This is a genomic window from Embleya sp. NPDC055664 (assembly GCF_053618075.1).
In genome coordinates this window covers 1-57671 of sequence record NZ_JBSHGZ010000017.1, presented here as the reverse complement: position 1 = coordinate 57671, position 57671 = coordinate 1, and the positions used below count along the sequence as shown (strand labels likewise).

45 protein-coding genes (1 of these 45 running past the window's edge) are annotated in these 57671 nt (G+C 72.9%); 22 read left to right on the top strand and 23 right to left on the bottom strand.

Annotation, left to right across the window (positions count from 1 at the left end):
* Both ACWGR4_RS25775 and ACWGR4_RS25770 read left to right on the top strand, forming a co-directional pair.
* Nucleotides 1-837: the 3' portion of a sensor histidine kinase gene (locus ACWGR4_RS25775; RefSeq protein WP_452132177.1), read on the top strand. 795 nt of this gene lie to the left of the window's left edge; 837 of the gene's 1632 nt are visible here — the last part of the coding sequence; its start codon lies off the left edge, out of view; its stop codon occupies nucleotides 835-837.
* Entirely contained in the window at nucleotides 834-1532 is a 699-nt protein-coding gene (locus tag ACWGR4_RS25770; RefSeq protein ID WP_380003760.1) for a response regulator, read from the top strand. The genes ACWGR4_RS25775 and ACWGR4_RS25770 overlap by 4 nt, the downstream gene beginning before the upstream one ends.
* 154 nt (nucleotides 1533-1686) lie before the next feature.
* On the opposite strand, the gene ACWGR4_RS25765 is transcribed toward ACWGR4_RS25770, so the two are convergent.
* The gene (locus ACWGR4_RS25765; RefSeq protein WP_452134244.1) at nucleotides 1687-2574 is read right to left on the bottom strand and encodes a polysaccharide deacetylase family protein; all 888 of its coding nucleotides are present in this window, start codon (nucleotides 2572-2574) and stop codon (nucleotides 1687-1689) included.
* Nucleotides 2575-3102: 528 nt separating this feature from the next.
* Here ACWGR4_RS25765 and ACWGR4_RS25760 point away from each other — a divergent pair.
* The 3 genes from ACWGR4_RS25760 to ACWGR4_RS25750 all read left to right on the top strand — a co-directional run bounded on the left by ACWGR4_RS25760 (nucleotide 3103) and on the right by ACWGR4_RS25750 (nucleotide 7102).
* A complete protein-coding gene (locus ACWGR4_RS25760; RefSeq protein WP_380003758.1) occupies nucleotides 3103-3567 on the top strand; it encodes a VOC family protein in 465 nt (154 codons plus the stop codon).
* Nucleotides 3568-3653: 86 nt separating this feature from the next.
* Nucleotides 3654-4259, top strand: a complete 606-nt coding sequence (locus ACWGR4_RS25755) for an acyl-CoA-like ligand-binding transcription factor (RefSeq protein ID WP_380003757.1) — start codon at nucleotides 3654-3656, stop codon at nucleotides 4257-4259.
* Nucleotides 4260-4432: 173 nt separating this feature from the next.
* A complete protein-coding gene (locus ACWGR4_RS25750; RefSeq protein ID WP_452130370.1) occupies nucleotides 4433-7102 on the top strand; it encodes an AAA family ATPase in 2670 nt (889 codons plus the stop codon).
* 31 nt (nucleotides 7103-7133) lie between these two features.
* Here ACWGR4_RS25750 and ACWGR4_RS25745 read toward each other — a convergent pair whose 3' ends face one another.
* The 5 genes from ACWGR4_RS25745 to ACWGR4_RS25725 all read right to left on the bottom strand — a co-directional run bounded on the left by ACWGR4_RS25745 (nucleotide 7134) and on the right by ACWGR4_RS25725 (nucleotide 15136).
* Nucleotides 7134-10133: an acyl-CoA dehydrogenase family protein gene (locus ACWGR4_RS25745; RefSeq protein WP_452130369.1), complete on the bottom strand. Its 3000-nt coding sequence runs from the start codon at nucleotides 10131-10133 to the stop codon at nucleotides 7134-7136.
* A gap of 308 nt (nucleotides 10134-10441) precedes the next feature.
* Nucleotides 10442-12094: an MFS transporter gene (locus ACWGR4_RS25740; RefSeq protein ID WP_452130368.1), complete on the bottom strand. Its 1653-nt coding sequence runs from the start codon at nucleotides 12092-12094 to the stop codon at nucleotides 10442-10444.
* 173 nt (nucleotides 12095-12267) lie between these two features.
* Nucleotides 12268-12915 (bottom strand): GerMN domain-containing protein, encoded by a 648-nt coding sequence (locus ACWGR4_RS25735; protein ID WP_452130367.1) that lies wholly within the window; start codon nucleotides 12913-12915, stop codon nucleotides 12268-12270.
* A gap of 23 nt (nucleotides 12916-12938) precedes the next feature.
* Entirely contained in the window at nucleotides 12939-14459 is a 1521-nt protein-coding gene (locus ACWGR4_RS25730) for an ATP-binding protein (protein ID WP_452130366.1), read from the bottom strand.
* The gene (locus ACWGR4_RS25725) at nucleotides 14456-15136 is read right to left on the bottom strand and encodes a response regulator (protein WP_452130365.1); all 681 of its coding nucleotides are present in this window, start codon (nucleotides 15134-15136) and stop codon (nucleotides 14456-14458) included. Before ACWGR4_RS25725 ends, ACWGR4_RS25730 begins: the two co-directional genes overlap by 4 nt.
* A gap of 122 nt (nucleotides 15137-15258) precedes the next feature.
* On the opposite strand from ACWGR4_RS25725, the gene ACWGR4_RS25720 reads away from it, so the two are divergent.
* The 4 genes from ACWGR4_RS25720 (at nucleotide 15259) to ACWGR4_RS25705 (ending at nucleotide 22812) form a co-directional block, all read left to right on the top strand.
* Complete coding sequence (locus ACWGR4_RS25720) at nucleotides 15259-16500, top strand: D-alanyl-D-alanine carboxypeptidase family protein (protein ID WP_452130364.1); 1242 nt, start codon at nucleotides 15259-15261, stop codon at nucleotides 16498-16500.
* A gap of 177 nt (nucleotides 16501-16677) precedes the next feature.
* Nucleotides 16678-18420 carry an RNA ligase family protein gene (locus tag ACWGR4_RS25715; protein ID WP_452130363.1) on the top strand — a complete coding sequence of 581 codons (1743 nt, stop codon included), beginning with the start codon at nucleotides 16678-16680 and terminating at the stop codon, nucleotides 18418-18420.
* Nucleotides 18420-21323 (top strand): poly(A) polymerase, encoded by a 2904-nt coding sequence (locus tag ACWGR4_RS25710; RefSeq protein ID WP_452130362.1) that lies wholly within the window; start codon nucleotides 18420-18422, stop codon nucleotides 21321-21323. The genes ACWGR4_RS25715 and ACWGR4_RS25710 overlap by 1 nt, the downstream gene beginning before the upstream one ends.
* Before the next feature lie 217 nt (nucleotides 21324-21540).
* Nucleotides 21541-22812 (top strand): cytochrome P450 family protein, encoded by a 1272-nt coding sequence (locus tag ACWGR4_RS25705; RefSeq protein ID WP_380003748.1) that lies wholly within the window; start codon nucleotides 21541-21543, stop codon nucleotides 22810-22812.
* Here ACWGR4_RS25705 and ACWGR4_RS25700 read toward each other — a convergent pair.
* The 4 genes from ACWGR4_RS25700 to ACWGR4_RS25685 form a co-directional block, all read right to left on the bottom strand.
* Nucleotides 22792-23607 (bottom strand): ABC transporter ATP-binding protein, encoded by an 816-nt coding sequence (locus tag ACWGR4_RS25700; RefSeq protein ID WP_380003894.1) that lies wholly within the window; start codon nucleotides 23605-23607, stop codon nucleotides 22792-22794. The two genes, ACWGR4_RS25705 and ACWGR4_RS25700, sit on opposite strands and share 21 nt — an antisense overlap.
* Before the next feature lie 32 nt (nucleotides 23608-23639).
* Complete coding sequence (locus ACWGR4_RS25695) at nucleotides 23640-24632, bottom strand: FecCD family ABC transporter permease (protein ID WP_452130373.1); 993 nt, start codon at nucleotides 24630-24632, stop codon at nucleotides 23640-23642.
* Between the two features lie 150 nt (nucleotides 24633-24782).
* Nucleotides 24783-25943: an ABC transporter substrate-binding protein gene (locus ACWGR4_RS25690; RefSeq protein ID WP_452130372.1), complete on the bottom strand. Its 1161-nt coding sequence runs from the start codon at nucleotides 25941-25943 to the stop codon at nucleotides 24783-24785.
* A 172-nt stretch (nucleotides 25944-26115) separates the two neighbouring features.
* On the bottom strand, nucleotides 26116-27165 hold the full coding sequence (locus tag ACWGR4_RS25685) for an aldo/keto reductase (protein ID WP_380003747.1): 1050 nt from the start codon (nucleotides 27163-27165) through the stop codon (nucleotides 26116-26118).
* Between the two features lie 178 nt (nucleotides 27166-27343).
* Here ACWGR4_RS25685 and ACWGR4_RS25680 point away from each other — a divergent pair, with 178 nt between their 5' ends.
* The 4 genes from ACWGR4_RS25680 (at nucleotide 27344) to ACWGR4_RS25665 (ending at nucleotide 29637) form a co-directional block, all read left to right on the top strand.
* The gene (locus ACWGR4_RS25680; RefSeq protein WP_452130361.1) at nucleotides 27344-27859 is read left to right on the top strand and encodes a MerR family transcriptional regulator; all 516 of its coding nucleotides are present in this window, start codon (nucleotides 27344-27346) and stop codon (nucleotides 27857-27859) included.
* A 33-nt stretch (nucleotides 27860-27892) separates the two neighbouring features.
* Nucleotides 27893-28522, top strand: coding sequence for a TetR/AcrR family transcriptional regulator (locus ACWGR4_RS25675; protein ID WP_380003745.1), 630 nt, complete (start codon nucleotides 27893-27895; stop codon nucleotides 28520-28522).
* Between the two features lie 4 nt (nucleotides 28523-28526).
* Entirely contained in the window at nucleotides 28527-29252 is a 726-nt protein-coding gene (locus ACWGR4_RS25670; RefSeq protein WP_380003744.1) for a YqeB family protein, read from the top strand.
* Between the two features lie 94 nt (nucleotides 29253-29346).
* Nucleotides 29347-29637 (top strand): type II toxin-antitoxin system RelE family toxin, encoded by a 291-nt coding sequence (locus ACWGR4_RS25665; RefSeq protein WP_380003743.1) that lies wholly within the window; start codon nucleotides 29347-29349, stop codon nucleotides 29635-29637.
* A gap of 67 nt (nucleotides 29638-29704) precedes the next feature.
* Here ACWGR4_RS25665 and ACWGR4_RS25660 read toward each other — a convergent pair whose 3' ends face one another.
* The 4 genes from ACWGR4_RS25660 to ACWGR4_RS25645 all read right to left on the bottom strand — a co-directional run bounded on the left by ACWGR4_RS25660 (nucleotide 29705) and on the right by ACWGR4_RS25645 (nucleotide 33000).
* The gene (locus tag ACWGR4_RS25660; RefSeq protein ID WP_452130360.1) at nucleotides 29705-30493 is read right to left on the bottom strand and encodes a class I SAM-dependent methyltransferase; all 789 of its coding nucleotides are present in this window, start codon (nucleotides 30491-30493) and stop codon (nucleotides 29705-29707) included.
* Between the two features lie 118 nt (nucleotides 30494-30611).
* The gene (locus ACWGR4_RS25655; protein ID WP_452130359.1) at nucleotides 30612-31904 is read right to left on the bottom strand and encodes an RNA polymerase sigma factor; all 1293 of its coding nucleotides are present in this window, start codon (nucleotides 31902-31904) and stop codon (nucleotides 30612-30614) included.
* Between the two features lie 5 nt (nucleotides 31905-31909).
* Nucleotides 31910-32260, bottom strand: a complete 351-nt coding sequence (locus tag ACWGR4_RS25650; protein WP_395799394.1) for a YciI family protein — start codon at nucleotides 32258-32260, stop codon at nucleotides 31910-31912.
* A 134-nt stretch (nucleotides 32261-32394) separates the two neighbouring features.
* Entirely contained in the window at nucleotides 32395-33000 is a 606-nt protein-coding gene (locus tag ACWGR4_RS25645; RefSeq protein ID WP_380003739.1) for a TetR/AcrR family transcriptional regulator, read from the bottom strand.
* Nucleotides 33001-33166: 166 nt separating this feature from the next.
* Here ACWGR4_RS25645 and ACWGR4_RS25640 point away from each other — a divergent pair, with 166 nt between their 5' ends.
* On the top strand, nucleotides 33167-33835 hold the full coding sequence (locus ACWGR4_RS25640; protein ID WP_452130358.1) for an NUDIX domain-containing protein: 669 nt from the start codon (nucleotides 33167-33169) through the stop codon (nucleotides 33833-33835).
* Here ACWGR4_RS25640 and ACWGR4_RS25635 read toward each other — a convergent pair.
* The 3 genes from ACWGR4_RS25635 to ACWGR4_RS25625 form a co-directional block, all read right to left on the bottom strand.
* Nucleotides 33832-34749, bottom strand: coding sequence for an aminoglycoside phosphotransferase family protein (locus ACWGR4_RS25635; protein ID WP_452130357.1), 918 nt, complete (start codon nucleotides 34747-34749; stop codon nucleotides 33832-33834). The two genes, ACWGR4_RS25640 and ACWGR4_RS25635, sit on opposite strands and share 4 nt — an antisense overlap.
* A gap of 147 nt (nucleotides 34750-34896) precedes the next feature.
* Nucleotides 34897-35361, bottom strand: coding sequence for a hypothetical protein (locus ACWGR4_RS25630; protein ID WP_452130356.1), 465 nt, complete (start codon nucleotides 35359-35361; stop codon nucleotides 34897-34899).
* A 73-nt stretch (nucleotides 35362-35434) separates the two neighbouring features.
* Nucleotides 35435-36079, bottom strand: a complete 645-nt coding sequence (locus ACWGR4_RS25625) for a TetR/AcrR family transcriptional regulator (protein WP_452130355.1) — start codon at nucleotides 36077-36079, stop codon at nucleotides 35435-35437.
* A gap of 104 nt (nucleotides 36080-36183) precedes the next feature.
* Between ACWGR4_RS25625 and ACWGR4_RS25620 the strand changes: the two genes are divergently transcribed.
* Nucleotides 36184-37131 carry an NAD-dependent epimerase/dehydratase family protein gene (locus ACWGR4_RS25620; protein ID WP_452130354.1) on the top strand — a complete coding sequence of 316 codons (948 nt, stop codon included), beginning with the start codon at nucleotides 36184-36186 and terminating at the stop codon, nucleotides 37129-37131.
* Between the two features lie 94 nt (nucleotides 37132-37225).
* On the opposite strand, the gene ACWGR4_RS25615 is transcribed toward ACWGR4_RS25620, so the two are convergent.
* Both ACWGR4_RS25615 and ACWGR4_RS25610 read right to left on the bottom strand, forming a co-directional pair.
* Entirely contained in the window at nucleotides 37226-37903 is a 678-nt protein-coding gene (locus ACWGR4_RS25615) for a class F sortase (protein WP_452134243.1), read from the bottom strand.
* Nucleotides 37890-38516, bottom strand: coding sequence for a hypothetical protein (locus ACWGR4_RS25610; RefSeq protein ID WP_452130371.1), 627 nt, complete (start codon nucleotides 38514-38516; stop codon nucleotides 37890-37892). The genes ACWGR4_RS25615 and ACWGR4_RS25610 overlap by 14 nt, the downstream gene beginning before the upstream one ends.
* Nucleotides 38517-39204: 688 nt before the next feature.
* Here ACWGR4_RS25610 and ACWGR4_RS25605 point away from each other — a divergent pair.
* From ACWGR4_RS25605 to ACWGR4_RS25595, 3 genes are all read left to right on the top strand, one after another.
* A complete protein-coding gene (locus ACWGR4_RS25605; protein WP_452130352.1) occupies nucleotides 39205-41970 on the top strand; it encodes a SpoIIE family protein phosphatase in 2766 nt (921 codons plus the stop codon).
* A gap of 44 nt (nucleotides 41971-42014) precedes the next feature.
* Nucleotides 42015-44171, top strand: coding sequence for a SpoIIE family protein phosphatase (locus tag ACWGR4_RS25600; protein WP_452130351.1), 2157 nt, complete (start codon nucleotides 42015-42017; stop codon nucleotides 44169-44171).
* A gap of 134 nt (nucleotides 44172-44305) precedes the next feature.
* Nucleotides 44306-45109, top strand: a complete 804-nt coding sequence (locus ACWGR4_RS25595; RefSeq protein ID WP_380003730.1) for an IclR family transcriptional regulator — start codon at nucleotides 44306-44308, stop codon at nucleotides 45107-45109.
* Nucleotides 45110-45144: 35 nt separating this feature from the next.
* Here the strand turns inward: ACWGR4_RS25595 and ACWGR4_RS25590 are convergent, their stop codons facing one another.
* Both ACWGR4_RS25590 and ACWGR4_RS25585 read right to left on the bottom strand, forming a co-directional pair.
* Nucleotides 45145-46710, bottom strand: a complete 1566-nt coding sequence (locus ACWGR4_RS25590) for an alpha/beta hydrolase (protein ID WP_452130350.1) — start codon at nucleotides 46708-46710, stop codon at nucleotides 45145-45147.
* Nucleotides 46711-46844: 134 nt separating this feature from the next.
* The gene (locus ACWGR4_RS25585; RefSeq protein WP_452130349.1) at nucleotides 46845-47768 is read right to left on the bottom strand and encodes a winged helix-turn-helix transcriptional regulator; all 924 of its coding nucleotides are present in this window, start codon (nucleotides 47766-47768) and stop codon (nucleotides 46845-46847) included.
* Between the two features lie 87 nt (nucleotides 47769-47855).
* Between ACWGR4_RS25585 and ACWGR4_RS25580 the strand changes: the two genes are divergently transcribed.
* Together ACWGR4_RS25580 and fusA are read left to right on the top strand one after the other, a co-directional pair.
* Nucleotides 47856-49310: an MFS transporter gene (locus ACWGR4_RS25580; RefSeq protein ID WP_452130348.1), complete on the top strand. Its 1455-nt coding sequence runs from the start codon at nucleotides 47856-47858 to the stop codon at nucleotides 49308-49310.
* Nucleotides 49311-50119: 809 nt separating this feature from the next.
* A complete protein-coding gene (gene fusA, locus ACWGR4_RS25575) occupies nucleotides 50120-52246 on the top strand; it encodes an elongation factor G (RefSeq protein ID WP_452130347.1) in 2127 nt (708 codons plus the stop codon).
* A 966-nt stretch (nucleotides 52247-53212) separates the two neighbouring features.
* On the opposite strand, the gene ACWGR4_RS25570 is transcribed toward fusA, so the two are convergent.
* Both ACWGR4_RS25570 and ACWGR4_RS25565 read right to left on the bottom strand, forming a co-directional pair.
* Nucleotides 53213-53875, bottom strand: a complete 663-nt coding sequence (locus tag ACWGR4_RS25570; protein WP_452130346.1) for a response regulator — start codon at nucleotides 53873-53875, stop codon at nucleotides 53213-53215.
* Nucleotides 53872-54918, bottom strand: coding sequence for a sensor histidine kinase (locus ACWGR4_RS25565; protein WP_452130345.1), 1047 nt, complete (start codon nucleotides 54916-54918; stop codon nucleotides 53872-53874). Before ACWGR4_RS25565 ends, ACWGR4_RS25570 begins: the two co-directional genes overlap by 4 nt.
* A gap of 132 nt (nucleotides 54919-55050) precedes the next feature.
* Between ACWGR4_RS25565 and ACWGR4_RS25560 the strand changes: the two genes are divergently transcribed.
* Both ACWGR4_RS25560 and ACWGR4_RS25555 read left to right on the top strand, forming a co-directional pair.
* Nucleotides 55051-55758 (top strand): DUF2306 domain-containing protein, encoded by a 708-nt coding sequence (locus ACWGR4_RS25560; RefSeq protein WP_452130344.1) that lies wholly within the window; start codon nucleotides 55051-55053, stop codon nucleotides 55756-55758.
* A gap of 86 nt (nucleotides 55759-55844) precedes the next feature.
* Nucleotides 55845-57629, top strand: a complete 1785-nt coding sequence (locus ACWGR4_RS25555) for a histidinol-phosphatase (RefSeq protein ID WP_452130343.1) — start codon at nucleotides 55845-55847, stop codon at nucleotides 57627-57629.
* Nucleotides 57630-57671: the final 42 nt, after the last annotated feature.

Genomic DNA, 57671 nt, shown 5'->3' with positions numbered 1-57671 from the left:
ACCCTCGCCGCGGGCCGCACCGTGGCGGACCAGATCCACCTGTGCGGCACCCGCGCGCTCGCGGTCAACGTCAGTCCGACCGGGCGCGACGGGCGGATGGTGGCCACCTTCCGGGACCACACCGAACTGCGGGCGCTGGTGGGTGAGTTGGATCAGGTGCGCGGCTTCGCCGACGCTCTGCGCGCGTCCGCCCACGAGGCGGGCAACCGGCTGCACACGGTCGTCGCGCTGGTCGAACTGGGGCGCGGCGAGGAGGCGATCCGCTTCGCCACCGGCGAATTGGCCGCCGCCCAGGACCTGGCCGACGAACTCACCAACGCGGTGTCCGAACCGGCCCTGGCCGCACTGCTGTTCGGGAAGCACGCGCAGGCCGCCGAGCGCGGCGTGCAGTTGACCGTGACGGGTGGGCCGGCCGCCGACACGGACGCCGACCCGTTGGACGCGCTGGCCGCCCGCTTCGATCCGCGCGATCTGGTCACGGTGCTGGGGAATCTGGTCGACAACGCGATCGACGCCGCGGTGTCCGCGCCGCCGCCGCGCACGGTGCAGGTGACGGTGGGCGCCGATCCGGACGCCGACGGCGCGTTGCTGCTGCGGGTGGCGGACAGCGGGCCCGGGATCGACGAACCGCTCACCACCCGGGTGTTCGAGCGCGGCTGGAGCACCAAGGAGGCGTACGGATCGCAGGGACGCGGGCTCGGCCTGGCCCTGGTCCGTGCCACGGTGGCCCGGCACGCGGGCAGCGTGGAGGTGGCGCGCGGCCCCGACGGCGGCGCGGTGTTCACCGTCCGGCTGCCCGCCGCCGTACCGCGACCGCGATCGGAGGAGGACGCGTGATCCGCACCCTGGTGGTCGAGGACGACCCCGTACTCGCCGACGCGCACGCGGTGTTCACCGGCCGCGTCCCCGGCTTCGAGATCGCCGGCGTCACCGGCAGCGGCACCGAGGCGCTGCGGCTGTTGTCCACGCGCCGGGTCGACCTGGTCCTGCTCGACCTGTACCTCCCGGACCTGCACGGCCTCGACCTGTGCCGGAGCATGCGCGCGCAGGGCCACGAGGCCGACGTGGTCGCGGTCACCTCGGCGCGTGATCTGCGCCTGGTCCGCTCGGCGGTGTCCCTGGGCGTGGTGCAGTATTTGCTCAAACCGTTCTCGTTCGCCGCGTTCCGCGAACGCCTGGACGGCTACGCGGAATACCGCCGCCGCATCGCCGAGGTCGACACCCCGGCGGCGGCGGGCGGCCAACACGCGGTCGACGGCGCCTTCGCCGCCCTACGCGGCACCTCCGATTCACCCCCGCTCCCCAAGGGCCTGGCCGCAGCCACCTTCGAAGCCATCGTGGCCCAACTCGGCACCGGCACAGCCACCTCGGCCGCCGACGTGGCCACCGCACTGGGCATCTCCCGCCCCACGGCCCGGCGCTACCTGGACCACCTGTCCGCCCGCCGCCTGGTAACCCGCGAACCCCGCTACGGCGGCGCCGGCCGCCCGGAGTACATCTACCGCTGGCACCGACCCGGCACAAACGGCTAGCCGGCCGGAGCGACGCCCACATCCCCCTACCCCCGGGCCCACACGAACCCCGCGCCGCTCGACGCCGGCCACCCGAAATCCGTTCGGGCCCGGACCGCCGGTCGGCCACGGCTCCTGGCATCGCCCGGTGGCGGCTCGCGGGGGACGTCCCGGCTCAGGGCTGTGGGGCGTCCGACAGACGGACGAACTTGTATCCCTGCTGGAGGAGTTCGGGCACGGCCAGGCGGATCCCGGCCGCCGTGCCGCCGCGTGGGTGATTGAAGTGGCCGATCACGACCGAACCCGGGCGTACGTCGCGCATGGCCTTGCGGACCTGTTCGGGGGTGAAGGTGGCCCCGCCGTCGGCGTTCACGTGGAAGCTCGCGAACCGCTCGCCGAGGTCGGTGACGATCCTCGCCGCCACGTCGTCGCAATACGCGGTCCCGGAGCGGAAGAACTTCGGCGGGTGGCCGAGCAGTTCGGTGAGCCTGGCCCGGTTTCCGGAGACCTCGTCGTAGACCTCGCCCGCGTCCTTGGTCCCGGGGATCCCGTACGCCGAGCGCCCGGACACGGACAGCGGCAGGTGCCGGGTGCCGTGATTGGCGATCTCGAACAGCGGATCGGCGGCCAGTTGCCGCAGTACGGCCGGATTCTCGTCGATCCACCGGGAGTTGACGAACAGCGTCGCAGGCACGGAGCGTTCGTGCAGGAAGTCGATCAGGGCCCGGTCGTATTCGCTGCCGCCCTTGCCACCACAGGCGTCGAAAGTCAGCGCGGCCACCTTGGCGTTGCCCGGCAGCCGGGACAACGACCCGGGCACCTCGAGGCCCCAGCCGGTGGGCGTCTGCTTCCCGTACCGGGCGACGATCTCCGCGCGGGTCGGACCGACGGCCGTCGGCACGGTCGCGGTAGGCCGGGGCGCATCGCCGCCGGGCGGCGCGGGCCGCCCGGCGGCGGGCGGGGGCGGAGCCGTCGTGGGCGCGGCGGTCTTCCCCGACTCCGAACACCCCGCCAGCAGCCCACCAAGCGCAGCCGCCAACACCACCCGCCGGCCCACATCCATCGCGCCGCTCCTCCACCCGACCCACCCGCGCGACGCCACCCGCCACACAGCGCTCACCCTAGAAGACCACGCCACCCAAAACGCCCCCGAACCAACCCACCCGCCCAAGCCCCAACACCCCCAAGCAGCCCAACCACCAACCCAGACCAAGCACCCCCCACGCAACCCGCCCGATCCCACAAGCACACCCACCACGAGAACCACCGCAAACACCCAGCACCCAGCACCCAGCACCCAGCACCCAGCACCCCAACCGGCGCACAGACGCATCCGATGCGCGCGCCCCACCGCGGCAGCCAACCGCACCGCCAAGCAGCCCGTCGGCCGGCGCAGCCTCCGGCCACACGAACGCCCCTCGTACCCGATCGGCCACTCACCTGGCCGGGCGAGCGACACCGGGCCGACCCGCACGGCGCAGGCCGCCGCGTATGTGGCTTGCGCTTGGTCGGGGCGGCCGATGGGCGTTGTTGCCCGAGCGGGTGATCGTGGCGGGCGTTGGTTGTCGGAGGCGCCGGGTAGCGTGCGCGCATGGCTCCCCGTATCGACTTCACGCTCGATTGTGCCGATGCCCTGCTCCTGGCCGACTTCTGGAAGACCGCGCTCGGCTACATCGACGAGCCGCCGCCCGCCCCGTTCAAGACCCGCCTGGAGTGGATGGCCCACGTCGCGCCCGACGAGGAGATCGTCGGCGGCGTGATCACGGACGCGGCCTGGTTGTGCGACCCCGACGGGGTCGGGCCCCGGCTGGGCATCCTGACCGTTCCCGAGCCGAAGACCGTGAAGAACCGACTGCACCTGGACATCCGGGTCCCGTGGCACGCCGACGCGGCGGAGCGGTGGGCGCGCGTCCAGGCCGAGTCCGCGCGGTTGGTCGAGGCGGGCGGCCGGGTGCTGGTCGAAGACACCGGTCATCACGTGGTGATGGCCGACCCCGAGGGCAACGAGTTCTGCGTCGCGGTGGGCCCGGCCCCGGCCGCCCCCGCCCGCGACTGACCGGACACGCCGCCCGGCCCCGACGCCCGGCCCAGGCCCGGACAGTACGCTGGTCGGACGCCGAGTATCCGAGCATGAGGTGTCCGATGACGTCGTCCTCCCCCGCAGCGCCGACGGTCGGGATCCGGGAGCGCAAGAAGGCTCGGACACGCGCGGCCATCCAGGGCGCGGCGTTGCGGCTGTTCGACGAGCGGGGCTACGACGCGACCACGGTCGAGCAGATCGCCGAGGCGGCCGAGGTGGCGCCGAGTACGGTCTTCCGCTACTTCGCCACCAAGGAGGACCTGGTCCTCTCCGACGCCTACGACCCGGTGTTCCTGGAGTCGTTGCGCAGCCGGCCGGCGGAACTGCCGCCGATCCCGACACTGCGGGCGGCGCTGCGCGAGACGTTGGCCACGCTGACCCCCGACGAACTGGCCGAGGCACGGCGGCGAACCGTACTGATGTTGTCGGTGCCGACGCTGCGCGGACTGAGCTTCGCCAACTTCGTCGAGGTCATGCGCACGGTCACCGCGCTGCTCGCGGAGCGAACCGGGTACGGCGCCGACGATCCGGCGATCCGAGCGCTGACGGGCGCCGCGTTCGGCATCATGCTGGACACGATGGTGCGTTGGGCGGACGAGCCGGACCTGGATCTGATCACCACCCTCGACGACGCCCTCGCCCGCCTGGAGGCGGGCCTTCCGCTCTAGCGTGTGACTTCAAACCCCCGCCCGCCGCAACTCGGCGGGCCATCGCGGGCATTCCGGGCCCGGACCTTCCCGCCACGGATGATCTCCCCTACAGTCACTACGGGTCAATGGCCGGTTACCGATGGTTGACTTGTTCCATGTGACCGGGGTTTCATGCACCGGTGGGAGAACGTGTGCAGGCCGACATTTGGGGGCGCGCGGAGGCCATGGAGTTCATCGAACGAGGTCCGGAATTCGGCAGGTTACGCACCGCGCTCAAGGAGTGCGCCGAGGCGCAGGGCGGCATCGTCCTGATCGAGGCGGGGGTCGGCTGCGGTAAGACCGAGACGTTGTCCTGGGTCGGCGAACGGGCCGGCGACATCGGCGCACTGCTGCTGACCGCGACCGGATCGCGCACCACGAGCGGGCAACCACTGGGCATGCTCCGCCAGTTCCTGGACGGCCCGGCCCTACCCGCCGAACTCGCCGCGCCGCCGGCCGAGATGCTCGACGACGGCGACGCGCCGCGCGCGGCCCGCCGGCTCACCACCGCGCTGCACGACGTCGCGCGTCGGCACCCGGTGGTGGTGTGCGTGGACGACCTCCAGCACGCCGACGCCGCGTCCGTCCAGTGCCTGCTGCACCTGGGCCGCCACTCCACCCGGGCCCGGGTCCTGGTGCTGTTCGCCCGTTCCCCCGGCCCGACGCTGCAGGACCCGCAGTTGGACACGGAGTTCCTGCGCCAACCGGGACTGCGCCGGATCCGGCTCGCCCCGCTGAGCCCGGCCGGCGTGGCCGAGCTGTCGGCCGTGGGGTTCGACCCGCCGGGGCGGGAGCATGCCCGCGAGTTCCACGAAATCACCGGCGGCAACCCGCTGTTGCTCCGCGCGCTGGTCGAGGAGTTGCGATCGGCGACCGAACGTCCCGCCACGACCCCGCTGCGGCCCGCGCCCGGCGGCCCGTACAGCCAGGCGGTACGCGCCTGCCTGCGACGCGGCGGCGGCGGCATGTGGCGGGTGGCCAAGGCGCTGGCGATCCTGGGCGCACCCGCGTCCGCCGAGGTATCGGGCGCGCTCGCCGGCACCACTCCGGTGGCCACCGCACAGGGCCTGGGCGCCCTGGCCGCCGCCGGCCTGATCGCGGAGGACCGCCTGCGCCGGGCGGCCCGAACCGCGCTGCTGGACAGCCTGGATCCGGCCGAGCAGGGCGCGCTGCACCGCCGGGCGGCCACGATCCTGCGACATGAGGGCGCCCCGGCGGCGCGGACGGTCCGGCACCTGCTCGCCGCGCACGATGTCCCGGACCCGTGGGCGGTGGGCGTGTTGCGCGAGGCCGCCGAGGAGGCGTTGTCCCGGGACCGGGCCCGACGTGCCATCGACTACCTGGAGTTGGCCGCCGAACAGTGCCGCGACCCCTCGATCCGGGCCGAGATCCATGTGCGACTGGCCGAGATCTCCTGGCGGCTCAACCCGAGCGCCGCCGAACAGCGTTGCCTGGGCGAGCCGTTGACCGCGCTCGCGGTCGGCGACCTGCCCGAGTCGAGCATGGCCTCGGTGGCCCGACAACTGCGCGCCCACGGCCGGCTCGACGCGGCGCGCGAGGTGTTCGACCGGCTCCGCAAGCGCACCGACCCCCGAGCCGAGTGGGTCGAATACGTCGAGTCGGACGTGCCGTTCCCGTGGTCGGACGATCCCGGCCCGAGCGCGTCGGCGACCGATCCGGCCGAGCGGCTGGAGGCCGCCGAACAGCTCCTGCGCGTGTCGGGGCTGACGGACGTGACGCTGTTCCCGATCGTCACCGCCGCGCGGTTGCTGATCGCCCGCGACCGGGCGGGCGCCGCGGAGGCGCACTGCCGGGACTTCCTTGCCGAATCGATCCGGCGCGAAGCCCCCGGCTGGGTGGCGGTGTTCGCCTCCGCGTGTGCCGAAGCGGCGCTGCATCAGGGGCGGCTGCCGGACGCGGAAGGCTACGCACGTCAGGCGATGGCGGCGATGCCCGAGCACACCGGCAGCCTGTACCTCGGCGGCCCGCTGGCCGGGCTGATCTCGGTGTACACCGCGATGGGCGACTACGAGGCCGCGGCCCGTCAGGTGAACCGGCCGGTCACCAAGGCGCTGTACTCCAGCCTGCACGGCCTCACCTACCTCCGCGCCCGGGGCCGCTTCCACCTGGCCACCGACCGGGCCCGCGCGGCGCTCGCCGACTTCCTGCACGTGGCCTGGCTGGTCCACACCTGGCGGGTGGACCAGCCGTTCCTGATCCCGTGGCGAACCGACGTCGCGGAGGCGCTGCTGCGCCTGGACGAGACCGAGCGGGCCCGGCGTTTGGTGGTCGAGCAGTTGCGGCTGTGCGGTCCCGGGGGCGGCCGGGTCCGCGGCACGGCGTTGCGCCTGCGGGCGATGACGGTGGACGTCGCCGAGCGCCCGGAACTGCTCACCCAGGCGGTCGAGGCACTGCGCCGCTCCGAGGACCCCCTGGAACTGGCCCACACCCTCGAAGCCCTGGCCGAGTCGTACCGCGCCCGGGCCGAACCGGCCCGCGCCGCAACGCTCCAAAGCCGCGTCTGGCACCTCACCCGCGACTGCGGCGCCCGCCCGCGCTACCGCGCCGTCGCGCACGCGTACGCCGACCTGCTCACCGCCTCCACCGGCACCCCCACCACCGGCGACACCAACCTCAGCGAATCGGAGAAGCGTGTGGCGGCGCTCGCCGCCTGCGGGTACAGCAACCGAGGCATCTCGGAGGAACTGTTCATCACGGTCAGCACCGTCGAGCAACACCTCACCAGGGTCTACCGAAAGCTGGACATCAAGAACCGCCGAGAACTCCCGTCCCACCTGCGCACGGGCCTCCACAAAGTCTGATCGTTCGGAGTCGTCGAGGTCGCCGAACGTGTCACACACGGGCAGGTAGGCCGAGGGAGTGGGCCAGTAGGTCGTGGTGCAGGTCGTCGGTGTCGCCGGCCGGGGTGTAGGGCGGGGCGGGCCACAGTTCCGGCTCGAAGCCTCCGGCTCCCGGTGCGCCCGGGGCGCCGGCGCCCAGGACCGCTGCGGGGCCGAGGAGTTCGAGGCCGATCGGGCCGAAGTCGGCGGCCAGTTCGGCACCGAGTACCCGAGCCGCCGAGGCGTGCAGACGCGGATGCTCCGCCCGGCCGCCCGGCGCGGGTACCGCCGCCGCGGCGGCCAGGAGCCGCACGGCCTGGGTCCGCACGGCCAGTTCGGCCACCGCGGCTCGGGCCGCGGACCCACGAGCACCCGCCACGGGCCGTGTCCCGGCGCCCGCACGCAGCAGTCCGATCAGGTCCGTCAGGCGACGATGCAACGTGGCCGCGACGTCGCCGAGCAGGATCGGCTCGGCGGCGAACGTCTCGGCGACCGGCGCCCAACCACCGCCCACGGCACCGATCCTGGCCGAGTCGGATACCCGGACCTCGTCGAGCAACACGATGCACCCCCTCTCGCCTGCCGGCGACCGATGCGGTCGCAGCAGTACGCCCGGCGCGTCGGTGGGCACCAGAAAGACGGTGAGCCCGGCACGCGGCGACTCGACGTCGGCGTCGGTACGGGCCACCAGCCACATCCGGTCGGCGCGATGTGCGTCGGCCGTCCATATCCGCGCGCCGGTGAGGATCCAGTCGTCCCGCTCGCCGGCACCGGTACGGACCGCACTCGCCCGCACCGCGGCCGGATCGAAGTCGGCCTCGGACCACCGGTATCCCAACGCGATCCGAATCGTGCCCTCCCGCAACGCCGGCAACAGCCGCGCCCGCTGCTCCGCCGAGCCGTACCGGGCGATCGCCGGGCCGAACACGGTCGCGGTGGTCAGCGCGTCCAGGATCGGCAGCCGAAGCCGGCAGACCTCCTGCCGAAGCGCGAACCGCTCGGCGGGAGTTCCCCCGCCCCCACCGTGCGCCCCCGACCACCCGAGCGCAAACCACCCATGCCCGGCAGCCTCTGCCACGACCGCGGGATCATCAACGCCGTCACCATCCGGCGAGGCAACGAAACAGGCCCCGCCAACCCGCCCGAAATCGGACCGCACGACAGCCCCCCGCCCGGAAACAGCCGCAGCCGAGTCGGACGTGGGCGCAGCGGAAACGGCAACCGAGACGGGCCCAGCGCACGCAGGCATGGTGGGCGCGGGCGCGGGCGCGGCCAAGGTAGGCGAGGCGGACATCGGCGCAGCGAAGGCGGGCGTGGCCGAGCCGGGCCCGGCAGACGCAGACGCGGCGGACGTGGACACGGCGGGCGTGGACGCGCCGGACACGCCCGAGGCAGACGCGGGCACGGCCGAGACGGGGGCACCCGGGGCGGCCGTTGGCGCGGCCAAGGTGGGCGAGACGGACATGGGCGCGGTGGTCACGGGCGCAGCGGAGGCACGCGTGGCCGAGCCGGGCCCGGCAACCTCAGACGCGGTGGACGTGAGCGCGGCCCGTCCGTCCGAGGCGGGCGCGGGGGCGGGCTCCTCCGAGACGGGCGCGGAGGCGGGCAACGGCGGCGGTGCTGCCGAACCCGACGAGTACGCCGCCGCGTTCGCGGCCTCCGGCCTCTGCTGCGACCCCGGCCCCGTCTCCCGTCGCGAAGTCGATTGCGGTTCCGATTCCGATTGCGATTCCAATTCCGCCTCCGCTCCCGGTTCCCGCTCCGATTCCGCCCCCCGCTCCGATCCCGAACCCGTGTCCGGCACCCCCTCCGATCCCGGCCCCGCCGCCGACGCCGTCGGCCCCCACCGCCCCGATGCCACCTTGCGGCACGCCTCCCGCACGGCCTCGCCGTCCGGACCCAGCCACGGGTCCGGCAGGGCGGACGTACGAACACCTGTCCCGTGCACGGCGGCGCCCGCCGCGGTGTCGCCACCCGGGGTCTCCTCCAGCAGCCGATCCGCCGCGTCCCCGCCGGGCGCCGCGAACGCGCGCAGGCAGGCCAGGTCGGCCCGTACCCGATGGAACAACCACGGCGTCTCGTGTTCGTCGGAGCAGCCGGCCACGGCCGGCTCATGGTGTGCGCCGAACCGTACACGCGGCGCGACCCGCCGGATCTGCGCGACGGCCAACTCGGCGGCGATCGCCCAATCACCCGCGCCCTCCGCATAGCGCCGCACCGCGTCGGCGATCAACAGATCGCCCGCGCCCAGTTCCATACGATCGGCCCGCTGCCGCACCGCGGCAAACGCACCCACCGGCTCGCCGGCCCGAGTACGCACCCTGGCGTGCGCGAGCGCCGCCCCCGCCACCCGTTCCGCGGCGCCGAGCGCCCGTGCGGCCCAGCCGAGCCGCAGCACCGTCACCGCACGATCGGCCTCGGCGGCGGAGAGTTCGAGGTAGGCCAGCGCCGAGCCGAGGCGGGCCCGGGTCCACCCCGGCACCGCCAAGTCCTCGACCGGGTCGACCGCCTCGATCCGATGCAGCCCCATCTGCCCACCGCCGGGCGGCAGTTGTAGGACATGGCTGGCCACGTCGCCCGCCTCGACCAGGCAACCGGCCCCCGGCATCCCCGGATCACCCGGCAACGCCGTCGCCACCCGGACGCCGCCGTCGCCGATCGCCGTGGCCAGCCCGACATGTTCGGCGAACAACCGTGCCGCGACGAATCCCGCCGACACCGGCAACGGACACGCGGCCCGACCGAGCACCCGGGCCAGCGTGATCGAGGCGGCGAGATCGTCCTCGCGCCCGAGGTCGAACCAGCCGTGCCCGGCGCCCATTTCCCACAGGCGATCCAGATCTCCCGTCGGCGCGGCGGCGGCTCCTCCCCAGTGCCGGGCGATCAGCCCCGCCGCGACCTCGGCGAACCCCTCGTCTCCGGCGAGGTCTTCGGCCTCGGCGGACTCCCCACCCCCCGCCAACCCTTCGGCCCCGGCAAACCCCTCGACCTCGTCCCGGCGCGACACATGCATGGCGCGGCTCCCTTCGGCGATGGCGCCGAACCGTGCGTCCGCGAACCCCTGCCGATTCGACGGGAGTTCGCGGACGGTGATCCGGTGCGTACGGTGACCCGGCGCGTACGGCGCTCCCGGATCCCCTCCGGCGGCCGACGCGACCCCCCGCGCTCCGGTCGTGGCTTGCCGGGCCGTCGCTGGGCACGACGACCCGGCGGTCAACCGGTTGGCTCGGCCAGCGTATGAACCCGACCACGACCGGGGGAACCCCTGACCCGGCCCTTACCCCGGGTCCGACCGCCCCCTACTCGACCCGGGGTCGCCAATCACCCCTCCGCGCCGACCGGTTGGGATCCCGGCGCCGAATCAACCACACCGCGTCGCCTCCACCAGACCCCGCCACCCCGCCGCCCCGCCCCCGGCATGAACACGAGCGCGACGATCAACCCGAGCACCGCGACGCCGCCCGACACGAGCAGGGCCAGATCCATCCCGTGCACGAACGCCCCCCGCACCGAGGCCGACATCGGCGCCGAGCCGACCCTGCCCGCGACCTCCGCGCCGCCGAACACCCCGGAACGGGCGGTGTGCAGGTCGGCGGCGGACAGATCCGGAACCCGCAGCCGATCCCGATACCCGGTCAGCGCCACACTGCCCAAAATCGCCGAACCGAACGGCGCACCCACCTTGTTCGCCGCCTGCAACACCGCGGCCTCCACCCCGCTGCGCCCCTCCGACACCTCCGACAGCGCGGCGGATGTCGACGTCGCCATCGCCAGCCCCATCCCCGCCCCGCTCAGCCCCATCCACAACGCGACGAACCACGTACTCGACCGCACACCCGTCGCCCCGCCCATCAGCAGCCCCGCCGCCATCAGCACGAACCCGACCGCCACCGCGACCTTGACCCCCAATACCCGGGCCACCCGATCCGCCGGCACCGCCCCGATCACCAACCCGCCGATGATCGGCAACAACCGCGCCCCCGAACCCATCGCGTCGGTGCCCCGCACCGCCTGGAAGTACTGCGGCATCGTGAACAACACTCCGATGTTCGCGAACACCGCGATACCGATCAGCACCACACCCCACGTGTACGACCTCGACGCGAATACCCGCAGATCCAGAAGGGGTTGCCCACCGCGCCGACACCCGAGCCGATGCTCATATCGCCCGAACGCGGCGAGCAGCACCAGGCCGCCGCCGATCGACCCCCAGGCCCAAGCGTCGTCCCAGCCGTGCTCCCCAGCCCGAATCAACCCGAGGGTCACACACGCCAATCCACCGGTGGACAACAACACCCCGACCGGATCCGGCCGCGACCGACGCCCCACGGCGGCCTCCGCCGCCGTCCCCGTCCCCGTCCCCGTCCCCGGAACCAATACCGACACCACCGCCACACCCACCAACGCGACCGGCACGTTGATCAGGAACACCCACCCCCACCACAGATGCGTCAGCATCCACCCGCCGAGCAGCGGACCCAGCGGCAGCGCAAGGAAGTTCGCCGCCGACCACACCCCCACGGCCCGCGGCCGCTCGTCCACCGGGAACAACACCGTCAACGCCGACAACGCCATCACCACGATCCCCGCGCCGGCCACCCCGAGCACCGCACGCGCCGCGATGAACCACCCGGGCGTCATGGCGTACGCACACCCCGCCGACGACAGCGCGAACAACGACAGCGAGACGACCAACACCCGCTTGTGCCCCAGCCGATCGCCGAGCAGCCCCATCGGCAACATCGCCGCCGCCAGGAACAGCAGGTACGAGGACGAGAACCACTGCAAATCCGAAGCCGTCGCCTCCAGATCCCCCGCCAACCTCGGCAGGGCCACACTCAGCACGGTGCCATCCAGCCCCACCGCCAACATGGCCAGACTCAACGCGGCCAACGCCCACCACCTGCGGCGCCCGACACCGACCGCGCCCACCGCCGCCGTCCCCGCCTCGCCCACCATTCCCGGCGCGCCCATGCGCTGCTCCCTTGTCGAGGCTCGACTCACCCTGGGAGCAGACACTCTTTTGAAAGTCGACTCCAATTTCGGAGCCTACTCCTATTATTTTCGACCCCAACAGTATCTACGCGCGTTGATTCTTGCCTCGAGTCGGCGCCGGATACCCCCGCAGCCCACCACGGCCCCTTCGATCAGTCGGCCGGCGGGACGGGCGGAAGGCGGCCGGGGGCCACCTGCTCGGCGGTCTCCGGCCCCGAGCCGGGCCGACGAGGCGGGAGCGCGCTTCCGGAGCCGCCGGAGGTACCGACGAGCGAGGTCGGGCAGGCCCGGTTCTCGGCGCGCTGGACGGGGGTGATCACCGAGACCGCGCCCGAGCCGCCGCCGGGGAGGTTGCGGCTGCCGGCGGTCGCGGCGGTACAGATCACCTGCTCCAGCGCGGTCTCGCCGAGCGGACTCGCGCCGGCCAGCTCCACCCGGAGCGTGCCGTACTCGACCACCGTCACCCGCGCGGGGCCGACCCCCACCGGGATCGCCGTACTCACACCCGTCAGCGTCTCCTCGCGCGTCGGCCCCGCGAGCAGCAGGTCGATCGCGGCCTGCGGACTGTCGCCGCCGGACGAGGTGCGCAACTCGGGGACGACCCGGTGGGCGTCGACCATGTACACGTACACCCCACTCGGATGGTTCGCGTCGGCGGGCGGAATGATGCCGTCGGCCGGCTGACCCGCCTCGATCGCGCCGGTGGCCGGAATCCCGCAGCCGGACCCGACCGCGAGCAACACCGCCGCCAGGAACGGCAGTCGCAGTCGGGCGTCCCCGTTCCCGTGCTTCGTCCCCATCCGCCTCCGCAGCTGCCGCACCCTCATCCGTCCTCCCGACCTTCGGTGCCGACGCGGGCATGGCGGGGCAGTTCCACCGTGAACTCCGCACCTCCGTCGGGGCGGTTCGCCGCCCGGATGAGTCCGTCGTGCAGCCGGACGTTCTCCAGCGTGATCGCCATGCCCAGGCCGCTGCCGGACGAACGGGTGCGCGCCGCATCGGCCTTGAAGAAACGCTCGAAGACCCGATCCAGGGTTTCCGCGGCGAGTCCGGGACCCCGGTCGGCGACGGTGAGTACGACCCAGTCGCCGTCGTCGCGCCGCTCGGCCGCCAGCGCCACCTCCACCGGCGGCGCACCGTGACGCAGCGCGTTGCCGACCAGGTTGGCCACCACCACGTCCAGCCGCCGCGGGTCGACCTCGGCCCGGATCCCCTCCGGCAGCCGGGTCGTCACCGCGTCCCGCCACCCCCGCGCGGCCAGGCAGCGGCGGACCGCCTCCGCCATGTCCAACTCGTCCACGTGCAGCGCGGCGGCGCGCGCGTCGAAGCGGGAGATCTCCATCAGGTCGTCGACCAGCCGGGTGAGCTTGCCGGTCTCCGAAGAGATCAGTCGCAGTGCCGCGGCCGTGTCGGGGTCCAGGTGTTCGGCCGCGGCGTCCTCGTCCAGTACGTCGGTCACCGCGGTCATCGCGGCCAGCGGGGTGCGCAGTTCGTGCGAGACGTCCGCGGCGAACGCCCGGGCCCGCGCCTCCAGTCTGCGCAGCCGCGCGTCGTGTTCCTCCAGCGCCGCCGCGGTGTGGTTGAAGTCCTGGGCCAGCTCCGCGAGTTCGTCCCCGCCCTTGACCTGGAGGCGGGTGTCCAGGCGGCCCCGGGCCAGTCGCCGGGTGGCCCGCTGTAGGGCCCGGACCGGGCGCAGCACGCCGCCCGCGACGATCAGCGCCAGGACCAGCGCGGCCAGCACCGCGGGGATGGCGCCGTTGCGTGCGGCGCGGACCAGGGCGGCCTCCTCCTCCACCTGGGTCTGCATCGGCGTCATCACGTAGACCTCCACCCCGGAGGCGGTGGTCCGGCCCGTGCCACTGAAGGCGATCGGCACACCGACCGCGAGCAGCACCCGTCCGTTGCGGCGCACCCGTTGGAAGGCGGTCGCGGTGCGCCCGGCGACGGTGCCCCGCAGTTCGGTGGGGATCTGGCTCGGCCCGAAGTCGCGAGTGGTCGTCGCCCACATGTCCCGATATCCGACCGCCACCGCCCAGTGGTCGGTGCGGGTGCGGGGGTCCACGAGTGCGGCGATCCGCTCCAGCGCGGCCTGGTCGGGCGGGTACGGCGTCAACCGCGCGACGGTCTGGACCCGGTCGCGTACCGAGTGCACCGTCGAGTCCTGGGCCCGCTGCAACATCGCGCCGCGCGCCTCACGGTAGGTCAGCGCGGCCGTCGTCAGCGCGGCGAACATGGCCACCAGCAGACAGGCCGCCGCCAGCCGCACCCGCAGGCCGCGCAGCCCGCGCAGTACGGCACGCGGCGTGGCACGCAGCCCGCGCAGCCCACCACCGGACCCACTCACAGCGGGCCGAACCGATAGCCGAAGCCGCGCACGGTCTGGATGTATCGGGCGGGCCGCTCCGCGTCCTCGATCTTGATCCGCAGCCGTTTGACACACGCGTCCACCAGTCGGCTGTCGCCCAGGTACGGGTGTTCCCAGACCGCTTCGAGCAGTTGGCCCCGGCTGAACACCCGGCCGGGGGCGGCGGACAGCGCCAGGAGCAGCCGCAGTTCGGAGGGGGCGAGGGGGATCGGCCGGCCGCCCTTGGACACGGTCAGCGCGGTGCGGTCCAGGGTCAGGTCGCCGTGCACCTCCCGGCGACCGGCGGGCGTGGCCGAGTCGGCGCGCCGCAGTACCGCCCGGATCCGCGCCTCCAGGACCCGGGACTGCACGGGCTTGACCACGTAGTCGTCGGCGCCGGCTTCCAGACCCACCACGATGTCCATGTCCTCGTCGCGCGCGGTCAACATGATCACCGGCAGCGTGCCGGCCCGCCGGATCCGCCGGCACACCTCGAAGCCGTCGATGCCGGGCAGCATCACGTCCAGCACGACGAGGTCGGGATCGAATTCGGCCACCCCGGCCAGCCCCTCCTCGCCGCTGTGCCGCACCTGGGCGGTGTAGCCCTGTCGGCGCAGCCCGAGGGCCAACCCCTCGGCCACGGCGGGGTCGTCTTCGATCAAGAGCACACGAACCATTGGGTCAGTATCGAACAGCCCCCGGCCCCGAATCCCGCACCACCGGCCGATCGCGCGGGTTGTGACACAACGGTCTTGTTCCCGGCCGAATGCGGTCATCCGAGGTCGCCATGGTCGATCCCATGAAGCCTTACGACGTCGCCACCACGCGGGCGACCACCCCGAAAACCACCAAGGCCGCCGCCGTGCCCAGCGACACCAGGGCCCACCGAGCCGGGGACTCCGGGCCCGCCCGGGTCCCGGCCGCCGCCACCCGTGTCACCGACCACGTCGCGGGTTCGGCTCCGACGTCGGTCCAGGTCACCGCCGCCCTCGTCTCGGCCCCCGCCGCCGATCCGGCCGCCGCCCGCGCCGCCGCCGGATCCGCCGCCATCGCCCCCGCCACCGCCACCGGCCCCGGCCCCGGCCGTCGCGCCTCCGCGAAGCGCCGCGCCGCTCTCGCCGGTCGACGTCGGTCGTTGCGAGGGCCGGCCGCGCTGGTCGTCGGGGCGTTGCTCGCGCTGGTCGCGGGTTGTGCGGACGATTCCGGGCCGGCCACGCGTACCGCCCCGGTGACCGCGACCGTCTCCGCCACCGACGGCGACCTCACGCTCCAACCCGATTGGCCCAAGGACGGCCAAGCGGCGCTGTCCGTGGACGGCGCCCGCACGCCCCTCACCTCCGGCACCGCCAAGCCGACGCCGACCGCGAGCGTGGCCAAGGTGATGACGGCGTACGTCTTCCTCAAGGCCAAGCCGCTCGCGGCCGGCAGCTCGGGACCGTCCTTCACCATCTCCGCCGAGGAGGCCGCCCGCTCCGCCGACCGGCTGCGTCGCTCGGAGAGCCTGACCCCGATCACGGCGGGCGAGACCTTCACCCAACGCCGGGCCCTGGAGGCGCTGATGGTGGTGTCGGCGAACAACATCGCCCACGAGATCGCCCGCTGGGTCGACGGCGGCGACGCGGCGTTCGTGGCCCGAATGAACCGCACCGCCCGCGAGTTGGGCATGACGAACACCACGTACACCGACCCCAGCGGCTACGACCCCGCCACCGTGAGCACCGCCGCCGACCAGGTCAAGCTGTTCGGCGCGGCCATGCGCGACCCGGGCTTCGCCTCGATCGCCGGCGTCCCCTCCTACACCGACTCCGCCCGAGCCACCAAGCCCAACGGGAACTCGCTCCTGGGCCGGGACGGCGTGGTAGCCGGCAAAACCGGCTTCACCACCCCCGCCGGCGCCAACCTGGTCTTCGCCGCCGAACGCCAACTCAACGGCCGCAAGCACCTGATCATCGGCGCGGTCATGTCCCAGCACCGAGGCAAGACCGCAGCCGCCGCGATCTCCGAATCCGAAAAGCTCCTCACGTCGGTCGGAAAGCCGTAAGCCGTCAGCCGTCATCCCCACGCCCCGGCGCCCCGCGCCCCGTGCCGACCGCCCCGTGCCACCCACCCCCACCCGGCCGAAATTCGATGGCCCCACCCCGCCCCTCCTCCTACAGTGACCGAGGCTCCCGCAAGGCTCGAGACCGGATCGGGCCCGGGGATCAGAAGCGGAGGGGACATGCGTACGCACTATCCCCGCACCCCGCACGTCCCCTGGTCCCCGGGCGCCGGCGCCGACGACATCCGGTCGGGCGATCTGTCCGCGCTCCGCGGCCTCGAGGTCGTGGTCACCGAGAAGCTCGACGGCGAGAACACCACGCTCTACTCCGACGGGCTCCACGCGCGCTCGCTCGACTCGCAGCACCACCCCTCCCGCACCTGGGTCAAGGGACTCCAGGGGCGGATCGGCGCGCGGATCCCGGCCGGGTGGCGGGTGTGCGGGGAGAACATGTACGCACACCACTCGATCGGCTACGACACGCTGGCGAGTTGGTTCTACGGCTTCTCGGTCTGGGCCGGCGACGACTGCCTGGGCTGGGACGAGAGCACGCGTTTCCTGCGCCGTCTGGGCATACCGACCCCGCCGGTGTTGTGGCGCGGCGTGTTCGACGAACGCGCGTTGCGTGCGATCCGGCTCGACCCCGCGCGGCAGGAGGGCTTCGTCGTACGCTCCGTCGAGGGTTTCCCCCGCGCCGAGTTCGGCCGCCGAGTGGCCAAGTGGGTGCGCCGCGGCCACGTGCAGACCGACACGCACTGGATGCACGCCGCGGTGATCCCCAACGGCCTCGGCCCGAACGCCGCGCTCTGGGACGTGCGTTCCGGCGCCGAGCCCGACCTCCCCGCCCTGTTCCGCCTCCTGGGTCGGGACGAACCCACCCCCGCCATCGTCGAGTTGGCGGCCGACGCCTGCGCCCGCGTCGACGTCCTGGGCCGCTCCGGCGACGCGCGACTGACCGGCGTACTCGCCGCCGCCCTGCACACCGAGCCCCGCGCCGCGCTCGCCGCCGAATCGGCATCGGCGCTCGGCATGCCCGCGGCCCGCCGGATCGCCGACCTGGTCGGCCTCCAGGCCCTGCTGCGCCGCCCGTTCCCGGACGACGAACGCCCGCGCGGGCTGGCCAGGTTGGCGGTCGCCGCCGACCTGGGCGTGCTGCACGCGGTCGCCGGTGCCGTGGCAGCCGCCCGGACCGACCCCGACACCGCCCCGGCGGACGCCGCCGCGGAATACGAGCGGGTCGAGTGGTCGACCCTGCTCGCCGCCGACGCCGGCCTCAGCGACGAGGCCCCCCTGGCGCCGCTGCGGGCCCGGGCCCGCGCCGCGTTCGCCGACCTGCCGCCGGACGTGGCCGACCGCTGCTGGGCCGAACTGCGCGACGCCCACGCCAAGGGCTGGACCATGCCGCCCGAGGCGACCCGCCGGCACTGGTCCGGGGACTTCCCCCGGCTGGTGCACCTGATCGGCCGCTCGGGCAGCGGCAAGAGCACCTACGCCCGCCGACTCCCCGACGTCGCCGCCCACATCGCCCTCGACGACCTGCGCGAGGCCCGCGGCGCCCGGGCCGACCAGCGGGCCAACGGCGACGTGTTGCGCGAGGGTCTGGATCGCCTCGACGCCGCGCTCGCCGCCGGGGGTACGGTGGTCTGGGACGCCACCTCGCTCACCGGCCCGCAACGGACCGCGGTGTCCGCCATCGCGCACCGCCGCAACGCGCTGACCACACACACCATCGTGCTGGTCGGCGAGGACGAGCTGACCGCTCGCAACGCCACGCGCGAACACCCGATCCCGCCGGCCGTACTCGCCGCGCAGGGACGCCGGTTCGCCCCGCCCTACCCCGGACAGGCGAGCCGGACCCGGTACATCGGTGCCGGCGGCACCGTCGACGACGTCGCCGGCTCCCTGGACGCGGAGGAGGCGTGATGCGTACCAGCGAGGAGATCTACCACCGGGTGCGCTGGGATCCCCGATTCGACCCGGCCCGCTTCGTCCTGGCGGTCAGCCGACGCGGCGCCGAGCCGAAACGCATCGCGCTGCCCGCGTTCGTCCCCGGCGGGGACATCCCGTGGCATCGGGTGTTGCGCATCGAGGCGGACGGCGAGGTGGTGTGGGATCGGGCCGAACGTGTGGACCGGATCGACACCTGCACCGTCGGCCGCGCACACGACCCGCGCCGCCTGCGCGCACCCTTCTTCACCGCACGCGAACCGTACGCGTTCGACCCGGCCAAGGGCCGCTGGCTGCCCGTGCCCGCACCGACAACCCCGGCGACATCAACAGCCGCGCCCAATCCCGGTGCCCCCGCCCGCATCCGTGTGCTGACCTGGAACACCCTCTGGGACCGCTACGACGCCGACCGCATCGACACCGCCCGCCGCCGACCACGCCTGCTCACCGCGCTGGCGGCGGCCGACGCGGACGTGATCGCGCTCCAGGAGGTCGAACCCGACCTGATCGCGCTGCTCACCGCCGAGCCGTGGCTGCGCGCGGCGTACACGATGGACACCGATCCCGCCGGCCGGGACATCGCCGACAGCGGACTGGTCCTGCTCAGCCGACTGCCGGTGCGCGAGGCCGGACGACACGTACTGGGCCCGTTCAAGGCCGTGGCGGCGATCACCGTGGACACCGGCGCCACGCCGCTGGTCGTCGCCGTCACCCACCTGACCAGCGACCACGCCCAGGACGGGCCCGGTCGCCGCCGCGTCGAACTCGCCGCGCTCGCCGACGGGTTCGCGGGCGTACCGGACGACCTGGTCGTGGTCGGCGACTTCAACGACGGCGCCGCGGGCCCGACCGGCCCCGCCGCCGCGCTCGGGCTGACCGACGCGTGGACGCAGGTACACGGCCCCGACGACCACACGCCCACCTTCGACCCGGGCGTCAACCCGCTCGCGGCCATCGGCTCCCGCACCGGCCGCGCCGCACGCCTGGACCGAATCCTGCTCCGCACGGGCACCTGGCGCACCGAAACGGCCGTGCTCCAAGGCGACGAGGCCGACCCCGACGGCCTGTACATCTCCGACCACTTCGGTGTCCGGGCCGACCTCGTGACCGGCGCCGACACCCGCACCGCCGTCCTCGACGCGGCCCCGACGGCACGCACCGCACTGGCCTGGCTGCCCCCGAAGCACCTGTGGCCGGACCTCCAGGCCCTCCGCCGCGCCCACGACCCGCAGGTGGACCGCCGGCCGCCGCACGTCAACATCCTCTTCGGCTTCGTCCCGGAGGCCGCCTTCACCCGCGCCGCCCCGCTGCTCACCGCCGCGGCAGCGCAAGTCGCTCCATTCGTGGCACAGTTGTCCGGCGTACACACCTTCGGCCACCGCCAGGACGCCACCGTCTGGCTCGACCCGGCGGCGGCCGACGAGGACGCGTGGGCGCATCTCCACGGGACCTTCGCCCGCCACTTCCCCAACTGCCACGCGCACGGCAGGCCCTACACCCCGCACCTGACCCTGGGCCGCAGCGACAACCCCCACCAGACGGCGGCCACATGCGCGGCCCACCTGAGCCCGACGTCCGCCCGGGTCGACACCCTGGTCCTCCTCTCCCGCCGAGGCGACGAGCCGATGCGACCCAGGGCCGTCCTGACCCTGGGCACGGGAACCCTGAGGTGGCTACCGGAACACCCCGACCACAAAGCCGACACCCACGGGCCGTCCCTCCCCACCGACCCGGAACGGGACGCGCACGCACGGCGGATCGCTCGCCGCATCGCGGGGGCGTTGGACGAGGGCGTGGTGTCCGTGGTCGGCTCCCGGCGGATGGCCTGCGCCGCCCCCGACGCGGACCTGGACCTCGTCCTGGCCCTGCCCGGCACGATCGACCTCGGTGAGGTGGCGGCCCGGGTCGCCACCGCCCTGCCCGAGGCCGACGGCATCCGTCCCGTGATCGGCGCCCGCGTGCCCGGACTGCGCCTGAGCGTCGGCGACATGACCACCGACCTCGTACTGGTCGGCACCGGACGAATCCCGCCCGCCGACGCGGTGGACCGCCGCGCCGAACTCGGCGAACCGGCGGCCGTCGCGCTGAGCGCGGTCACCGACGCCGACGCGATCCTGAGCGCGGTCGGCGCGGCACACGCGAGGTTCGCCGTACTGTCCCGGCAGGTCAAAGCCTGGGCGCACGCACGCGGCCTGGACTCCGCCCCCTTCGGCGGACTCCCGGGCGTGGCCTGGTCGATACTCGCCGCCCGAACCACCATCGACGCCGCACCCGATGCCACCGAGGGCGACCTGCTCCGAGACTTCTTCGCCGGCTGGGCCGCATGGGACTGGCGCACCCCGGTAAGCCTCTCCCACCGCGGCACCCACCCGGAACCGACCACCACCGTCGGCGCCGGAGCACCGATGTCGATCCTGACACCGAGTCACCCGGTGCGCTCCTGCACCGAACAGGTGGCCTCCGGCGGTCGCGACCTCCTGACCGACGAGCTGTACCGCGCGTGGGAGATCCTGACCGCCGCGGAGTCCGAGGGCACCGACCCGTGGTCCGAGGCAACCGAACCACCCCCGCTGCACCGCCGTCACGCGGCCTGGCTGGTCCTGACCGTACATCCCTCCGCCCCCGACGAGTTCGCCGCGACGACCGGACGACTCCGGGGCCGCGTGCGCTCGTTGCTCAAACTCCTTGAGGAGGCCGGTATCCGGGACGCCCACGCCTGGCCCCGCCCCTTCGACGCCGGCACCCGCTACGCCATCGGCCTCGGCGCCGCCCCGCCCACCGCCGCAGACCTCGCCAAGTGCACCGACCGCTGGACCCGTTCCCTGCCGGGCGTCGCCCTCACCCACACCGACGGCGGCGCGATCCCGACCCTCACCTGATTCCCGGCCGCCCCGCTCGCCATCGCTCCCGCCGGTTTCGCACCGATTCGATTCCTTCGCACGGTTGTCATACCTCGCCGCGAGGCGTAGAAGAGAGAGGAACGCACCGCCGGGGGGATTCGGTGTGCTTGGCGAACTCCGCTTCGCGAACTCCGCTTCACCAAGTGCCACTCGGCCCGGCGGTGATCCCGGACGTTCCCCGCGAAGGGAGCCAGGCATGTCGGCAGAGCCCGTTCATCGATGCCCCGTTCTCGACCCCACCGCCCGAGCCGCACACGCCGAAGCCGCCGCGCTGCGCGCGCGGGGCCCGGCCGTGCTGATCGAACTCCCGGGCGGCGTGAAAGCCTGGGCCATCACCCGGCACAGCGTCATCCAGGCGCTGACGCTCGACCCCCGAGTCTCCCGCGACTTCCGTCGGCACTGGCCGGGACTGGCCGACGTACCCGCCGGATGGCCACTCGCGCCGGTCGCGCTCCAGCAGGGCTTCGTCAACAGATACGGCGAGGACCATCGCCGCCGACGTGCCCACGTCGCCCCGTCGTTCGCGCCGCGCCGCGTGCAACGTATGCGGCCACAGGTCCAGGCGACCGCGGATCGCCTGGTCGAGGCCATCGCCGCGGTCCCGCCCGGGGAAAGCGTCGACATCCGCAGCACGTTGTCCCTGCCGCTGACCATGACGGTCATCTGCGACCTGCTGGGCGTGCCCGACACCATGCGCCGCACCCTCGGTGCCGCGATCGACGCGATCCTGGACACCGCGGCCGACGCCGCCACGGCAATCGCCTACCAGGTCGAACTCCAGGCCGGATTGAACGAGTTGCTGGACCACAAACAACGCAACCCCGGCCTCGACGTGACCACCGACCTCCTGGCCACAACACAGGACCGGACCGCCGGCGCCACCACCGGCACGACCCCACCCGTTCGTCAGGAACTGCTCGACTCGCTCTTCCTGATGCTCGGCGCCGGCTACGAAACCTCGGTGAACCTGATCACCAGCGCCCTGTACGCGCTGCTCTCCCACCCCGAACACCTGGACCGGCTCCGGGCGAAGACCATCGACTGGGACGACATCATCGAGGAAACCCTGCGCCACAACGGCCCGGTCATGTTCCTCCCCATGCGCTACGCGATCGAGGACATCGACCTGGGCGAGGGAGTCACCATCCCCCGGGGCGACCCGATCATCATCGGCTTCGCCGCCGCCGGCCGGGACCCCGCCGTGCATCCGAACGCTCCCGACACCTTCGACCCCACCCGCGCCGACAAGTCCCACCTGGCCTTCGGCCACGGCCCGCACTACTGCCTGGGCGCCCACCTGGCCCGCCTGGAAGCCGAAGTGGCCCTGACCACGTTGTTCGACCGCCTGCCCCACCTGGCCCTGACCCACCCGGAGCTCCCCCCGCCCCCGGTCCCCTCCCTCCTGGTCAACGGCCCCGCCCACCTGCACATCACCCCCACGCCGGTGTCACCGGCGCAGGCCGGGTGATTCGACCGTCATCGCCGCCGGCGGGGCCGTGGTCCGGTGGTCGACGGCGATCAGGAGGTCACCCGTCAAGGGGTGGTCCAGGACGGCCGCCCTGATGCCGAAGACCTCGGCCAGCAGGGCCGGGGTCAGCACCTCCCTCGGGGTGCCCGACGCGCGGACCCGGCCCTCGTGCAGCACGTGCAGGCGGTCGCAGACGGAGGCCGCCGCGTTGAGGTCGTGCAGGGCGATCAGCGTCGTGCGGTCCTGGGCCCGGAGGAGGGTGAGGAGTTCGACCTGATGGCGTACGTCCAGGTGGTTGGTGGGTTCGTCCAGGACCAGGACATCCGGCTCCTGGGCCAACGCCCGCGCCAGCAGCACCCGTTGGCGTTCGCCGCCGGACAGGGTGGCGAACCGGCGGCCCTGGTGCTCCTCCACGCCGGTTTGCACCAGCGCGATCAGTACCGCCGCGCGGTCGGCGGCGCTGTCCCCCGCGAACGCCTTCTGGTACGGGGTACGGCCCATCGCGACCACCTCGCGCACCGTGAACTCGAAGTCGCTCTCCCGCTCCTGCGGCAGTGCCGCCACGTGCCGGGCCGCCGCGGCCGGAGTCATCGACCGCAGGTCGCGCTCGCCCAGCAGGACCCGGCCGCCCTGCGGCTTCAGGTGGCGGTAGACCGTGCGCAGCAGGGTGGACTTTCCGCTGCCGTTGGGTCCGACCAAACCGGTGATCTCCCCGGCGGCGGCGATCAGTTCGACACCGGCCAGGATGTCCCGCCCGGCCAGCACGACCCGCAGGTCCTCGACGGTGATCCGCATCGCGTCGTCGGCGGCGGCCGTCGCCTCGCCACTCATCGGGTCTCCAACCGTCGGTCGAGCAGGAGCAGCAGCACCGGTGCGCCGATCACGGCCGTGACCACACCGATCGGCAACTCCTGAGTACCGATCGCGGTTCGGGCCAGGGTGTCGACCGCGACCAGCAACACCGCGCCGAACAGCGCCGACACCGGCAACAACCGACGATGATCGCCGCCGATCAGCAACCGGCACACGTGCGGGACCATCAGCCCGACGAAGCCGATCGCCCCCGACACCGAGACCAGCACCCCGGTCAACACGCTGGTCACCGCGAACAGTTCGCGCCGCAGCCGGGCCACGTCCACACCCAGCCCGGCGGCCGTCTCGTCGCCCATCAGGAGCGCGTTCAACGCGCGGGCGCGGGCTTGGAGCACGAGCAGGCCGAGCCCGACGGCGGCCGTCGGCAGCGCCAACTGCTCCCACTGGGCGCCGCTCAGACTGCCCATCAGCCAAAACAGCACGCCGCGCGTCTGCTGTTCGTCGCCCGCCTGCAGGACCAGGAAGCTGGTGAACCCGGACAGGAACTGGCCCACGCCGATCCCGGCCAACACCAGGCGCAGCGGGGAGAATCCGCCGCCGCGCCGGGCCAGCGCCCACACCAGCGCGAAGGCCGCCAGTGCGCCGGCGAAGGCCGAGGCGGACAGGCCCCAGCCGAGCACACCGCCCGTGCCCGCCCCGAGCACGATCACCGCGATCGCGCCCAGCGAGGCGCCGGAGGAGATGCCGAGCAGGTACGGATCGGCCAACGGATTGCGCACCAGGGCCTGCACTGCGGCGCCGACCAGGCCAAGGCCCGCGCCCACCACGGCGGCCAACAGGGCGCGCGGCAGTCGGAGTTGCCACACGATCAAGTCCCGCGTACCGGCCTGCGGCGGCTCACCCCGCAACCGCCGCCCGACCACCGACCACACCTCGCCGATCGGGATGTCCACCGACCCGAACGACACCGCCGACGTCAACGCGACGACCAGCAACACCGCCAGCACCGCAACGACCCACGCCGTACGGGCCGTACCCGCCGGACCGGCCGAATCACCCGCACGGCCGGAGCCGGCGGCATCGGCGGACCCCGGCGGAACGACACCCTCACCCGCACGACGGCGATTCCGCAGCTCGGACACCGAACGCACCCGCGCCTACCCCGCAGCCGGCGCGGAAGCGGAAGCCGAAGGGGCAGCCGTCCCGGGCCCGGCCCCGGACCCCGCCCCGGGCGCGGCCCCCGCCCCCGGCTCGACCAGATCCGGATGAATCCGGCCCGCGATCTCCCGCACCGTGTCCGCGTTCCGCACCCCCGCGATCGTCGTCCGCTCCGACCCGACCCGGACGAACTTCGCGTCCCTGACCGCCGGCAGCCCCTTCGTCGCATCGAACGTGCGCAGGAAACGTTCCGCCTCGTCGAACGCCTTCGCGTTGGCCTCCGCGCTGCCCTTGTCCCGCACGCCGAGCTGGATCCACTCCGGGTTCCTTCCGACCACGTCCTCCCAGGACACCGGCTTGAAGTCGCCGGCACAGTCGGCGAATACGTTGCGCGCGCCCGCCTGGGTGATCACCGCGTTGGCGACCTGCTTTCCGCAGACCGCGATCGGCTGCTTGGTCCCGGCGTCGAAGTCGAAGAAGAAGTACGTCGGCCGCCGATCCTGCGGCAGGCCGGCGAGCGCGCCGCGAACCGTGCCGACGGTCTGCCGCATGCCCGCGACCAGTTCCTCCGCCCGGGCCGAAGTGCCGGTGACCGCGCCGAGTTGCCGGATGTCGGCCTCGACCTCGGTCAGATCCTCCTGCGCGCCCGCACGTTTACTCGCACACGCGGTGGACTTGAGGTAGATGTGCTTGATCCCGGCCGCCGCGAACTCCTTCGGCGACGGCCCGGAGCCCATCGCCCCCATACCGCTCATGTCGGCGAAGGTGTCGATGTACAAGTCGGCGCCCGAGGCGAGCAGTTTCTCCTTGGGGATGACCATGTCGCCGAGCACCTCGACCCGTTCGGCCTGCGCGGCGAACGGTGCCGGCATGGTGCCCTTGCCCGGCGGGAAACCGGTACCCACCACACGATCGCCCGCGCCGAGCCAGAACAACATCTCCAGGCTGGACGCATTGCTCGTGACCACCTTCTTCGGCGCCGCGGTGAACGTCGTCTCGGCCCCGGCGCAGTCGGTCACCTTCACCGGGAACCCGGCCGACCCGGCGTCGCCCGACCGTGCCGCCGAGGCGGACGCCCCCGACCCCACCTCGGCCGTCTTGTCGGAGTCACCGCCGCACCCCGCCGCGAACAACGCCACCACGGCGGCCACGCCGCACACTTTGCTCGCCCGCACAGATTCGCTCCCCGGAAGTACCGTCAGGCGGTCCGCGAAGGCGGACCCGGGGAGTCAGTCGGGCGGGACGCCCGGGAAGTTCCCGAGGTGAGCGGGTTCGACACCGAAGAGAACCGGGGTGCGGCACCGAAGAGAGCGAGTTCGGCGCCGACACGCGTCACCCCGCCGCCCGCTCCGCCACCGCCCGCCGCCGCAGCTCACTGCGGGCCACCGCCGGATGGGTCCACGCGCCGTCCGGGTGGTAGACGTTCGTCCCCGGCGGCACGATCTCGTCGATCCGGTCCAGCGTCGCGTCGTCCAGCACCAGCGAGGCGCCCTTGATCGCCGCCATCGCCTGCTCCATGGTGCGCGGCCCGATGACGACCGAGGTCACCGCCGGGTGCGCGGTCGGGAACGCCACCGCCAGCTCCGGCAGCGTGCAGCCGATCTCCCCGGCCAGCTCGACCAGTCGCTCGACGATGTCGAGCTTGGTGACGTTCACCGGCAGGGTCGGATCGAACCGTCCGGGGTTGAGCCGGGCCCGACCCGAGGTCAGGTCGATCGGCGCGTCCTTGCGATAGCGGCCGGTGAGGAACCCGGAGGCGAGCGGACCCCAGGTCAGTACGCCCATGCCCAACCGCTCGCACACCGGGAGCAGCGACGCCTCGATGCCCCGGGCCAGGATCGAATACGGCGGCTGCTCGGTCCGGAACCGGTACAGCCCACGCCGCTCCGCCACGTGATACGCCTCGACCACGTCCTCGGCGGGGAACGTCGAGCAGCCGAACGCCCGGATCTTGCCCTGCCGGACCAGATCGGTCAGGACGGCCAGGGTCTCCTCGATGTCGGTCGAGTCGTCGGGGCGGTGGATCTGGTAGAGGTCGATGCGATCCGTCCCGAGCCGACGCAGGCTGTCCTCGACCGCGGTCAGGATCCAACGCCGCGAGTTGCCGCCACGATTGACACCTTCGCCCATCGGAAAGTGCCCCTTGGTGGCCAGCACCACGTCGTCGCGGCGACCGCGCAGCGCCTTGCCGACGATCTCCTCGCTCTCGCCGGCCGAGTACATGTCGGCCGTGTCCACGAAGTTGATGCCCTGGTCCAGCGCGGCGTGCACGATCCGGACGCAGTCGTCGTGATCGGGGTTGCCCACCGCGCCGAACATCATCGTGCCGAGCGCCTGCACGCTGACGTGCATCCCGGTGCGGCCGAGCGGGCGGTATCGCATGGTCGTGCTCCTTGTTCCTGGGTTCCCGGCCGGGGTCCCCCGACTGCCGGTGATACCCGGTGGCGGGCACGCTCGTACGGCCCGACCCGCCCCTCGGCGGGCCGGCGCGAGGCCCGCTCCGGTGCCCGGAAATCTATGAGCTGGACCCGACTCCAGGTCAAGCCCCATCCTGAGGCACGTGACGGAGAACCCCGGGAACAACCCCACGCACGACCGGCCGGCCGAACACCCGGGCGGCGACGCCCCGGACACCACCGGCGACCTGAGCATCGGCGAGGTCGCCGCACGTACCGGCCTGACCATCGACACCCTGCGCTTCTACGAACGCGAGGGCATCCTGGCCAACCCGGTCCGGCGCGGCCCGGGCGGACGCCGCCGCTACGCCGAACACGACATCGCCTGGCTGAACATGTGCATCGTCCTGCGCGGCTCCGGCATGCCCATCCCGGCCATCCGCCACTACACCGAGCTGGCCCGCGCCGGCGAGGGCACCGAACGCGAACGCCTGGCCATCCTCCGCGAGCACAAGTCCCGAATCGCCGGCCAGATCGCCCAACTGCACCAGTGCATGGACCTGATCGGCTACAAGATCGGCGTCTACGAGGACTACCTCGCCGAATCCGAATCCCACTTCGACTCCGAATCCGAATCCGAGCCGGCAGATGCCGAAGGCAACACCGATGCTATTCTCTGACTGACCGATCAGTCATGGAAAGGCGGCGATCCCGTGGCCCGCACCACGGACCCCGAACGAGTCGCCCAGCGGCGCGAAACGATCGCCGTCGCCGCCGCCGCGCGCTTCGCGGAGCAGGGGTTCGAGGCGACCACCGTGGCCGACATCGCCCGGGCCGCCGGGATGAGCGCGGCGAGCGTCTTCTACTACTTCCCCGACAAACGCGCCGTCTTCCGGGCCGTCTTCGAACGCGACCTGCCCCTCTCGCGCACGCTGATGGACCGCCACGCCGGCGCCGCGCACCCCGCGGAAGCGATCGTCGACCTGGTCACCGACCTGGCCGCCGACGCCCGGGACCCGCACGCGGCCGGCATCCTCGTCGAACTGCTGCGCCAGGTCGACCGGGATCCCGAACTGGTCGAGGTGATCGCCCGCACCGAAGCCGTGATCCAGGAGGGCCTGGTCGGCCTGATCACCCGTGGCATCGCCGACGGCACCATCGACGCCGCACTCGACCCGGCCGAGGCGGCCGGCTGGATCCGGAACCTGGTCGACGCGGTCTACCTGGGCGCCCACCCCGACCGCGACGCGACACCGGCCCTGCGCCGCACCGTTGCCCGCTACCTGGCCCCGGAGCCGAATCCCGACCCGACGAACAACACACGAGAAAGCGAGACGAAGTAAGACCATGGACGCGACAGCGGTCGACAAACAAGCCGTCACGATCCGAATGCCCCGGCTGTGGCTGTGGCTGATCGGCGTCGGCGCCGCCCTGCTCGGCTTCGGCGCGGGATTCGGGGTGGGGCCGCTGGTACGCGCCCTGCTGGATCTGACCGGCTCGGCCCCCGCCCCGCTGCGTCTGGCCGCGCGCCTGCCGACGGTGTGGGCGGTACCGGCGCTGACCCTGCTCGGCGCCGCGATCGGCGCCTGGATGGCGGCCGTCGCACACCGGGAGAGCCCCGTGGTGACGGTGACCGCCGACCACATCGCGATCCACGTGGACGGTGCCGGCCTCCAGGTGCGTCGGGACCGGATCGACGCCGTGTTCACCGACGGCCGGGACCTGGTCGCCCTCGACGCCGCCGAGACCGAACTGATCCGGGTCCGCGCCGGCGACCTGTCCGCCGAGCACCTGCGCGACGCCTTCACCCGCTTCGCCTATCCCTGGCGCGGTACGACCGACCCGCGCGAGGCGGACTTCACCCCCTGGGTCGACGGCACCCCCGACCTGGACGAAGCCGCGCACGCCCTGCTGCGCACCCGCAAGCGTGCCCTGACCGACAAGCACCCCGGTGCGGCGGAGCAGGCCCTGGACGATCTCCGCTCCCGAGGCCTCGCCGTCCGCGACCGCAAGGGCGTCCAGCAGTACCGCCGCCGCAGCCGTCCGCAGCGCCCCGAGGCACCCGAAGGCTGACCCGAGCCGCCACCCGCCCCGCCCCGGTCTGGTCAGCGCGTCGGCCGGCGGCTACCGTCCCCTCAGGACCGGAACGCCAACGGAGGGGAGCGCCGTGAAGGCTCATCCGAGCGGCCCGTACCGCGTGGAGTACACGGAGACGGCCGCCGCCGTCCGCGACTCGCTGCCGCCCGAGCGGCGCGCGCAGCTCACCAAGGCCCTCCAGGTACTCGCCCGCGACCCGTACACCAAGGCGTCCGCCCCGATCGGCCCCGACGACGACACCCGCCAGGCGATGGTGGCACCGGCCCTGCTCATCGAGTACGGCGTCCTGCGCGGCGTCATGGTCGTCGTCGTGGTGACGGTCCTCGACGGCATGGAATTCCTCGGCGACACCGAGGACTGACCGAGGACCGGGCGAGGACTGACCCAGGACGGGGGGAACACCGCACCTCCACCGACCCGAAGCCCGCTCAGCGACGCGCCACCAACATCCGCGCCCGCGGCTCGTGATGCCACTCCCCCGCCACGGCCCGACGCAGGAACTCCTCGCGCAGTTCGGCCATGAACGCCTCGCCCCGGGCCAGGGTCAGCGCGCGCAGCGGACCGGAGCGGGTGAACGCGTCGAAGAAGGCCGCCGCGTCCGGGTGGGACATCGGGTACACCAGGTCCACGTCCCGCTCGATGGTCGCGCCCCGCCCCGTGATCGCGGCGAGCAGGCGCCCCTCCCAGGAGCGGTCGGACGCCGGCATCCGGGCCCGGATCACCTCGCCGAGCAGCGCGAACGGGCCGGTCTCCTCGATCCCGTCCGGCCAGAAGACCACCGCGAGCCGACCGCCCGGACGCAGCGCCCCGACCCACGATGCGAGCGCGTGATCCGGCTCGGGCAACTGCTGGAGCCCGAACACCGACACGATCGCCGCACACCGGCCCGACCATCGCGCGTCCAGGGTCGAGGCGTCGCCTTCGACGACCGTGACGCCGGGCCGGCCGGCCACCCGTTCCCGAGCCAGTCGCACCATGCCCGGGGACAGGTCGATGCCGACGATCTCCCGGGCGTCGAAGTCCTCGGTCAGCAGTTCGAGTTCGGGAAACGTGCCACAACACGGCACCAGGATCGGCCCGTCCGGCAACGACCCGACCGCGGTCACCGCCGCTCGTACCCACGGCGCGAATCGGGGCACGAAGTAGGACTCGTACCCCTCCGCGGCCTCGTCCCAGCCCCGTGCCACCCGCGCCAGCCGCTCGGCCCGATCCTCCACGCCCGCCACCCCTCGCCACGACCACCCGGGCAATACCCGCCCGGGACGGCCGACCCCGACCGCGCCCCCATGATCCCGCCGGCCCCGCCGACACCCGCCCGAGCCGCGCCGACGAACCTCACCTGTCCCGCGAACCGGCCTCCGCCGCCGCCAGTCCCCGCAACAAATGCGCCCGTTCCGGATCCGTGCCCACCTGCTCCAACGCCTCCCGATAGGCCACCGCCGCCTCGGCGAACCGCCCGCACCGGTACAACAGCTCCGCCCGCGCCGCCGGATACGGATGATGCCCCCGCAATCTCGGCTCGTCCGCCAGCGCGTCCAGCAGCGCCAACCCCGCTTCCGGCCCGTCCCGCATCGCCACCGCCACCGCCCGGTTCAGCGCCACGATCGGCGACGGCGTGAGCGCGAACAACACGTCGTACAGTGCCACCACCTGCGGCCAGTCCGTCGTGGTCGGATCCGCCGCCTCGTCGTGCAGCGCGGCGATCGCGGCCTGCACCCCGTACCTACCGGGCGGCCCACCCGTCAGCGCCACCCGGACCAGCTCCCGGCCCTCCTCGATCATCGCCCGGTCCCACCGCCCCCGGTCCTGATCGGCCAACAACACCAATGCCCCGGCCGCATCGACCCGCGCCGCGCGGCGCGCGTGGATCAGCAACATCAGCCCGAGCAGCCCGGCCGGCTCCCGTTCGGCGGGCAGCAGCCGGCGCAGGATCCGGGCCAGCCGGATCGCCTCCTCCGCGAGGTCCGACCGCTGCAACATCGGCCCCGAACTGGCCGCGTACCCCTCGGTGAAAATCGAGTAGAGCACCTGGAGCACCCCCGGCAACCGGGCCGGCAACTCGTCCACGCCGGGCACCCGGAACGGGATGCGGGCCTCGCGGATCTTCTTCTTCGCCCGGACGATCCGCTGGGCCATGGTCGCGGTCGGCACCAGGTACGCGCGGGCCACCTCGGGTGTGGTCAGCCCGGCCAGGCAGCGCAGCGTCAGCGCCCCGCGGTCCTCGGCGGGCAGGGCGGGATGCGCGCAGGTGAAGAACAGCTGGAGGCGCTCGTCGGGCAATTCGCCGTCGGCATCGGCCGCGGGCGCCGGATCGGCCCGGTCCGCCTCCACCTGCAACACGGCCAGCCGCGCGGCGTACGTCCGGTCCCGACGCAGCCGGTCCACCGCCCGCCGCCGCGCGGTGGTCAACAACCAGGCGCCGGGGCGCGTCGGTACGCCGTCGACCGGCCAGTGCACCAGCGCGGCCTCGATCGCCTCCGAGGCGACCTCCTCGGCCAGGTCCAGATCACCGAAACGGCGCGCGAGGGAGGCAAGCAACCGGCCCCGCTCCTCGCGGAACACCGATTCCACCGAGGCGTCCACGCCCGCCCTCCCGGGTTCGTCGGGGCCGGCGGCTCGCTCGTCCATCGCGGTCAGACCGAGAAGTCGGCGATCGGCCGGACCACCATCGCGCCGCTGCCCCGCGCCCCGGGACACCGCGCGGCCCAGTCCAGCGCGACGTCCAGATCGGGCACGTCGATAACGTAGAACCCGCCCAGCACCTCCCGGGACTCCGCGAACGGCCCGTCGGTCACGATCCGCTCACCGGCCTCGCCGACCCGCACCGTGGTCGCGGTGACCAGATCCGCCAACGACTCCCCGGACACGAAGATGCCCGCGTCCTTGACTTCCTTGTCGTAGGCCATCCACTCCTCGACGCCGCACTCGGGGGCCCCGCCCTCCGCGTCGACCGCACCGCTGTGGATCAGCAACATGTATTTCATGGTCCGACTCCGTTTTGTCCGATGGTGTCCCGCCCGGCAGCCCGGGCCGGCCTGCCGCACACCAGGACGACGAATGAGAGACGGCCGGATCGACACGACCGACGAAACTTTTCTCGCCGCCCCTGGCGCGTGCGCTACCCCTCGCCCAACCCGTCGATCCACTCCAGCAGCCGCGCCCCCTGCACGACCATGATCTCCGGATCCCGGAGCGTGTTGGTCAGCAACGACATGCCCTGGTACGCGCCGACCAGGGCCATCGCCAGCTCACGCGCGTCGTCCCCGCGTCCCATCGCCCGGAACTGTTCCCCGGCCCAGTCCAGCAGCAGCCGCATGACGTCGGCGGCGAGCCGAGCCGGTTCGTCCTCGCGCTTGTCCAACTCCGACACCAGCGTGCCGAACGGACACCCGTACCGCACCGCGAGGTCGCGCTCCCCCACCCAGCCCTCGACCAGGGCACGCAACCGCTCGCGCGGGGTGGGCAGTTCGGCCAGGGCCGCGATCAGTTCGCGCAGCCGCCGCTCGTGGTCGCCGACCGCGGCCTCGACGAGTTGGTCCTTGGTCCGGAAGTAGTAGTAGACGTTGCCCACCGGCACGTCGGCCTCGGCGGCGATGTCGGCCAGTGTGGTCCGCTCGACCCCCTGCCGATACACGACCTGCGCGGTCGCCGCGACCAACCGCTCCCGCTTGCCGGGCCTGCCGTCGGCCCGGCTCCGGCTCTTCTTCTGCACCGAGTCAGTCATCTCACTAACGACTATAGACAGGCCCGCGGCAACCCCCTGCCCCCGAACGCCACCGCACGTCTCCCGAGGCCCGGCCGGCATCCTGGCACCCCGACCCGACCACCCGGACCCACCTCGCCACGCCTCGCCTCACTCCTCTCCACCGCACGAGACGAAAGGTCACCCGATGACCGACGGCATCGACACCCCCGACCGGCGCGGTCGCACCGGCCTCGACCGCTACGGCCGCGACCTCACCCGCAACCCGAGGGTGCGGATCCACGACGTGGAGGTGTTGTCCTGCGACTGGTATGTGCTGCGCAAGACCACCTTCGACTACCGACATGCCGACGGTCACTGGAGCCGCGAGCAGCGCGAGAACTACGACCGGGGCGACGGCGCCACGATCCTGCTCTACGACGTGGAGCAGCGCACGGTGTTGCTGACCCGCCAGTTCCGGCTGCCCGCCTACGTCAACGAGCACCCGGACGGCTTCCTGATCGAGACCGCCGCCGGCCTCCTCGACGGCGACGCCCCCGAGGAGGCCATCCGCCGCGAGGCGGCCGAGGAGACCGGACACGTCGTCGGTACGCCCGAACACGTCTTCGACGTCTACATGAGCCCGGGTTCGGTCACCGAGCGGGTGCACTTCTTCGCCGCCCCGTACGGCCCCGGCACGGCCGCCGGCCTCGGCGGCGGGATCGCCGCCGAGGGCGAGGACATCGACACCCTGGAACTGCCGTTCACCGAGGCGTTGGCGATGATCCGGGACGGTCGGATCGCGGACGCCAAGACCATCATGCTGCTGCAATGGGCGGCCCTGGACGGCCCGTTCCGCCCGAAGGACACGGCTTAACGACGCAGCAGGGCCTCGGCGAGTGCGACCTGGGCCGGATCGAGGGCGGTGTTGCCGTCCTCGACGTCCCACAGCGCGTTCTGCAGGATCCGGCCGAGGGTCCAGCCGACGGCGCGTTGTCGGTCCAGGCCGACCACCTCGGTGAGTCGGTCGAAGCGGCGGTACACCGTGCGGGCCACGTCGCCCGTCGCGACGACCTCGGACAGGCGGCTGTCCAGCGCCGGCCACAGGTCGAAGCCGGGGTCGCCGGCCAGTGGTTCGGGATCGATGGCCAGCCACGGCTCGCGCTCGCCGGCCAGGATGTTGTCGTAGTGCAGGTCCCAGTGCAGCAGGCGATCGCCGGGTTCGTCGACGAGTTCGGCCACGGCCGACGCGCAGGTGCGCACGAGCCGGCGTTCGGTCGGGTCGGCCAGCGCCGCCACCGCGCGGGGGGTGTCGTCGAGCATGGCCGCGGCGATGTCGGCCAGTCGGCGCATCCCGGCGGGCGCCGGTACCGCGACCAGGCGGGCCATCAGCTCGGCGAGGGTCTGTGTGGCGACGGCGTCGTCGGGCAGCGCCGCCAACGTGCGCGTCGCGTCGAGGCGTTCGAGGAGTTGGGCGTCGGTGTCCGGGTCGTGGTCGAGCAGGCGCACGATGCCGTCGCCCCGCCAGGCCCGCAGGCCGGGCACGACGCCGGCGTTGTCCTCGGCGACCTGCTGGAGCCGCAGTACGGCGGGCGTACCGTCGGCGTGGGTCACCGGGAGCACGACGGCGGCCATGCCGTGGGCGACGGGGCCGTCCGGACGCAGGGACCAGCGGTCCATGACGTCGGCGGCCAGGGTCGGCAGTGCGGCGATCCAGGCTCGACCGGCGGCGGTCCCGCCGTGCGCCGCGGCGAACGTGTCGGGGACGTCGAGGGGTGTCGACGTGGTCATTTCGGTTGTCTCCTTCGTGAGATCCGGGTTTCATGCGGGTCCGAAGGAGTCGCGGGGGTGCCCGGGGCGCGGGCAGGCGTCAACGCATGTCGTGCAGCCTATCCACCGGTCGCGGAACCCGGGTGGGAGGCCGGACGCGGAGCCGGGTCAGGCCACATCGCGCAACATGCGTCCGGCGTAGACGTCGCTCACGTGTCCGCGCAGGTGTGCCCAGACCGCGACGGAGCAGGGGAACTCGCTGTCCCCATAGGCGATGTAGATGGTTTCCTCGCGTCGGAACAGGCCGTGTTCGGCGTCCTGTGGCTCCGGCCACTCGCGGACCACGGCGGCGGCGTGCTCGGCGTCGACGCAGCGCAACGGCACCACGGCCAGGCGCTCGTACTCTCTGGGCACGGTGTGCGCGATGACCTGGACGTCGCCCATGTGCCGACCGAATGCCCGCAGGTGATCGGCGCGTGCCCAGGGGCGGTTGGACTCCCAGGTACCGCACGAGCACCTGGCGCGCGTGGCGACGAAACCGAGTGCGTGGTGGTCGCCGGGGTAGATGGTGAACTCGATTCGGTGGCGGTCGAGGCGCACCAGCGGGTCCTGGGTGTAATTCGGCATGCTCATGAGGGTTCCCCCGAGGTGAGGTCGCGTGGTAATGGGACGAGCGTAGGCAAGCCCACCGACAACGGCGACCGGATTATTCGGCTTCCGTTCGGTGGACGTTCGGTGGACCCTCCTCCCCGGCCGGCTCGGGGCGATGGCCGCGACACGCGGCCTCCAGGGCCAGGCGCCAGCGGCGGTCGGCGCACTCCTCGTCGCCCAGCGCGCCGCGCAGTTCCAGACTGGCCAACCCGTGGACGAGGGCACTCATGTGGGCGGCGATGTCCGCCGGGTCGGCGGGCCCGAACCGGCCGGCGTCCACACAACGGGCGACCGCGCGCAGCAGCGTGTCGTGGGTGCCGCCGATCCGGGCCAGGTCCGCCTCGTCGGGGCGGAATTCGGCGATCGGTCGGCCGAACATCAGATCGTAGCGGTGCGGATTGGCCCGGGCCGCGGCGCGGTAGGCGTGGCCCAGGGCCAGCAGATCGGCCTCGGGGTCGCCGTCCACCGGCACCAGGGCGAACCGCTCCTCCAGCGCCGCGAAGCCGTCCAGGAACATCGCGCGCAGCAGGCCCGCCTTGTCCTCGAAGAGGTTGTAGACGGCGGTCGTCGAGGTGCCCACCTCGTGGGCGACCCGCCGGGTGCTGAGCGCCTGTGGACCCTCGGTGGCGAGCAGTCGACCGGCGGCGTCGATCAATGCGCGACGCAGTTCGTCCCAATCGCGCGTACGTGGCCGTCCCATGTTGACAACTGTAACGCAACGCTGTTACATAACGCTGTAATCAAAGTCACCCTCGCCGCGACGGGTCGTCCGCCGCCGCATCGGGGCCACTCTCGGGAGTCCACATGTCCACCGCGTCCGAACTGCACGTGGTCCTCGGCGCCGGCGGTGCCGTCGGCGCCACACTCGTCGACGAACTGCACGCTCGCGGCCGGCGGATCCGGGCCGTCAACCGCAGCGGCGGGCTCACCGTGCCCGAGGGCGTCGAGGTGGTGCGCGGCGATGTCACCACGCCGGACGGCGCGACCGCCGCGTGCGCCGGGGCCGCGGTGGTGTACCACTGCGCGGCGCCGGCCTATACGGCCTGGGTGAGCGAGTTCCCGCCGCTGACCGAAGCGATCCGCCGGGGCGCGGCGGCGGCCGGGGCCAAGCTGGTGTTCGCCGACAACCTCTACATGTACGGGCCGGTGAGCGGCGCGATGACGGAGGACCTGCCCTACGCCGCGGAGAACCCCAAGGGGCGGGTGCGGGCCACGATGGCACGGTCGTTGCTGGCCGCGCACGAGGCCGGCGAACTGCGGGTGGCGATCGGGCGGGCCTCCGACTACTTCGGGCCGCGCGGGGTGAACAGCACGGTGGGCGACACGGTGTTCGGCGCCGCGGTGCGGGGCAAGGTGGTGCGGTGGGTGGGCTCACCGGACCAGCCGCACTCGCTCAGCTACCTGCCCGACTTCGCCAAGGGGCTGGCGGTGCTCGGCGAGGACGCCCGGGCCGACGGCCGGGCCTGGCACGTACCCACGGCCGAACCGCTGACGGGCAAACAGTTCCTCGACCTGCTGTTCGCGGAACTGGGCCGCCCCGGCAAGTCCGCGGCGGTGGGCCACACCGCCCAGCGCCTACTCGGCCTGGTGAACCCGACGGTGCGCGCCCTGGGCGAAACCTGGTACCAACGCGACCGCCCCTTCGTCGTCGACTCCACAAGCTTCACCGACACCTTCGGCCCCCTCCCCCCGACCCCTCACGCAACGGCGATCGCCGAAACCCTGTCCTGGTTCCGCAAGGCCACCACCTGAGCCCACGACCCGCCCCCGTCCCGATCCCGCCTCACGGGGGCATGAGAGCGGGTCGGCATGGGGGCCATCGGGGCTGTCGGGGGCTACCCGGGGGCTATCGAGTGGCGGTCAAATGGGCAAAAACCACGACGTTCGCGGCGTAGCCGGTGCGTTTGTCGTAGTGGCCGCCGCAGGTGATCACGCGTAGTTCGGCGGCGTCGGTGGCGCCGTAGACGACGTCGTCCGGGAAGGCGTCCTTCGGGAAGGACCGGACCGCGTCGATGCTGAACACCGCCGTCTTGCGGTCCCGGCGCTGGACCTCGATCCGGTCGCCGACGCGCAGCAGGCCGAGCTTGAAGAACACGGCCGGGCCGGAGCGGGTGTCCGCGTGACCGACCGTGACCGCGTTGCCGCGAGCCCCCGGCGCGACTCCGTCGCGATACCAGCCGACCAGGTTCCTGTTGCCCACCGGCGGGGTGACCAGTCGGCGGTCCGGACCGGTGCCGAGCGTGCCCATCGGCGCGTTCACGCCGATCGCCGGGATCCGCATCCTGACCGGCACCGACTCCGGCAGCGGTGCGGCGTCCACCCGGCGCGGCCCGTCGGCGGGCACCCGAGCGTGCGGGACGGCGGCCACGTCCGCGACGGGAGCCGGCGGCCGATCGACGCCGCCGTCCCCCGAACCGTGGTGGACCAACCACAGTCCGGCGATCAGCGCCAGCGCGGTCGCTCCGGCCGCCAGCGGGCCGGAGCGACGGGCACGGTGCGCCGACCGTGTGTCAGGACGTGCCATCGCCCGTGGCCCGGCGACGACGGACGAGGTGGATCCCGAAGCCGGCGAGGGCGGCACCGGCCACCACCGCGCCGACGGTCACCTCGCCCGCGTCGAACGTCGAGGCACCGCCGCCGCCACCGGCGTTGACGCTGCCGGCCGGACGTCCGCCGGTGCTGCCGGCCGTGGTGACGCCACCGGTCGTCCCCGGGGGACAGTCGACCTTGAAGACCTTCTGCTTGCCCGTTCCGTTCTCGCCCGCGAAGGTCCACACGAGCTTGTACTGCCCGTTGGGCAGGGTGAGGGTCCCGGTGTGCCCGGTGCCGTCGGTGAGGGTGATCGAACCCCCGAGGACGGGGCCGTCGGCCTTGGGCGGCTGCGCGGCGATCGTGTAGGTGACCTGCTGCACGGTGTCGAAGTTGAACGCCGCCAGATTGAACAGGCAGACCTTGGGCTCGTCCCGCTGGTCGGTCGGCGAGGTGGTGCTCATGTGCACCTTGACGTCACCGTTGTCCCCCGGCGCCAGAGGCAACGCGTACGCCGGGCCGGCGCCGGCGAACACGGCGGCGCCCAGCGCGATCGCCGCGACGGTCGGCCGCCGGAGACGGGTGGTCGAACTGCGTAGGGATGGCATCACGATGGGCGCTCCACGATGAGGGCGAACGACATTGGTCGTATCACCTGAAAATGGGACATTCCGACCGTGCCGCCCGCACCCACTCCCCCCACATCGACACGCCCCACCCAGCCCCGTTTTCACCCGAACAACCCAACACCCCCACAGCCACCAGTCCCCATCCCCAATTCAGCCCACCCGGAGCCCAACGGGACCGAGCACGGCCGGACAAGGCCCGAACGGCGCCAAGCGCGGCCGGACCGGGGGCGGGCCGAGCGGGGGTAGGCGAAGGCCGGACGGGGCTGGGCGAGACCGATCCGAACCGGGCGGCGGCCGGGCAGAAGCCGAGCGGGAAGCCGCACGGGGCCGAGCGACGACCGGGCGGGGCCGAATGGGACCAGGCAACCGCCGGGCAGGGCCGAGCCGGACCCGGTGGGCCGGGTACGCCGGATAGCCCGGGCAGGCCGGGCGGGGGAAGGGGTCGGTGGGGGTGGGTGTGGCCTGGGTGGGAGTGGGCGGGAGCGGGGGCGGGTTGGTTGGGGAGTTGGAGGTTTGTTTGCTTCGGGTGCATTTGCCCGTTTGACATTGATTCCGGGCAGGCGTACTCCGAGACTAGGTGCGCGCAACCGGCGGACCGGTCGCTGCACCGGACCGGACGAGCTCGAGGTCGGGTGTTGTCGGGATTCGTGGGACGAGGGAGGCGCCGATGAGCGGAAGCGGTCCCGGGGCCGATACCGGGCCACTCTCCCTGCCCGTGATTCGGAGCGGCGCCGATCGTGACGACCACGTCGACGGGATCCTGGCCGACTGCTCCAATTGCCTGGACGCGGCGGTGCGGGCCACCGGGGCGTACGCCGGGGTGGTCTATCTGCGCTCGCCCGACCGCCGCTCGCTGGTTCTCGCCAAGGTCGCGGGCCTGGCCGTGTCCCTGCTCGGCCCGTGGAGCCGGGTCCCGGTCACGGGCGCGCTGCCCGCGCCGGAGGCGTACCGCACCGGCCGCATCGTGTTCCTGGCCGACGACGGCGACACCATGCGGCGCTTCCCGCAGCTGGCGCTCGGCATGCCGTACGCCTACGCGTCCGCCTCGGCCCCCGTCCGCGGCCGCGGCCGCGGCCGCGGCAACGGCAACGGCAACGGCGGCGAGACGTTCGGCGTGGTCACGCTGATGTGGCCCGCCTCCCCCGGGCGCGGACTGCCGGCCGCCCGAAGGCGCCGCCTGCGCGCGGCGGCCAAACGGCTCGGCAACGCCCTGAGCGCCCGCAGCGGTCCCGGCACCGACATCGCCTACGACGGTCCGCCGACCGTGACCCTGCTGCCCACCGACACCTTCCCGCTGATCCGGGTGGGCCTGTTCGACTGGAACGTGACCACCGGCGACTTCGACGCCGACGAGGAACTGTGCGAGTTGTTCGGCATCGCCCCGGCAGACTTCGACCGCCGCGCGGCCACGCTGGCCGCCCGGGTGGTCTCCGGCGGCGGGCGCGAGTTCCGCGAGGCCGCGCATCGGGCTGTGGAGACCGGGCGGGTACTGGCCTGGCGCCTCCAGGTGGCCGGCCCCGACGGCACGCGCCGGCCGCTGGAGGTGTGGGGGCGCATCCCCGAGGACGAGACCGGCGGCCGGGCCCGGCACCTGGTCGGCGCCGTCCTGGACCTCGGCACCGGGGCCGCCGCCGCGGAGGCCGTGGAGCGGCTGCGCGACGGCGTCTTCTCGCTCGACGGCGAGGGCCGGGTCACCTACGCCAGCCGCAACCTGGCCGACCTGCTCGGGGTGCGCCTGGAGGACGTACTCGGCCGCGCCCCCTGGGACGCGCTGCCGTGGCTCGCCGACCCGGCGTACGAGGACCGCTACCGGGCCGCGATGCTCTCCCAGCAACCCGGCTCGTTCCTGGCCCGCACCCCGCGCGACCGCTGGCTGTCGTTCTCGCTCTACCCCGACCCGTACGGCCTGACCGGCAAGGTGGTCCCGGTCGCCCCGCCGCCCGGCGCAAGCGAGGCGGCGGACGAAGCCGAGGCCGCTCGCCCGACCGGAGCGCCGGAGACCGAGGCCGCCCCGCCCAGGCTCGGCGCGATCTACCACGTGCTCCAGATGGCCGGCGCGCTCACCGAGGCCGTGTCCGTCGGCGAGGTGTGCGAGGTGGTCGCCGACCAGATCCTGCCCGCGTTCGGCGGCCGGGAGCTGGCCATCTACGTGGTCCGCGACAAACGTTTCTTCCTGGCCCTGGAAAGCGGCTACCCCGAGGGCTTCCTGGACCGCTTCGAGGGCGTCCCGCTGGACGCGGCGCTGCCCGGCGTGGAGGCGCTGACCCGGGGTGTACCGATCTTCATCGAGTCGGCGGAGGAGCTGACCGCGGCGTATCCCGGGATCCCGCTGGACGAGATGTCCACGTGGGCCTTCCTGCCGCTGATCGCCTCCGACCGGGCGGTCGGCAGCTGCATCCTCGGCTTCGACCGGCGGCACACGTTCACCCCCGAGGAGCGCTCGGTGCTCACCGCGCTGAGCGGCCTGATCGCCCAGGCCCTGGAGCGGGCCCGGCTCTACGACGCGGAATTCGCCCTCGCCCGGGGCCTGCAACACGCGCTGCTCCCGCACCGGCTGCCGACGCTGCCGAACCTGGAGGTGGTGGCCCGCTACCTGCCCGGCACCCAGGGCATGGAGATCGGCGGCGACTGGTACGACGTGATCGACACCGGCCGCGCGGTCGGCCTGGTGATCGGCGACGTCGAGGGGCACAGCGTGGCCGCGGCCGGCACGATGGGCCAACTGCGGAGCGCGGTACGGGCGTTCGCCACCGGGGGGCAGCGGCCCGACGAGGTGGTGAGCTGTACCAATCGGCTGCTCGCCGATCTGGATCCCGGCCTGTTCGCCAGCTGCTGCTACATCGAACTGGACCCGGAGAGCGGTCGGGCCGAGGCGGTCCGGGCAGGGCATCCGCCGCCGCTGCTGCGCGGTGCGGACGGCCGTACCCGGGTGGTCGAACTGCCCGGCGGCCCGCTGCTCGGGGTGGACCGGGCCGCCGAGTACCCGGTGACCCGAATGGCCCTGGAGCCCGGTTCGGTCCTGGCGCTGTACACCGACGGCCTCGTCGAGGAGGTGGGCGTGGACCTGGACCGGGGCATCGACCGCATGCGCGCCTCCCTCTCACACGCCGCCGACACCGCCCTCTCCGACGTGGTCGACCGCATGGTGCGCGACGCGGGCCGGCTGACCGAGCGGGCCGACGACGTGGCCGTACTGCTGACCCGCCGGCTGCGACCGATCCCGGGCATGGGCTCCGTCCCGAACGCGGGACCCGCCGCGAACGCAGGATCCCTCCCGAACGCGGGGCCCGCCCCGAACACGGCATCCATCGCAAACGCGGGGCCCGCCACGGGCACGGAACCCGTCGCGAACGCGGGGCCCGCCACGACCACGGGCCCCCTCCCGCACGCCGGCCCCGCCGCCGGCACGGGACCCGTCGCCGATCTGCGCTGAGCGGCAAACGCGCGACCATGGAATGAGGAGGACAGGAGGGCTTGATGGGCACACCGCACACCGCCGGTGCCGACGACGCCGGCGACGCCTCGTCCGCCGTGCCCTGGGGCGCGGACCGGGCACTCCTCGACCATCTGCTCAACCGGGCCCCCATCGGCATGGCGGTGGTCGATCGTGACCTGCGCTGCGTGTGGATCAACGACCAGCTCGAGGAGCGGGGCGGCATCCCGCGTGACAAACGCCTGGGCCGGCGGCTCAGCGAAGTGTTGCCCGGGCTGCCGGCGGAGCACATCGAGGCGCGGATGCGCGAGGTCCTGGCGACCGGGGTGCCGCTGATCGACCACGAGTACCAGGGCCGCACCGCCGGCGATCCGGAGCACGTGCACGCCTACTCGACCTCGTTCTTCCGCCTGGAGGACGGCGAAGGTCGCGCGGCCGGGGTCTGCTACCTGGTCATCGACGTCACCGACCGATGGCGGGCCCGGCAACGGCTGGCCCTGCTGAGCGACATAGGCGCCCGGATCGGCACCACCCTGGACGTGGCGCGCACCGCCCAGGAGCTGGCCGACGTCGCCGTCCCCGACCTGGCCGACTTCGTCGCGGTGGACCTGCTCGAACCGGTGCTCCGCGGCGTCGAGCCCGAGCCCGGCCCGGTCCGCCGGGCCAACCCCGACCTGATCCGGGTCGGCCAGCGCTCGGTGCGCGAGGGCCGGCACGGGAGCCCGGACGACGACCTCGTCGAGTCGATCGCCCGGATCGGCGAACGTGCCCCCGTGGCCCGCAACTCTCCCGGCGCCCGCTGCCTGGTCGACGGCAAGGCCGTACTCGAACCGCTCCTGGACCCGGACCTGCTGCCGTGGCTCGCGGAGGACCGCGTCTCCACGGACCGCACCCGCCGGGTGGGCCTGCACTCGATGATGGTCGTACCGATCCGGGCCCGCGGCACGATCCTCGGCGTGACGCACTTCTTCCGCCGCGACACCCCCGACCCGTTCGAGAGCGACGACCTGATCCTGGCCGAGGAGTTCGTCTCCCGCGCCGCGGTGTGCATCGACAACGCGCGTCGCTTCACCCACGAACACGCCGCCGCGCTGGCCCTGCAGCGCAGCCTGCTCCCGCACGGTCTGCCGCGGCAGACCGCGGTCGAGGTGGCCAGCCGCTACCTGCCCGCAGACGACCGGGCCGGGGTCGGCGGCGACTGGTTCGACGTGATCCCGCTGTCCGGCGCGCGCGTCGCGCTCGTGGTCGGCGACGTGGCCGGGCACGGCATGCACGCGGCGGCGACCATGGGCCGGCTGCGCGCGTCCGTCCACACCCTGGCCGACCTGGACATGTCCCCCGACGAACTGCTCGCCCACCTGGACGACCTGGTCATCCGGTTCGTCGACGAGGAGGGCACCGGCGAGGGCGGCGTGGACACCACCGCGCTGGGCGCGAGCTGCCTGTACGCGGTCTACGACCCGGTGAGCCGGCTGTGCACGATGGCCCGTGCCGGGCATCCGCCGCCCGCGCTGGTCCACCCCGACGGCACGGTGGAGTTCCCGGACCTGCCCACCGGGCCGCCGCTCGGGCTGGGCGGACTGCCGTTCGAGGCGGCCGAACTGGAACTGCCCGAGGGCAGCCTGCTCGTGCTCTACACCGACGGCCTGGTCGAGGGGCGCGATCGTGACGTCGAGTCCGGGATGGACCGGCTGCGCGCCTCGCTGGCCGACCCCGACCGGCCGCTGGACGAGTTGTGTCGGTCGGTGCTCGGCATCCTGCCGCAGAACCCGCCGCAGGACGACGTGGCGCTGCTGATCGCGCGTACCCGCAAGCTGGACTCCTCGAAGGTGGTGTCCTGGGACCTCCCGGCCGACCCCGCCTTCGTCGCCGAGGCCCGCACCCTGGCGGGCCGGCAGCTCGCCGAATGGGGGCTGGACGAGATCGCCTTCACCACCGAACTGGTGGTCAGCGAACTGGTCACCAACGCCATCCGCTACGCCTCCGGGCCGATCCGGCTGCGGCTGATCCGCGACGCCACGCTGATCTGCGAGGTGTCCGACGCGACCAGCACCACGCCCCGGTTGCGGCACGCGCGGACCACCGACGAGGGCGGGCGCGGGTTGTTCCTGGTCGCCCAGTTCACCCAGCGCTGGGGCACCCGCTACACCACCGACGGCAAGACGATCTGGGCGGAACTGCTGTTGTCCGGGCCGGAGTGAGCGCGCGGCTGCGGGCGGTCGTTCTCGACCCTCGCCGCGCGGCCCGGATCGGGTGCCGGCGGCCGTCCCCGGCCCGGATCGGGTGCCGGCGGCCGTCCCCGGCCCGTGTCGGCGGCCCCTGATAGCGTTCCCGGATGCCAGGAACCACCCCCCGGGACGCCGACCACGGGTCGGGCCATCGTGGGCGCAACTCCACGGCCGACCGCGCCCTCGACATCCTGCTGCTGTTCCGCGACGACCGGCTCGCGCTGACCGCGTCGCAGGTCGCGGGGCATCTGGGGGTGGCCCGGTCCACCGCGTACCGCTATCTGCAGAGCCTGACCGCCAACGGGTTCCTGGAGGAGAACGACGGCGGTGTCGGCTTTCGGCTCGGGCCGCGGGTGCTCGACCTGGCCCGGCTGGCGCGCAAGGGGGTCGGGCTGTCCGAGCTGGCCCGCCCGGTGATGCGCGAACTGGCGCTGGCGGTCGGCCAGCCGGTGCTGCTGACCCGGCGCGCCGGCGATTCGGTGGTGTGTCTGGAGCGCGAGGAGGCGCTGCACACGTTGCGCCTGTCCTATGAGCGCGGCCAGGTGTTCCCGGTCAACGCCGGCGCCGCCGCACTGACCCTGCTGGCGTGGGCGCCCGACGCCGACATCGAACGGGTACTGGCCCGCCCGCTGCCGCGCTTCACCGACGCGACCATCACCCACCCGGACGAACTGCGGGTGCGCCTGGCCGGGATCCGGGCCCGGGGCTACGCGGTGGCCCGCGGCGAGTTCGACCCGGACCTGCTCGGCATCGGCGCGCCCGTACATCGCGAGGACGGCGCGATCGTCGCGGCGGTCAGCATCGCCGCGCTGTCCCACCGCATCCCCGACGAGCAGGTGCCGCACTATGTGACGGCGGTCCGCGCCTCGGCGGCGGAACTGTCCGCGCGAGTGAGCCGGATGGGGTTGTAGCGGGGGCGGGCCGCCTTTCGGTGTGCCGCGCCCGCTCAGTCGGGTGCGCAGTGGGTGGTCGGCACGGGTGCGCGCGGGTCGATCAGGTAGTGGTCGGTGAGTGCCGCCGCGCAGCGGTTCTTGTCGTAGCTCATGTGGCCCCAGCCGGCCGCGGTGACCAGGGTCGCGCCGCGGATCCGCCGCGCCGCGTGTACGGCCCAGGACAGCGGCGTCTGCGGGTCGTGCCGATTGTTGACCAGCAGGATCGGTGCGTTGCCGGCCACGCGGTAGGGGTGCGGCGGGTTGGTCACGGGAGTGGGTCGGCCCAGGCAGTACGTCATCGCGTTCCAGGCCTGGATGTTGCGGCGCATGTGCGGCGCGAGCGCCTTCGACCGCCGGTCCACGGCGGCGAGCGCGCCCGGGTCGGGGATGTCCAGGCTCCAGTCGGAGCAGAGCACGGCCTGCGAGGTGCGGTCGTCGAGGCCGGGGACGTACGGCGGGGGCGGCGCGGGCAGCGGCGGGGCGGCGTCCATGCCCGCGAGCAGGTCGGCGACCCGGTTCCGGGCGACGGTGAGCGTCTCGGCGGGATCGTGTTTCAGGTACGACATCAGGAACTGCACGCCCGACAGCAGGTTGTCCGGCCCGAGGCCGTGCGCCGGGTCACCGGGCACGTACAGGGTGCCGGCCTGCGCGCGGGCGTAGAGCCGTTCGAACAGGGCCTCGACGTCGCGGCCGTGCAGTGCGCAATCGGTGCTGCCCGCGCACCACTTCACGAATTCGGTGAAGGAGTCCTCGGCGTCGACGGCCTCGGATTCCAGGAATTCGGCGCCGTCGATCGAGTGGTCCATGTTGCTGTCGGCCACCAGGGCGCGGAAGCGGTGCGGGAAGAGTTCGGCGTACTGCTGTGCCATCAGCGTGCCGTAGGACACGCCCCAAAAGCTCAGCCGCGCGTCGCCGAGCGCGGCCCGCAGCGCGTCGATGTCGCGGACCACGGCGAGCGTGTCGAGGTGTTCGTACAGCGGGCCGGTGCCGACCCGGCAACCGTCCGCAAGCCGGCGGTTGTCGGCGGCGAACGCGGCGAATCCGGCCGGGGTGGTGGGGTCGGCGGTGGGCCGGGGGCCGGCCTGCGGGCAGTCGAGCGGGGCGCTGCGGCCCCATCCCCGCGGATCGAAGCCGACCCGGTCGAACCGGGCGTCGATCTCCGCCGAGAAGAAGTTCTTGTAGGTGCCGACCACGTCGTCCACGCCGAGCGAGCCGGGGCCGCCGTAGTTGAGCACGAGGGAGCCGATGCGGCGGGTGGGGTCGGTCGCCTTGCGTCGGGCCACGGCCATCTCGAAGGTCGCGCCGCGCGGTTTGGTCCAGTCGACGGGCAGGGTGAGCGTGCCGCAGTCGGCGGTGGGGTCCTGGGCGCACGGTTGCCAGGCGATCGGGCCGGGGGTGCCGGCGGTGGCGAGGTCGGCCTGTGCGGGGCGGGCGGGGTCGGCGGGGCGGGCGGAGGGCGCGGCGGCGGCGAGCACGGCGACGCTCGCGCCGACGAGGACCGTCGCGAGCGCCGTCGAGCCGCGTGCACGCCCGCGCGGTGGGTACCGAAATCGTGGCCTGCGTGGCGAGTTCGCCCTCATGCGGACGCTCGCGAGGATCGTGGTCGCATGCCGCGAGACTAGGGGGATCGTTCGGCTTGTACGTCCTGCGTGGGCACTAGGCCGCAGGTGTCGGCGGTGGTTGCGGGTCCGCCCCGGGGTGGAGCCGGTGTCTCCTACCCGGCGGTGGAGGCGGGGCGGGTTCGGGCGTCGATCAGGGCCAGCGCGTCGGCGACCGAGCCGGCCGGGTCGGGGAGCGGGTACAGGACGCCGCGCACGGTGCGGGTGTCGTCGAGGAGCAGGGTGAGCCGCTTGAGGCGGTCGACGCCCGCGGCCCGGAAGGTGGGCAGGCGTAGTGCGGCGGCCAGTTCGAGGTCGGCGTCGGACAGGAGCGGGAACGGGATGTTCGCGTGCGCGGCGAACGCGGCCAATTGGTCGGGGCGTTGGGTGCTGACGCCGAGCACGGTGGCGCCGCGGGCGGCGAATTCGGTGAGGCGGTCGCGGTAGGTGGCGGATTCCAGGGTGCAGCCGGGGGCGCCGGGGATTTGGTCCCAGCCGGGGGGATGCCCCTGGACGCCGGGGGCGTAGGCGCCGGGGAAGCAGTACAAGACCGTCCACGGGGTGTCGGCGATCGGGTCGACGCGCTCGGCGGGAGTGGTGGCGGTGGCCTCGGACGCGGCGGCGGGGCGCAGGGTGAGCGCGGGCAGTTTGGTGCCGACCAGGGCGTGCGCCTGGCGGGCCTCGGCCGAGTCGGCCTCGCCGGTGGCGGTCAGCGTGCCGTCGCCGAGGACGAACCGCGTGCCCCAGTTCTGCAGGGCGACCAGGACCGGGAGCAGGCCGCGCCCGGCGTCGGTGAGGTGGTACTCGTAGCGCGGCGGGTGCGGGTGATAGAGCCGCTTCTCCAACACGCCGTGCTCGACCAGGGCCTTGAGCCGCTGGGCCAGCACCTTGCGGCTGATCCCGACCTGTTCGTGGAGCGCGCCGAACTGGTGTACGCCCGCCGCCACATCGCGCACGAGCAGCAGGGTCCACCAGTCGCCGACGACGCCGAGCGCCTGGGTGATGGCGCAGTCGGCGTCCGCCAGATCGGTATATCGCATGTCACCTCGTCTTGCCTGCGTCGATGCGCTCACTATAGTGAGTTTCCATTGGTTACTCACTTGGTGGCTGCGGGGCAGGGGGTGCGGATGTCGGGCGAAGTGGATGCGACGGGGTTGGCGGGAGCAGGGGCGGGGCCGGCGCCGGGCGCGGTGGGGGCGACGGGGGGCCGGGCGGCGGGCTCGGTGGTTGCCGCGGGGGCGGGTGTGGACGCGGTGGCGGGTGCGGCGATCGGCGCGGGTGCGGCGATCGGTGCGGCTGCGGGCGGGTCGGGCGGCGGAGCGGGCGCGGTGAGCGGTGTGGCGCCGGGCGCATCGGGTCGCGGGAGCGGGCCGGTCGGTGGGGGTGGTGCGTTCTGGCGCTACTGGGCCGCGCTGACGATCAGTCATGCCGGGGACGCGGTCACCGCTGTCGCCCTGCCGCTGATCGCGCTTCGCGGCCTGCACGCGACGAGTCTCCAGGTCGGTTTGATCACCGCCGCGCAGTACACCGCCTGGATCCTGATCGGGCTGCCCGCCGGGGTGATCGTGCAGCGCCTCCCGCTGCGCGGGACCCAGGTCGCGATGGACGTGGTGCGCGCGGTCGCGATCGCCTCCGTCCCGATCGCCTGGGCGCTGGACGTACTGATCCTGTGGCAGTTGGTGCTGGTCGCGTTCGTGGTCGGCCTGGCGAGCGTGGTGTTCGATGTGGGCAACTCGACGCTGCTGCCGTCGATCGTGAGCAAAGAGGAATTGACGTCCCGCAACAGCCTCACTTCCGGCTCGGTCGCCGCCACCCAGCTCGGCGGCCCGTCGCTGGCCGGCGTACTGGTGCAACTGTGCGGCGCGGCGAGCGGTTTGCTGGTGGACGCGGTCAGCTACCTGCTCTCCGCGGTGCTGCTGCGCACGCTGCCCCGCCCGGCCCGGCAGGCGCCCTCGGACGGCGGCCCCTCGTTGCGGGCGCGGATGGCCGAGGGCCTGCGCTACGTGCGCCGGCATCCGGCGATCCGGCCGTGCGTCGCGGCGGTGACGGCCGTGAACTTCGTCTGCGGGGCGTTGATGGCGCTCGTCCCGGCCCTGCTCGTGCGCACGTTGCACGCGCCGACCGCGCTGGTGGGCGTACTGATCGCGACCGAGGGCGTCGGCAGCCTGATCGGCGCCGCGCTGACCACGCGCCTGGTCGCCCGCTTCGGCAGCGCCCGGACGCTGATCGGGGCCGCGCTGCTGACGCCCGTCGCAGTCGGCTGCATACCGTTCGCCGGCCACGGGCTCGGGCTGCTCGCCTTCGCCGCGGCCAATGCCGCGTTCGGCGCCGCCGTCGTGATGATGAGCATCGTCACCCGCACCCACCGGCAGACCGTGACGCCGCCGGAGTTGCTGCCTCGGGTGATGGCCACCGTCCGCTTCGTGTCCTGGGGCGCGATCCCGTTCGGGGCGCTGACCGCCGGGCTGGCCGCCACGTGGCTGGGCAACCGGGGCGCGCTGGGCACGATGTTCGGTGTCGCGCTGCTGACTCCGGTGGTGTTGGGCGCGAGTCCGATCCGGCGGATGCGCGACCTGGTCTGAACCGGGCGGCAAAAATCCGGGTGACCGCGAGCGAGTTCGTGATCTACGGTGGGCGCATGGATGTCACGTTCAAGCGAATCGGTGCGCGACGCCACGCGTTCGGCACCCGACCGCGGAGCGCCCATCCGACGTCGAACCGGGAGCCGTGGAAGGGCCGTTGGCCCGATCGCTCCGGGTCGCCTCGCGGCTGAGCCGCGTTCTGCGCCGTAGCGCGTGGTCGTGTCGACGCATTGACGAGTTGTTGCGTTGTCGCGTCATCGCACGGCTGCACTTTCGCGCTGTTGCGCTGGTGTAGGTAGTTGCGTCGTCGTGTCGTTGCGTCGTTGTGTCGTGACCGGAAACGGTCCCGGCCGTAGGTGGTAGGTGGGTCGGCGACCGTCGACCCACCCGCCGACGCGCGGCCGTATCGCCGCCGCCCCGAGCCGACCCAAAGGCCGCCGCCGCGCGCCGAGTCCGATCCGTTCCGGCTCCGCCCGTCGCACGCCGATCCCCCACCGATCCGCCGATGCCGCGCCCTCGCGCCGCAGCGGTTCGGCGTACCGTCAGGCCGCCCTCCCTCGGCCTGCCCGGTGTCGTCGAACCCTGCGCGCGGTGCGCCCATGGGTCGATGGAGTGTGCCCGGTCGCAACTCGACCAGCCCCGGCGGCCGTTCGCCATCCATCCCCGGTGTGCCCACCGGTGCTTTCCGCTGCCCCGTACGTGGTGTGCGAACTCCCGTACGGAGTCGACGGATCGCCGTGTGCTGCCCGGATTCGGCACCACCCGTCCCACCCCTTCGTATAAGACATGAGAGAGGGCTTCAGGCCGTCATGACCAGAACCGCACGCCACCTCGACCTCGCCACCGTCCGCAACATCGGGATCATGGCCCACATCGACGCCGGCAAGACCACCACCACCGAGCGGATCCTGTTCTACACGGGCGTCTCGTACAAGATCGGCGAGGTGCACGACGGCGCGGCGACCACCGACTGGATGCCCCAGGAGCGCGATCGCGGCATCACCATCACCTCCGCCGCGATCTCCTGCGACTGGACGCTCGACGGCGTCGCACACCGGATCAACCTCATCGACACGCCGGGACACGTCGACTTCACCATCGAGGTCGAACGTTGCCTGCGCGTCCTCGACGGCGCGGTCACCGTGTTCGACGGCGTCGCGGGCGTCGAGCCGCAGTCCGAGACGGTGTGGCGCCAGGCCGACCGCTACCGCGTACCCCGAATCTGCTTCGTCAACAAACTCGACCGCACCGGTGCCGAGTTCCATCGCTGCGTCGAGATGATCGGCGAACGACTGGGCGCGGTGGCCATGGTCGTACAGGTGCCGATCGGCGCCGAGGCGGACTTTCGCGGGGTGGTCGACCTGGTCCGGATGCGCGCCCTGGTCTGGTCCGCGGACACCGGACTCGGCGAGGCGTACGACGACGTCGACATCCCGACCGCGTACCTCGCGGACGCCCGCCGATGGCGCGAACGGCTCCTCGAGACGGTCGCCGAGCACGACGACGCGATAATGGAGGCGTACCTGGCGGGCATCGAACCCAGCGAGGCACAACTGCACGCCGCGATCCGGCGGATCACCATCGCCTCCGGTCGCGGCGACGGTCCCACCGTCACGCCCGTCCTGTGCGGAACCGCCTTCCGGAACAAGGGGGTTCAACCGCTGCTCGACGCCGTGGCGCGCTACCTGCCGTCGCCCCTGGACGTGGGGGCGATCCAGGGCCACGCGGTCGGCGCGCCGGAGACGGCCGTCGTACGCGCGCCGTCGCCCGAACAGCCCCTCGCGGCACTGGCGTTCAAGATCGCGAGTGATCCGCATCTGGGCAGGCTGACGTTCCTGCGGCTGTACTCCGGCAGCCTGACCGCCGGCGACCAGGTACAGAACTCGATCAAGGGCCGCACCGAACGTGTGGGCAAGATCTACCGCATGCACGCCGACAAACGAGAGGAGATCGCCGCCGTGGGCGCGGGCGACATCGTCGCGGTGATGGGGCTGCGCCGGACCACCACCGGCGAAACCCTGTGCGATCCGGCACACCCGGTGGTGCTGGAGTCGATGGACTTCCCGGTCCCGGTGATCGAGGTGGCCATCGAACCCGCGTCCCGGGCCGACCAGGAGCGGCTGGGCGTCGCGATCCAACGACTGGCCGAGGAGGACCCGTCCTTCCGGGTCAAGACCGACCGGGAGAGCGGGCAGACCATCGTCTCCGGCATGGGCGAACTGCACCTGGAGGTGCTGGTCGACCGTATGCGGCTGGAGTTCGACGTGGCCGCCTCGGTGGGCCGGCCGCGAGTCGCCTACCGCGAAACGGTGAGCGCGCCGGTGTCCGGACACGACTACACGTACCGCAAACAAAACGGCGGCAAGGGCCAGTTCGCCAAGGTCCGCATCGCCATCGAACCACTGGAGGGAGACGGCTACGAGTTCGTCGACAAGGTCGTCGGCGGCCGCGTCCCGAAGGAGTTCATCCCCTCGGTGGACGCGGGCTGCCGAGCGGCGATGGAACTCGGGGTCCTCGCGGGCTACCCGCTCACCGGCCTGCGGGTAACCCTGCTCGACGGCGCGTTCCACGAAATCGACTCATCCGAAACGGCCTTCCGCATCGCGGGCTCACTGGCCTTCAAGGAGGCCGCCCGCCTGGCCCGCCCAACCCTGCTCGAACCGGTGATGGCGGTGGAGGTGACCACACCCGAGGACCACTTGGGCGACGTCATCGGCAACCTCAACGCCAGACGCGGCCAGGTCGAGGCCCTGACCGACCGCTCCGGCGCAAAGGTGATCACCGCACTGGTCCCACTCGCCGAAATGTTCGGCTACGTAGGCGACCTACGCAGCCGAACCTCCGGCCGAGCAAGCTACACAATGGAGTTCCACTCCTACACAAGGGTCCCACCCCACCTGACCCCCGAAATCCCCATGGGAACAACCGCGGCATAACCCACAGCCCAAAGCCGCCAACCGAAGGCCGATAACGAAGGAGGAAGGCCCCCGCCCCCGCCCCCACCCCCGCCCGCCACCGGGACCCCGCCCCGGGTGGCGGGCGGGGCACTGGCCGGGGGTGGGACACCGCCGGCACGGGGGACGCTCCCGGGGGGATTGGGATGCGTCCGGCGTGCGCTGTGTTCGTCGTCGCGGGCGGCTGGTGCGGGGCCGGTCCGAGTCGACGATGGACCGCCGCCGGCGCGCGTGGTTCAGAGACCTGAGGCGCCCGACGAGCCGAGCGCGTTGCTCGGCGAAAACCGGCCGGCAGCAGGGGCGGGGAGGGCGCTCGGGTCGAGTCCTCGGACCGACCTTCCCGAGTGGGGCGGGTGTTTCCGGCGAGCGGTGGCATGTGGGTGACGAAGGTTCACGAACCCGGATTGCGTGCGGCACCGGCGCCTCACTTCGAAGGAAAACCGCAGGTCAGCGCAAGCGGGGGCCGTTTCGAGTGCCTCGGGATCGGGTTTCGGCTCCCACTGGGCACTTTCGGCCTCCTCGACAGCCTCTGTGAGATCGCAGTACCTGAAGCCGACTACGGCTGTGCGGTTCCGGTCTCCACACCGGCATCGAGAAGGCCGGAGCACACGAAACCGGCACCCGCCACCCGACTTTCCACCCCGACCCCACAAAACCGCAGGTCACCGAAGCTCAAAGCCCACAACCACCCACCGAGATCCGGTCCCGAACCCCAACCGCCCCCCAAACACTCTCGAAACACCCCAACCCAGGCCCCCAGCAGACTCAACCTGATCCCTCACCCACTCCGCCGCTGCCGGCCGGTTTTCGGTAAGCAATGCACCCGCCTAGCCGAAATCCCGAGTCTTGGAGCCCCGCACGCCGGCGGCGCCGGCCCACCCCGCGACCCCGGCCGACCCCGAATCACCCAGCCGCGCACACCCACCCACTCCCCGCCGCCCCCGTCGTTCAGCCCCCGGTCGGTGGGTCGCTGCGGTAGGCGAAGCCTGTGCGGTAGGACCAGACGACGGCTTGGGTGCGGTCGCGGACATCCAGTTTGGCCAGGATGTGCTTGACGTGGGTTTTCACCGTTTCCACCGATAGGTGCAGTGTGTGGGCGATTTCGGTGTTGGACTGGCCGCGGGCCATCGCGCGCAGTACGTCGGCCTCGCGGTCGGTGAGGCGGCGCGCGCGCATGTGGTCGGGGCCGATTCGCGCGGCGTGCGAGGCGAAGAGGCGGCGGGCGACCGCCGGTGAGACCACCGCATCGCCGGCCGCGACCGCGTGGATGCCGGCGATCAGCTCCTCCGGCGTGGCCCGCTTGAGCAGGAAGCCGTCGGCGCCCGCCGCGATCGCGTCGTCGACCACCTCGTCCAGGTCGAACGTGGTGAGCACAAGGACGCGCGGCCGATCCGGCACGGCCATCAGGTCCCGGGTGGCGGAGACGCCGTCGCGAACGGGCATCCGGATGTCCATCACCACCACGTCGGGCCGATGTTCCAGCGCGGCCCGCACCGCCTCGGCGCCGTCGGCTGCCTCCCCCACCACGGTGATCCCGGGCTCTGCCCGCAGCAGCGCCTTCAATCCGCTCCGGACCAGCGCGTCGTCGTCGGCCAGCAGCACCCGGATCACGAACGCACCTGCGCCGGCAGCGTCGCCCGTACCCGAAAGCCCGTCGGCACCGGGCCGGCCTCCACCTCGCCGCCGACCGACCGGGCCCGCTCGCGCATGTTGACCAGCCCGCGCCCGGGCCGGCCCACCCGCAACTGGCTGCCCTCGTTGACCACTTCGAGCACCACGGTGTCGTCGACCTGGGCCAGTTCGACGTCGATCCGGCCGCTGTCGGTGTGCCGCAGGGCGTTGGTCAGCGCCTCCTGGACGATCCGGTGCAGCGCCTGCGCGACCGTGGCGCCCACCTGTATCTCCTCCGTGGTCAGCCGCAGTTCGCGGCCCGCGGCCCGGACCCGATCGACCAGCGCGGACAGGTCGGTGGTCGGCCGGTCGGCGTGCATCACTCGGACCAGCCGATCCAGCTCCCCCAGCGCGTCGCGCCCGACGCTCTCGATGTTGCCCAGCGCCTCCCGGGCGAAGGTCGGGTCGTCGGCGAACACCCGGCGCCCGACCCCGGCCTGCATCACCATCACGTTGACCGCGTGCCCGATCGAGTCGTGCAGTTCGCGGGCCAGCTCGGTGCGTTCCTCGGCCCGGACCCGGGCGTGCTCGGCGACCGCCGCGGCTCGCCGGCTGCGCGCGGCGTCGCCCGCGACCATCGCAACCAGGAAGCACACCGTCACGTTGAACACGTCGGTGGGCCCGATCGGCGCCCGGTCGACCACGAAGTAGCCGCCCACCGCGGCGAGCATCACGGCCACGCCCGTCATCCGGGCGGTGGTCCCGCGCAGCGAGAACAAGGTGAACAGCGAGATCCACACCGGCCACTGGGTGACCGTGGTGGAATAGCCGGCCGCCGCGTTGACCACCACGAGCAACGACGTGGCGACCACCACGCCCACCGGCGCGACCCGGCGCGGGAACAGACACAGCGTGGACCCGACCGCGAGGCTCAGACCGACCGCGTCCAGCCCCCGGTAGGGCGGGTCGGCGGGGGCGAGCACGGTCACCGCGACCGCGCCCGCCACGAACGCCGGCGTGAGCCAAACGTCGGAAGTGCGCATGCCCCATCCTGCACCGGCCCGCCCCACCCCGGTCCACCCCCGCGCGGCGGAGAACGATCTCCCTCGCACGAGGGAGGGGATTCCCCGCTCCGGGGGGCGAGCGCGAACCCCTCCGCTTCCTAGCGTGGTGACATGCCGCGAAAGGACGCCATGACCACGACCACCCCGACCACCACCGCGCACCGACCCGACCCCACCCGACGTCGCACCGTGGGCGTCTGGTGGCTCGCGCTGAGCGCTCTGGCGATCGCCGTGTTCGCCCCGCTCCCCTACCTGACCGAGTCCCTGGTCGCCCTCGCCCGCGACGACGCCGACATAGCGGGCAACTACGCGTACCGGCCGAAGTGGCAGCAGGCCTTCTTCTACACGCACATCGTGGCCGCCGGCCTCGCCCTGCTGCTGTCCCCCGCCCAGCTCGCGAGCCGAATACGGCTGCGCGCGCCCCGCCTGCACCGGGCCTGCGGCCGGCTGGTCCTGCTGTGCATCACCGTGGGCGGGGTCGCCGGCCTGGTGCTCGCGCCGATGAACCACGCGGGCGCGGTGGGCACCGCCGGCTTCGGCATGCTCGCGGTGTTGTGGGTGGGCTGTGCCGGCTTCGGGTTGCGGGCGATCCGGCGCGGCGACCCGGCCCGGCATCGCCGCTGGATGCACCGGGCCTTCGCGTTCACCTACGCGGCGGTGACGCTGCGCCTGTGGCTGATCCTGCTGGTGCCGCTGACGGGCGACTTCGACCGTGCGTACACGTTCGTTCCCTTTCTGTGCTGGGTGCCCAACCTGATCGTGGTCGAATGGCTCCTCCACTCCCGCGCGCCCCGAAAGATCATCCCGCCCGTCATGTGATCAAGGTCTGCGCGTCGCCCGCGCGCCACCTTTGCCTCATAGCGTCTGGCCGGTATTCGCCCCTCCCCCGAGCGCAAGGAACCCACATGGCGACCGAGGACCACTCGCTTCCGGCCGATCGGCCCCTACCGCAGCTGCCCGAGTGGGCCGACCCGGAGGTGGCCGAGGACCGACTCGACGCACAGGGGGTGTCGCGCCGAGGGCTGATCGGTCGAGCCGGGCTGTTCGGGGCCGGATTCCTGGGTGCCTCGGCACTCGGGATGACCGGCGCGGGCGTGGCGGCGGCGGCCGAGTCCGACGACGCGATCCAGGCGAGTTCGCGCCCGGGCCAGGACGGCCCGCCGAGCAAGTACGTCTACCTCGTGGGCGACCACCACGTGCACACCGTCTACAGCCACGACGCCAAGTACGGCTTCGCCCAGTCGGCGGCGCAGGGGCGGCAGTTCGGCCTGGACTGGATCGTCTACACCGAGCACGCCAACTTCGGCCACGCCAACGCCGGCGGCGCGGAGCGCGAGCACGCGGAGATCCTCAAGGCCCGTCAGGAAAACCCGCGGGTGCTGATCTTCCAGGGCCTGGAGTGGTACGTCCCCGCCGCCGAGCACGCCACCATCATGGTCGCGCCGGGCCGCAACGAGGTGGAGCTGCTGCGGCAGTTCGAGCTGACCTTCGACGCCAAGCTGAACAAGTTCGACGTGGGCGCGGTGGGCGACCCCAAGACCCCCGCCAACGAGGCCAAGGCGGTGGAGGCGATCCGCTGGCTCGGACAGCGCCGCCGCGAGGGCTTCGTCGAGGACGTCCTGGTGCTGGCCAACCACCCCAGCCGGCTCGGCATCGTCTCCCCGCACGAGCTGCGCGCCTGGCACGACGCCGACCCGTCGATCTTCCTCGGCTTCGAGGGCGCGCCCGGCTCGCAGGCCAACGCCGACCCGGCGTGGGTGAAGTATCGCGAGGGCCAGACGGGTCCTGGCACCTTCCAGCGCGGCGAATACCAGAACGCGCCGTCGCCGCAGAGCTGGCCTCGCTACCCGATCGAGAGCTACCGCACGTTCGGTGGCTTCGACTGGATGACCGCGACGGTCGGCGGCATGTGGGACGCGCTGCTGTCCGAGGGCCGGCTGTGGTCGGTCACCTCGAACTCGGACAACCACCGCACCATGTTCGACACCTACGCCGACGGCGACTACCCGCCCGGCAAGGGCTTCGACGACCTCGGCTCCAAGCCGCTGCCCAAGGACACCGGTGTCCCGCAGCCCGGCAGCGACTTCTGGCCGGGGCAGTTCAGCCGCACCCACGTGGGCGTGGAGCGGTTCGGCTACCGCGACGTGATGAACGGCCTGCGCGCCGGGCGCGTGTGGGTCGACCACGGCCAGCTGCTCGACGGCCTCGACGTGTGGATGGTCGCGGACAACGGCCACAGCGAACCGGTCACCCTGGGCGGCCGGTTGCCGCTGGCGGCCAACCGGGGCGCCACGCTCTACATCCGGGTCACCACCGCGAGCCGGCCCAACTACCACGGCGTGGTGCCGACCCTGGCGCACGTCGACGTGATCACCGGCACGGTCACCGGCAAGTCCCGCGACGCCGACTCCTGGCAGGCCCCCGACGCCCGGGTGACCAAGCGCATCGACGTGGCCGGCCGTACCGGCACCTACACCCTGAAGGTACAACTGCCGCGCCGGAACAAGCCGTACTACGTCCGACTCCGGGGCAGCGACGGCAACCGGCACGGCGTCGGCCCGTTCGGCGCGGGCGTCGACCCGGCGGGCCCGATCCAGCACCCGAACAACGACGGCGACCCGTGGCGCGACATCTGGTTCTACAGCAACCCGATCTTCGTCGACGTCAAGAGCTCGCACTGGGGGGACTGACCCGGGGTCGGCGGGGTCGACGTCCCTTGCCCGGACGTCGAC

What these genes read in the sequence shown, in the direction of transcription:
- ACWGR4_RS25600 (WP_452130351.1), top strand. Translation starts at nt 42,015, where the DNA reads ATGGGCACACCGCACACCGCCGGTGCCGACGACGCCGGCGACGCCTCG.
- ACWGR4_RS25735 (WP_452130367.1), bottom strand. Translation starts at nt 12,915, where the DNA reads ATGGGGACGAAGCACGGGAACGGGGACGCCCGACTGCGACTGCCGTTC.
- ACWGR4_RS25580 (WP_452130348.1), top strand. Translation starts at nt 47,856, where the DNA reads ATGTCGGGCGAAGTGGATGCGACGGGGTTGGCGGGAGCAGGGGCGGGG.
- ACWGR4_RS25700 (WP_380003894.1), bottom strand. Translation starts at nt 23,607, where the DNA reads ATGCGGATCACCGTCGAGGACCTGCGGGTCGTGCTGGCCGGGCGGGAC.
- ACWGR4_RS25645 (WP_380003739.1), bottom strand. Translation starts at nt 33,000, where the DNA reads ATGACTGACTCGGTGCAGAAGAAGAGCCGGAGCCGGGCCGACGGCAGG.
- ACWGR4_RS25640 (WP_452130358.1), top strand. Translation starts at nt 33,167, where the DNA reads ATGACCGACGGCATCGACACCCCCGACCGGCGCGGTCGCACCGGCCTC.
- ACWGR4_RS25745 (WP_452130369.1), bottom strand. Translation starts at nt 10,133, where the DNA reads ATGCATGTGTCGCGCCGGGACGAGGTCGAGGGGTTTGCCGGGGCCGAA.
- ACWGR4_RS25610 (WP_452130371.1), bottom strand. Translation starts at nt 38,516, where the DNA reads ATGCCATCCCTACGCAGTTCGACCACCCGTCTCCGGCGGCCGACCGTC.
- ACWGR4_RS25765 (WP_452134244.1), bottom strand. Translation starts at nt 2,574, where the DNA reads ATGGATGTGGGCCGGCGGGTGGTGTTGGCGGCTGCGCTTGGTGGGCTG.
- fusA (WP_452130347.1), top strand. Translation starts at nt 50,120, where the DNA reads ATGACCAGAACCGCACGCCACCTCGACCTCGCCACCGTCCGCAACATC.
- ACWGR4_RS25620 (WP_452130354.1), top strand. Translation starts at nt 36,184, where the DNA reads ATGTCCACCGCGTCCGAACTGCACGTGGTCCTCGGCGCCGGCGGTGCC.
- ACWGR4_RS25760 (WP_380003758.1), top strand. Translation starts at nt 3,103, where the DNA reads ATGGCTCCCCGTATCGACTTCACGCTCGATTGTGCCGATGCCCTGCTC.
- ACWGR4_RS25595 (WP_380003730.1), top strand. Translation starts at nt 44,306, where the DNA reads ATGCCAGGAACCACCCCCCGGGACGCCGACCACGGGTCGGGCCATCGT.
- ACWGR4_RS25705 (WP_380003748.1), top strand. Translation starts at nt 21,541, where the DNA reads ATGTCGGCAGAGCCCGTTCATCGATGCCCCGTTCTCGACCCCACCGCC.
- ACWGR4_RS25685 (WP_380003747.1), bottom strand. Translation starts at nt 27,165, where the DNA reads ATGCGATACCGCCCGCTCGGCCGCACCGGGATGCACGTCAGCGTGCAG.
- ACWGR4_RS25740 (WP_452130368.1), bottom strand. Translation starts at nt 12,094, where the DNA reads ATGGGCGCGCCGGGAATGGTGGGCGAGGCGGGGACGGCGGCGGTGGGC.
- ACWGR4_RS25605 (WP_452130352.1), top strand. Translation starts at nt 39,205, where the DNA reads ATGAGCGGAAGCGGTCCCGGGGCCGATACCGGGCCACTCTCCCTGCCC.
- ACWGR4_RS25715 (WP_452130363.1), top strand. Translation starts at nt 16,678, where the DNA reads ATGCGTACGCACTATCCCCGCACCCCGCACGTCCCCTGGTCCCCGGGC.
- ACWGR4_RS25725 (WP_452130365.1), bottom strand. Translation starts at nt 15,136, where the DNA reads ATGGTTCGTGTGCTCTTGATCGAAGACGACCCCGCCGTGGCCGAGGGG.
- ACWGR4_RS25585 (WP_452130349.1), bottom strand. Translation starts at nt 47,768, where the DNA reads ATGCGATATACCGATCTGGCGGACGCCGACTGCGCCATCACCCAGGCG.
- ACWGR4_RS25635 (WP_452130357.1), bottom strand. Translation starts at nt 34,749, where the DNA reads ATGACCACGTCGACACCCCTCGACGTCCCCGACACGTTCGCCGCGGCG.
- ACWGR4_RS25710 (WP_452130362.1), top strand. Translation starts at nt 18,420, where the DNA reads ATGCGTACCAGCGAGGAGATCTACCACCGGGTGCGCTGGGATCCCCGA.
- ACWGR4_RS25655 (WP_452130359.1), bottom strand. Translation starts at nt 31,904, where the DNA reads ATGGACGAGCGAGCCGCCGGCCCCGACGAACCCGGGAGGGCGGGCGTG.
- ACWGR4_RS25630 (WP_452130356.1), bottom strand. Translation starts at nt 35,361, where the DNA reads ATGAGCATGCCGAATTACACCCAGGACCCGCTGGTGCGCCTCGACCGC.
- ACWGR4_RS25555 (WP_452130343.1), top strand. Translation starts at nt 55,845, where the DNA reads ATGGCGACCGAGGACCACTCGCTTCCGGCCGATCGGCCCCTACCGCAG.
- ACWGR4_RS25670 (WP_380003744.1), top strand. Translation starts at nt 28,527, where the DNA reads ATGGACGCGACAGCGGTCGACAAACAAGCCGTCACGATCCGAATGCCC.
- ACWGR4_RS25755 (WP_380003757.1), top strand. Translation starts at nt 3,654, where the DNA reads ATGACGTCGTCCTCCCCCGCAGCGCCGACGGTCGGGATCCGGGAGCGC.
- ACWGR4_RS25650 (WP_395799394.1), bottom strand. Translation starts at nt 32,260, where the DNA reads ATGAAATACATGTTGCTGATCCACAGCGGTGCGGTCGACGCGGAGGGC.
- ACWGR4_RS25720 (WP_452130364.1), top strand. Translation starts at nt 15,259, where the DNA reads ATGAAGCCTTACGACGTCGCCACCACGCGGGCGACCACCCCGAAAACC.
- ACWGR4_RS25565 (WP_452130345.1), bottom strand. Translation starts at nt 54,918, where the DNA reads ATGCGCACTTCCGACGTTTGGCTCACGCCGGCGTTCGTGGCGGGCGCG.
- ACWGR4_RS25625 (WP_452130355.1), bottom strand. Translation starts at nt 36,079, where the DNA reads ATGGGACGGCCACGTACGCGCGATTGGGACGAACTGCGTCGCGCATTG.
- ACWGR4_RS25560 (WP_452130344.1), top strand. Translation starts at nt 55,051, where the DNA reads ATGCCGCGAAAGGACGCCATGACCACGACCACCCCGACCACCACCGCG.
- ACWGR4_RS25590 (WP_452130350.1), bottom strand. Translation starts at nt 46,710, where the DNA reads ATGAGGGCGAACTCGCCACGCAGGCCACGATTTCGGTACCCACCGCGC.
- ACWGR4_RS25615 (WP_452134243.1), bottom strand. Translation starts at nt 37,903, where the DNA reads ATGGCACGTCCTGACACACGGTCGGCGCACCGTGCCCGTCGCTCCGGC.